We start from the raw sequence: 56,594 nt of genomic DNA, 5'->3' as shown, positions 1-56,594 counted from the left end.
CGAAGGGCAGCGCCCCGAACATCTCGGCCGGCGGCCAGGGGATGTGGTGGAAATAGCCGATCCGGTTGGTCACGCCGCGGCGACGCAATTCGGCCGCCAGCGGAATCAGGTGGTAGTCGTGGATCCAGATGACGTCGTCGGGCCGGAGCAGGCCGACCAGCGCCTTGGCGAAGCGGCGATTGACCGCGAGATAGCCGGCATAATCGACCCGCGAGAACTCGGTGAGCCCGAGCCGGTAATGCATCAGCGGCCAGAGCGCGCGGTTGGAGAAGCCGAGATAATAGGATTGGCGCTCGGCCTCGGTCAGATCGGTGACGGCATAGGTGACGTTGCCGCGCTCGGCGATGCGCGGCGGCGCGCTGGCCTCCGCCACCTCGCCGCTCCAGCCGAACCAGAGGCCGCCCCGTTTCTCCAGCGCCTCGCGCAGCGCCACCGCCAACCCGCCCGCAGCCGCCTTTTCGTTTCGCTCGGGAATCGTGACGCGGTTCGAAACGACGACGAGGCGCATGGCCGAACAACCCTCCTTTGTCGCGGCCCGACGGCCGCAGCCGCCCGAAATTCGACAGGGGCAGGAACAGAACGCCCGGCGGGGCGTATTGTTTCCGCAGGCCGGCAGCCGCTCACCCGGCGGCGGGCGGACGCATGGCGGCGCCACCGGGCCGCCATGCCAGGATCGAGGCGGGGAGAGAGGCCATTCACCCGAAGCAGAACCAGGATTCGACCCGGACTGTCCCGATGACCCTGACGCATCCCGAACCAGCGAACGGCGCCCCCCTTTCGGATGACCGGCGCGCGATCGCGCTGTTTCTCGATTTCGACGGCACGCTGGTGGAGATCGCCCCCTCGCCCGCCGATGTGCGCCTCGACCGGCGCGTGCCGGCGGCGCTGGAGGCCCTGCGCGGCAGCCTGTCGGGTGCGCTCGCGCTCGTCTCGGGACGGCCGGTCTCGTTCATCGACGGCGTGCTCGATCCCTACCGGTTCGATGTGGCCGCGCTGCATGGGGCGGAGATCCGGCTCGGCGGTCGGATTCACAGCCACACGGAAGCATCGGCGCCGATGCGGGACGCGCTGCGCAATCTGGTGCGCTTCGCCAACAGCCATGTCGGCGTCATCGTCGAGAACAAGGACCTTTCGATCGCGCTGCATTGGCGCCTGGCACCGCAGCTCAAGGACGAGGCACTCGCCCTGATGAGTGCCTTGGCCGAGCGCCTGGGCCCCACGGTCCGCCTGCAGGAGGGCAAGGCGGTCGCCGAGCTGGTTCCGGCTTCGGCCAGCAAGGGCGCGGCGATCGCGCAGCTCATGCAGGAGCCCCCCTATGCCGGCCGGCTGCCGGTCTTCATCGGCGACGACATCACCGACGAGCACGGCTTCGAGGCGGTCAACGCGCTCGGAGGACTGTCGATCCGCATCGGCGACGGCGAGACGCGGGCCAGGCTGCGGATCGCCTCTCCCACGGCGCTGCGTGCGATCCTGCTCGACGCCGCCGATCGCGGCAGCCTGACGGCTTCACATTTCCACCAGGGATGACCCCATGACTGTTTCGACGATGCCTGCGGGGCCGCATTCGGCCTCGCTCGACCTCGGCGTGATCGGCAACTGCTCGATCGCGGCGCTCATCGACCGGCGCGCCCGGATCGTCTGGGGTTGCTTCCCGCGCTTCGACCGCGACCCGGTCTTCTGCGCGCTGATCGACAACCAGCCCGGCGACGGTGATGCGATGCCGCGCAAGGGCGTCTTCGCGATCGAACTGGTCGGCATGACGCGCTGCGAGCAGTCTTACCTCGACAACACCGCGATCCTGTCCTCGGTACTATCCGACGACCATGGCAACGCCATCGAGGTCCTCGATTTCGCGCCACGCTTCGTGCGCTATGAGCGCTTTTTCCGGCCGCCACAGATCGTCCGTCGCGTCCGCCGAATCTCCGGGCGGCCACGGATCCGCGTCGTCGTGAAGCCCTCCCTCGGCATCGGCGAGGAGCCCGCCGAGATCACACGCGGCTCCAACCATGTCCGCTTCGTCGGCGCCGACCAGACCATCCGCCTGACCACGGACGCGCCGATCTCCTATGTCGTCGATGGGGTGGCCTTCGCGGTCGACCGGCCATTCTCGTTCTTCATCGGCTCCGACGAGGCGCTGCGGGCCGAGATCGAGGAAACCTCGCGCGCCTTCCTCGACAAGACCACCGACTACTGGCGCGACTGGGTGCGCTCGCTGTCCTTGCCCTTCGAGTACCAGCGCGAGGTCATCCGGGCCGCGATCACGCTCAAGATGTGCGCCTTCGAGGAGACCGGCGCCATTGTCGCCGCTCTGACGACGTCGATCCCCGAGGCGCCGGGCACGCAGCGCAACTGGGATTACCGCTTCTGCTGGCTGCGCGATGCCTATTTCGTGGTGCATGCCCTGAACCGGCTCGGCACAACGCGAACGATGGAGGATTATCTCGGCTTCATCACCAACATCGTCGACAGCTTCACCGAAAGCGGCGCCGAGCATCTGCCGCCGCTCTATCCGATCACGCGGGGCGGCACGCTCGACGAATTCGAGGCCGGCAACCTCGCAGGCTATCGCGGCCACCAGCCGGTGCGCTTCGGCAATGGAGCGGCGATCCAGGTCCAGAACGACGGCTATGGCGCCGTCGTGCTCGCGGCGACGCATGCCTTCTTCGACCAGCGCCTCATCAAGCCCGGGAAGGAAGCGCTGTTCGGCCAGCTCGAACGCATGGGCGAACTGGCGATCGCCTATTTCGACAAGCCCGACGCCGGCCCCTGGGAACTGCGCGAGAAGGAGGCGGTGCATTCCTTCTCCAGCGTGATGTGCTGGGCGGCATGCGACCGTCTCGCCCGCATCGCCGGCACGCTCGGCCGCGCCGACCGCAGGGATTACTGGAAGGGCGAGGCCAAGCGGGTCAAGGCCGTCATCCTCGAGCGCATCTGGAACGAGGACAAGGGCCATCTGGTCTCGACCTTCGGCGGGACCGAACTCGACGCCACGCTCCTGCTGTTTTCCGAGCTCGGCTTCCTGAAGCCCGACGATCCGCGCTTCGTCGCCACCGTCGAGGCGATCGGCCGCGACCTGACGCGCGGCGACCTGCTGCTGCGCTACGCGACGCAGGACGATTTCGGCTTCATGCACACCGGCTTCCTGATCTGCGCCTTCTGGTATGTCGATGCACTGCATGCCATCGGCAAGACCGAGGAAGCCAAGGCGCTGTTTGGCCGAATCCTGAAGCGACGCAACAGCTTCGGCCTGCTGTCGGAGGACGCCGATCTGGAGACCGGCGAACTCTGGGGGAATTTTCCCCAGACCTACTCCCATGTCGGGCTGATCAACTCGGCGATGCGGCTGAGCCGCAACTGGGAAGAGGCGTTCTGACGACCGTCAGCCCACAGCCCACCGCCGTCATGCTCGGGCTTGTCCCGAGCATCCACATCTTGAACTCGGCGCTCGACCAGCGAAGACGTGGATGGTCGCCACAAAGGCGACCATGACGACGAAGAGGTGCCCGAACGGCCTCACTCCATCAGCTTGGCCGCGCGCATCACCGACAGCGCCAGCACCTGCGCCGCGGGCACGATGCTCTCGACCTCGAGGAACTCGTCGGGCGTATGGGCCATGCCGCCGATGGGGCCGACGCTGCACAGCGTCGGGCAGCCCTGCGCCGCGGTGAAGCCGGAATCGGCGCAGCCGCCGGTGAACTCGGCGATCGTCGCGATGCCGAGGCCGGCCGACGCCGCACGATAGGTCTCGAACAGCTTCTGCGACTCCGATGTTCCTTCCAGCGGCAGGAACTCGCCCTTGATCGAGAGCACGGCGCCCGTGCCCGGAACGATCGGCGTCTCGACGATGCTGCGGATGGCCTCCACCAGCGCGCTGCGCTGGGCAGCCGTGACATAGCGCAGGTCGATCTCGCACCAGGCATGGGGCGCGACCGTGTTGACCGTCTGGCCGCCGCCGATCAGCCCGACATTGACCGTGATGCCCTTCTCCAGATCGGTGAGGCCCTGGAGCTTGGGAATCTTGTGGCCGAGATCGACGATGGCCGAGGCGCCCTTCTCGTAATTCGCGCCGGAATGGGCGGGCTTGCCGGTAAACTCGGCCCGCATGAAGACGCCGCCCTTGCGGCCGCTGGTGACCGACTGGCGCCGGTCGCGGGCGAAATCACTGCCGACCGGCAGGCGGCTGGGCTCAGCGTTGAAGACGCAGCGTGATTCGCGCGCCGCCGCCTCGATCACCGGGCGCGAGGAGGGCGAGCCGATCTCTTCGTCGCTCGTCGTCAGCATCGTCAGCGGTGCGGAGAGGCCGCCGCACTCGGCGAAGGCCGCAGCGACGAAGGCCTCGATGACGAGACCCGCCTTCATGTCGGCGACGCCCGGCCCATAGGCCCGGCCATCCTTGATCGAGAACGGCCGTCGCCTCGGCTCGCCCTTGGGGAAGACGGTGTCGCGATGGCCGAGCAGCAGCACCGGGCGCTGGTCATTGGCGGTGGGGTTCGGCAGGCGCGCCTTCACCGCATCGCCATAGCGGCCATCGGGAATGATCTCGACGTCGAGCCCGTTGCGCTCATGGAAACGGGCGAGCACCTGCCCGGCGCGATCGACGCCCTCCTTGTCGTAGGAGCCGGAATCGGTATCGACCATCTCGCGCAGCAGCGCGACCATCGCGTCCTTGCGGTCGGCGAGCCAGGCTGTGACCTTGGCTTCCTCGGGCGTCATCGCGCTCATCGCTCGTTCTCATGGTTCCGGACGGGACTAGTCTGGACCTTAGACAACGTGCCAGCAGATCGGAAGCGCATCGCTGCCAGCGGGGCTGCGCAAAAAGCGCGGAGCGCCTATTTCGGTGCCGCCATTTTCCGGATGAGCGCGTCCCGCGCGGCGCGAGCCTGGGCACGCAATGCCTCGTCGTCGGGTGTTCGGACCGGCTGTTCGAGCGCCTTGGCGTAATAGCCCAGCGCCAGTTGGTCCGAGGCGATCTCGGCATAGAGATCGCCCAGCCGCTTGTTGGCGAGCAGGGCGGCGTCGGGCCTCCCTGCCGCATCCTCGAACGCGCCGATGGCGCCCGGCGCGTCACCGTTGCGGCGTCTCAGTTCGGCCAGCGCCAGCAGAATCCGGGCGTCGTCGCTGCGAACATTGCGAGCCGCCTCCGCATCGGCCAGCGCCGCCTTCAGATCGCCCTGCCCCGTCCGTGCCTCGATCCGGATCAGCAGCGCTTCTGTATCCGTCGCGCGCAAAGCCAGATGCGCCGTCGTGTCCTCCGCTGCGCCGCCGAAATTGCGCAGCCCGAGCCGGGCTTTCGCGCGCAGCACAAGCAGGCCCGGCTCCGGGGCGGGAGCCGCCAGGGCCAGGCCGGCGAACCGCTCGGTCGCGGCGAGATCGCCCGTCGCGAGATGGATGCGCGCGGCGAGCGCCAGCCAGCGCGGCTCATTGGGCTCGATGCGCAGCGCCATCGCGATATCGGTCAGTGCGGCAGGATTGTCGGCGGCGAGGGACAGTCTGGCGCGTTCGCCATAGGCGCGCGCGCGATCGGGCATGCGCCGGATCGCCTCGCCGAAATCGGCATGGGCGGCCCGGGACTGGTTCAGCTGAACACGCGCGAGCCCGCGATACAGGAACAGATTCGCCATGTGCCCAGGCGTGATGCCCATGCTCGCAGCTTTGAGAGGGATCGCGACCGTCTCGTCGATTGCGGCGGTCAGGTCGGCAACCGCTTCGAGGGCATTCCCAAGTTGGGCGGAGGCGATCCCGCGGACGGCGCTGGCGCCGCTGTGGGCGCGATTGGCCGTGAGGGCAGCCGAAGCGACTTCACGTGCCGCAGCCGCATCGCCACGAGCGAGCAGGGCCCGCGCGCGCAGCGCCTGACGCGTCGTCTCGTTGCCAAGATGGCCCTGCGGCTGGCCATCGAGCATGGCCAACGCTTCATCGGTGTTGCCGGTTTCGATGAGGGCGATGACGAGATCATCGTCATTGAGAAACCGGCGGCGGTCATCGGGCACCACCCGCCGGATTTCTCTCAGGTCGGCCAGCGCCGCTGCGGCGCGGCCGGCCATCAGCTGCATGGTCCCGCGCATTTCGAGGGCATAGGGAGCCGCCCCCTCGCGCTTCAGGATCTCGGTCAGGTCCGCGATGGCCGCCTCGTAATCGCCCTTGCCCTGAGCCGCCGTCGCACGCGTCAGCAGGGCTTCCTCGTACGCCGGTGCCCCGGGGGACGCACGACGCACGGCGCTGTCGGCGTCCGCCCAGGCCCGCTCATAGGGTTTCAGATCGGCATCGTAGCGATAGGTCGCCATGTGTGCGTAGGCGCGGGCGATCGTCGCCGGGAGGTGATCCGGCGCCGCGGCGACGGCGAGATCGAGATCGCCCAGCTGCTCGGCGAAAGGGCGCGCCCGCGAGCGCAGGATCAGCCGGTCGGCCCGCTCCTGCGGCGTCGTCGCGGTCTCGACCAGCCGGTTGCAACTCTGGAGCCGCAGCGGATCGTCGCGCTTGTCACAGCGCGCCTTCAGTTCGGCCTCGCCCAGATCGGTAACGAGGATCGGTTTGGGCTTGTCGAGTTCCGCGACACGGGCGGCGTGGCGGGCACGCGAGGCGATGTCGTAGCCCATCTTCGCATCGGTACGCGCGGCCGAGGCGGCAAGGACCGCTCGGGCCGCCGCCTCGTTGCCCGACGTCAGCAGGATGTCGGCCTTGAGCTCATGGGCGTCGAACAGCGACGGATCGAGTTCGATCGCCTTGTCGGCGTCGGCGGTCGCCGCGGCGACATCCTTCATCGCCAGCCGGATCGCGGCGCGCGTGGCATAGGCACGGCCAAAGCGCGGGGCGGCCTGAATGACGGCGTCGGCGTCCGCCAGCGCCCCCTCGAGATCCCGCCGGGCCAGACGCGCCCGGGCGCGGATTTCGGTGAGGCTGGACTGGGTCGGAAAGGCCTGCAGCCCCTCCGTCGCTTCGCGGATCGCTGGATCGAAGGTGCCGAGATAAAACAGGCTGCGCGCTTTGGTGATGAAGGCCTCGGGGCCGCGAAAGCCGGCGGCGCGGGCCCTGTCGATCTGCTCGACGGCATCGCCATAGCGACCGGTCGAATAATGCAGCAGCCCAAGCGTATAGGCGCTGCGGGGATGGTCCTTCTGCCAGAACAGGCCCTGCCGGAGATCGGCGCCCGCTCCGGCGAAGTCATACTGCAGCATCTTCAGATAGCCGCGATTGGCGTAGTTGTCGGCGTCGAAGGGCGCCATCTCGAGCGCTGTGGTGAAGTCCGCCATCGCGCCTGCCGTGTTGCCCAAGCCGAAGCGGATCTGGGCGCGGTCGCGATAGAGGGCCATCGCGCTGGGAGCGAGCTTGATCGTCTCGCTGTAATCCTTCTCGGCCTCGGCCAGGCGGTTGAGGGCCCAGTAGGCCTGGGCGCGGCTGAGCAGCGCCGAGGCCTTTACCTTGCGGTCCCCACGCCCCTTGATGATCGTGGTGCAGGCGGCGATCGCCCGCTCGGTCTTCTCGGCCCTGCAGAGCGTAACGGTCTCGGCCTTCTGGGCCAAGGCCTGTGTGGGAGAGACGGACAGGGCCGCGACCAGCGGCAGCGCGGCGAGCGATGCGATCTTTGAGAACGAGCAGGCCATCGACCACCCTCCCCTGCCGACCATCGCTGGTTGACGCTGCGGGATCGTAGCAAAGGTCGATCATGCCGTCATGCTGCTTTGCGCGGCAGGTGGCACCTGGCTGCAAGCGGCCGTCGCGGCGCGCGCGCCCAGCCCGGCCGCCGCTCAGGCTTCCGGCTCCAGCAGCATCAGATCGGTGTCGTCCGGCTTCGCGCCGGCCGCCGTCAGCATGGCATGGACCTGGCCGCGATGATGGGTCTGGTGGTTGAACAGCTGGACGACCAGCAGCGCGCGGGGCTTGCGCATCTCGCGCTGCATCGCGCCGGAAAACCAGACGAGATCGCCGGCCAGCCATTCGGCCGACAGGTCACGCGCCCATTCAGCGATCGTACCGTCGAAGGCCTGCCGCTGGGCGACGAGATCGTCCCAGTCGGCGACGAGGTCGGCGGATTCATGGATGCGCTGGGTCGGCTTGGGCGTGCCGGCAAAGCGCGAAAGCCACATCCGGTCGCCCCAGAGCAGATGGCAGAACGTGCCGTGGATCGAACCGAAGAAGGCGCCGCGATCCTGCCGCCGCGCCGCGTCGTCGAGCGTCGCTGCCGCCGTGAAGAGGCTGCGGTTCTGCCAGGCGTTGTAGCGCGCCATGGTGCGGACATAGCTCGTGTCGATCATGGCAGGCCCGATCAAATAATGTTGGTTTCCAGCAGCGGCTGCCCGGCGACGATACGCTCATGACCGAGATCGGACAGGTCGAGGCTGCGATAGCCGCCATGCAGGATGTGCTCGGCGAGACCGCGCCCCACCGCCGGCGCCTGCTGCAGGCCATGGCCGGAAAAGCCGTTGGCGAGGTAGAGACCCGAGAGGCCGACCGCCGGGCCGACGATGGCGTTGTGGTCGAGCTCGTTCATGTCATAGGGGCCCGCCCAGGCCCGGCCGGGCCGGATCTGCTCGAAGGCCGGGACACGGTGGGCGAGCGCCGGCCAGACGACCTCCTCGAAGAAGCCCCAGTCGACATCCTCGACATCCACGTCGGTCTCGATCCACTCCCGGTCCTGCTCGGGCGTCAGCGGCGAGCAGCTGCCGATGAAGAGCTGGCCGTCGCTGCCGCGCTTGCCCTCGGGCCGGCACCAGGAGCCGCTGCGGTCGATCAGCAGCGGGCAGTTGTCGACCTCGCCCTTGCAGAGGAAGGAGAAGACATAGCGCTTCATCGACCGCACGGGGATCGTCACGCCGGCCGTGGCGGCGAGGCGGGCGCCATGCGTGCCCGACGCATTGACCGCCGCGCCGCAGGCGATGCGGCTGCCATCGGCGAGTGCGACGCCGGTGACACGGCCGTCCTCGACCATGTACCGGGCCACCTCGCCCTGGCGGTATTCGACGCCGAGCGACCGCGCCTTCTTGCGAAACGCTTGCAACAAGGCCCAGCCGTCGAACCAGCCCTCGCCGCTGACGCCGAAGCTGCCGCAGGCGATGTCCTCGGTGTTCATCCAGGGAAATTTGCTGCGCAGCATGGGTGCAGCATAAAGTGCAATATCGGCGCCCTCAGCGGCCTGCAGCGCCTGGTTGGCGGCGAGCACGGGAGCCCCCTCCTCGCCCGCCAGATAGAGATAGCCGCCCTCGTGCAGATCGATGACCGGCGCCTCGCCTTCGACGGCGAGCCGGGTGCCGATGTTGCGCAGGAAATCGATGCCGTGCAGCGAGATGCGAATGTTCACCGCGCTCGAATATTGCTGGCGGATCGACGCGGCCGACAGCGCCGAGGCGGCGTAGCGATAGGTCGGGTCCTTCTCGACGACGACGATCCTGCCCCTGAAACCCGGATCGGCGGCGAGGTGATAGGCGACCGAGGAGCCGAGGGCACCTCCGCCGCAGATGACGACGTCGGCGGATTCGGACGAAGACGACATGGCGGGTCCCAAGCCAGAGACGGGTGCGCGCTGCGACCCGGTTGATGAACGCTGCGCATGAATGGCGTGGCCGGCGAAACTTGTCGAGTCAGCTTGCCATCTCGCATTCGGCCAGCAGCCAGTCGCGGAAGGCCGCGACCGCCGGCAGTTCCGCGCGGGTCTCGGGATAGACCAGGTAGTAGCCTTCCGTGCCGGTGACAGGCCGATCGAAGGGAATGACCAGCGAGCCGGAGCGGAGTTCCTCCTCGACCAGGAAACGCGGCACGATGGCCAGCCCGAGACCGGCGACGGCCGCTTGGGACACCATGGCGAACTGCTCGAAGCGCGGCCCCATCAGCGCCCGCTGTGGCGGCAGCCCCTGCTGCTCCAGCCAGTTCGCCCAGGCGCGGGGCCGCGTCGATTGCTGCAGGAGGGAGCCCCTGAGCATGTCGGCGGGTTCCGTCAAGCCCAGGCGCGCCACCAGGCCGGGCGCCGCGACGGGCACGATCTCCTCGCCCATCAGGCGGTGCAGCCGCGCGCCGGGCCAGACCGGATCGCCGAAATGGATCGCCGCATCGAGCGGCTCGCGCGCGAAGTCGAAGGGCACGAGCTTCGTGGTGAAGTTGATGGTGATGCCGGGATGCGCCTCGGTGAAGCGCGGCAGGCGCGGGATCAGCCAGCGCGTGCCGAAGGTCGGGAGAATGGCGAGGTTCAGCACACCGCCCGCGCCCCGGAAGGCCATGGTCGAGACGGTGGCCGCCGCCAGCCGCGAAAGTCCGTCGCGGATCTCGGCGGCGTAGGCGGCGCCCGCCGGCGTCAGCGCAACGCGCTGTCTCGCGCGCTGGAACAGGGCGACACCCAGCACCGTCTCGAGATGCGCGACCTGCCGGCTGACGGCGCCCTGGGTCAGGCTCAGCTCCTCCGCCGCACGGGTGAAACTGCCATGGCGCGCCGCGGCCTCGAAGGCCGCCAAAGCCGACAGCGACGGCACGGTGAGGCGCCCTGGCACGATCTCGAGGTTCATGAGCCCTTCTCATCAAGTCGTGAGAACATATCGGTTGCCCGCGCAGGGCGTAAGAGGGCATTCTCGCTGGCCTGACATCCATCCGGCCGAGCCTCGCCCAGGACGCATCATGACCTCTCCCCTCCCCCAGGACGTGCTCGCGCTATTGAAGCGCCTCGGCGTCACGGATGCCGCCTTCGCCGCCGCCGGTCTCGCCGCCCGCTCGCCCATCACGGGCGAGAGCGTCGCGACGCTGCGGGAGACGAGCGCCGCCGAGGCCTCGGCCGCGATCGGCCGGGCGCACGCCGCCTTCCTGGCCTGGCGCAAGGTGCCGGCGCCGCGCCGTGGCGAGTTCGTGCGCCTGCTCGGCGAGGAACTGCGCGCGGCCAAGAACGATCTCGGCCTGCTGGTGACAATGGAAGCCGGCAAGGTGACGTCCGAGGGCCTCGGCGAGGTCCAGGAGATGATCGACATCTGCGACTTCGCCGTCGGCCTGTCGCGCCAGCTCTACGGCCTGACGATCGCGACCGAGCGGCCCAACCACCGCATGATGGAGACCTGGCATCCGCTCGGCGTCTGCGGCGTGATCTCGGCCTTCAACTTCCCCGTCGCGGTCTGGTCCTGGAACGCCGCGCTCGCCTTCGTCTGCGGAGACAGCGTGGTCTGGAAGCCCTCGGAGAAGACCCCGCTGACCGCGCTCGCCGTCCAGGCGATCGTCCAGAAGACGATGAAGCGCTTCGGCCCCGAGGCGCCCGCCGGCCTGTCGGAAGTACTGATCGGCGGTCGCGAGATCGGCGACATTCTCGTGCAGGATCACCGCGTGCCGGTCGTCTCGGCTACGGGCTCGACCCGGATGGGCCAGGAGGTCGGCCAGAAGCTCGCCGCCCGCTTCGCCCGCGCCATCCTCGAACTCGGCGGCAACAATGCCGCGATCGTGGCGCCGTCGGCCGATCTCGACCTCGCGCTGCGCGGCATCGCCTTTGCGGCCATGGGCACCGCCGGCCAGCGCTGCACCACGCTGCGCCGCCTGATCGTGCATGAGAGCGTCTATGACGCGCTGATCCCCAAGCTCATCAAGGTCTATGGCTCGGTGACAATCGGTGATCCGCGCGAAGCCGGCGTGCTGGTCGGCCCGCTGGTCGACGAGGCCGCCTTCAAGGGCATGCAGGCGGCGCTGTCGGAAGCCAAGGCGGCCGGCGGCACCGTCCATGGCGGCGAGCGCGTCACGGTCGGGACGGGGGGCTTCTATGTCCGCCCGGCGATCGTCGAGATGCCCGCGCAGACCGGCCCGGTCGCCCGCGAGACCTTCGCGCCGATCCTCTACGTCATGAAGTACAAGACGCTGGACGAGGCGATCGCGATCCAGAACGCGGTGGGCGCCGGGTTGTCCTCCTCGATCTTCACGCTCGACATGCGCGAGGCCGAGACCTTCATCTCGGGCGAAGGCTCGGACTGCGGCATCGCCAACGTCAATATCGGCCCGTCCGGCGCCGAGATCGGCGGGGCCTTCGGCGGCGAGAAGGAAACCGGCGGCGGCCGCGAGGCCGGCTCCGACGCCTGGAAGGCCTATATGCGCCGGGCCACGAATACGCTCAATTACGGCACGACATTGCCGCTGGCGCAGGGCGTCAGCTTCGATGTGGGTGCGTGACGAACCAAGCCGAGGAACCACACCGTCATTGCGAGCATCGCGAAGCAATCCAGGAGCGGCCGCGCTCGACGCCCCCCTGGATTGCTTCGTCGCTACGCTCCTCGCAATGACGGTGAGCAGGAATGACGAGGGAGACGACCATGGCCGAAGCCGCCCGCAGCCACAGCACCAGCCACAAGCTGGCCGAGTTCACCTGGGACGATGCCTTCCTGCTTGACGAGCAGTTGACCGAGGACGAGCGCCTGATCCGCGACACGGCGCGTGCCTATGCGCAGGAGAAGCTGCAGCCCCGGATCTCGGAGGCCTATCTCGACGAGAAGACCGACCGCTCGATCTTCAACGAGATGGGCGAACTCGGCCTGCTCGGCGTGACCGTCCCGGAAGAGTATGGCTGCGCCGGCGCCAATTACGTGTCCTACGGGCTCGTGGCCCGCGAGGTCGAGCGCGTCGATTCCGGCTATCGCTCGATGATGTCGGTCCAGTCCTCGCTGGTGATGTACCCGATCTACGCCTATGGCGACGAGACCCAGCGCAAGAAGTACCTGCCCAAGCTGGGCTCAGGCGAGTGGGTCGGCTGCTTCGGCCTGACCGAGCCCGATGCCGGCTCCGACCCGGCGGGCATGAAGACCCGCGCTGAGAAGGTCGCCGACGGCTATCGCCTGACCGGCTCGAAGATGTGGATCTCGAACTCGCCGATCGCCGATGTCTTCGTCGTCTGGGCGAAGTCGGCCGCGCATGACAACCAGATCCGCGGCTTCATCCTCGAGAAGGGCATGAAGGGCCTTTCGGCGCCGAAGATCGGCGGCAAGCTTTCCCTTCGCGCCTCGATCACCGGCGAGATCGTCATGGATGGCGTGATCGTGCCGGAAGAGAACCTGCTTCCCAACGTCTCCGGCCTGAAGGGTCCGTTCGGCTGCCTTAACCGCGCGCGCTACGGCATTTCCTGGGGCGTGATGGGCGCGGCCGAGGATTGCTTCCACCGCGCGCGCCAGTACGGGCTCGACCGCAAGCAGTTCAACAAGCCGCTCGCCCAGACGCAGCTCTTCCAGAAGAAGCTGGCGGACATGCTCACCGAGATTTCGCTCGGCCTGCAGGGCTCGCTTCGCGTCGGCCGGCTGATGGACGAGGGCAAGATGGCCCCCGAGATGATCTCGCTCGTGAAGCGCAACAATTGCGGCAAGGCGCTCGACATCGCCCGGCAGGCCCGCGACATGCATGGCGGCAACGGCATCTCGATCGAGTATCATGTGATGCGCCACGCCGCGAACCTCGAGACGGTGAACACCTACGAGGGCACGCATGACGTCCACGCGCTGATCCTCGGCCGGGCCGTCACCGGGCTGCAGGCGTTCTTCTGAGCGTATCCGGCAGCCGTCATGCCCGGGCTTGACCCGGGCATCTCGTCCCGCGTGAACTTCCCCGGAGATGGTCGGGTCAAGCCCGACCATGACGTCGAGCCAAAGGCGCCATGACCGTCACACCTCCCCTCGCCGGCCTGCGCGTCCTCGAACTCGCGCGCATCCTCGCCGGGCCCTGGATCGGCCAGGTCCTGGCCGATCTCGGCGCCGATGTCGTCAAGGTCGAGGCGCCCGAGGGCGACGACACCCGCAAATGGGGGCCGCCCTTCGTCGAGGGCGCGGGCGATGAACATCTGTCTGCGGCCTATTTCCACTCCGCCAACCGCGGCAAGCGTTCGATCACCGCCGATTTCCGCACAGCCGAAGGCCAGGCGCTGGTGCGAAAGCTCGCTGCCCATGCCGATGTCGTGGTCGAGAACTTCAAGGTCGGCGGACTGGAGAAATACGGGCTCGACGCCGCCTCGCTGCGGGCCGCCTATCCGCGGCTGATCTATTGCTCGGTCACGGGCTTCGGCCAGACCGGTCCCTATGCGCCGCGCGCCGGCTACGACTTCCTGGTCCAGGGCATGGGCGGCGTGATGTCGCTCACCGGCGAGCCCGAGGGCGCGCCGATGAAGGCAGCCTATGCGACGGCGGACATCTATACTGGCCTTTACGCCACGATCGGCATCCTCTCGGCACTGCGCCGGCGCGACGCCACCGGCGAAGGCGCGACGCTCGACATGGCGCTGCTCGACAGCCAGATCGCCGTGCTCGGCAACCAGGCGCTGAACTATCTCGTCTCGGGCCAACTGCCGCCGCGGCTGGGCAACGCGCACCCCAACATCGTGCCCTACGACGTGTTCCCCGTTACAGACGGGCACATCATCATCGCAACCGGCAATGACGGGCAGTGGCGCAAGCTCTGCCAGGTGCTGGGCGAGCCGGCACTGGCGGACGACCCCGCTTTTCTCGACAACCGCTCGCGGGTGAAGAACCGCGTCGCGCTCACCGAGCAGCTGAACATCCTTTGCCAGCGCTACACCAAGGCCGACCTGCTGGCCGCGCTGGAGAAGGTCAGTGTCCCGGCCGGCCCGATCAACGCCGTCGATGAGGTCTTCGCCGATCCGCAAGTGATTGCCCGCGGCGTCCGGGTCGATCTCGCCAGCACCGAAGCGAAGGGCGGGGCGATCCCGACCGTCGCCTCCCCGATCGTCATGGACGGTGTCCGGCAGGTCTCGCCGCGTCCAAGCCCGCGTCTCGGCGAGCATGCCGACGAGGTTTTGAACGATCCGGCCTGGGGCGGAGCCGCTCGGTGAGCGCGTCACCAGAGGCGGCGCGCGCCGAGGGCGTCGAAGGCGGTGTCGGAGGCGACGACTGTCAGGTCCTCGATGATCGCTTGCGCCGCCAGCATGCGGTCAAAGGGATCACGCGGCTCTCCTCGGATCGAGCCCGCGAACAGCGCATGGCGATGGGACAGCGGCAGCAGCACGAAGTTCTCATCGGCGCAGCGGCGGTCGAACTCCTCCACCAGCAAAGCGGCCTCGGGCAATTTGCCGATCCGCAGCTTCGTCGAAAGCTCCATGGCCGTGATCGCGCTGACGAACACGATTTCAGCGCGGGTGATGGCTGTCCGTGCGGCGCGACTCAGGCTCGCGCTGTCATTCGCCCACCAGATGAGCGTCGAGGTATCGAGCAGAAGCCTCAATCGCCGTGGCCTTCCCAAAGCCGTAGTTCATCGTCCGGCAGCGGGTCGAAAAACTCCGGCCCGATATCGATCAGGCCCTGCATACGACCTGGCCGGCGCGCCGGCCTGACCTCCGGCTGCACCGTTTCAATCGGCACCAACCGCGCAATCGGCTTGTCGCGTCGCGAGATCACGACTTCGCCGCCCTTCTCGACCTCCTCGAGCAGGCGGGAAAGATGGGTCTTAGCTTCGTGGACGGTGACGCGCGTCATGGCCGCCTCCTCATTCAACATGACCAACTTAGTCAAGTAACGGAAACGCCGCAATGACGACGACCAAGCGCACCGGCGGGCAGATCCTCGTCGACCAACTCCTGATCCACGGCGCGACCGACGCGTTCTGCGTACCGGGCGAGAGTTATCTCGCCGTGCTCGACGCGCTGCACGACGCCAAGCTGAAGGTCACGATCTGCCGGGCCGAGGGCGGCGCCTGCATGATGGCCGAGGCCGCCGGCAAGCTGACGGGAAAGCCCGGCATCTGCTTCGTCACGCGCGGGCCTGGCGCCACGAACGCCTCGCCCGGCGTCCATATCGCGCATCAGGATTCGACGCCGCTGATCTTGTTCGTCGGCCAGATCGACCGCTCGATGCGCGAGCGCGAGGCCTTCCAGGAACTCGACTACCGCGCCGTCTTCGGCACCATGACGAAATGGGCGACCGAGATCGACCAGGCCGAGCGCATCCCCGAGATCATCAGCCGCGCCTTCCATGTCGCCACCTCGGGCCGGCCCGGCCCGGTGGTGATCGCGCTGCCGGAGGACATGCTGACCGACGTCGTCGAAGCGGTCGACGCCGAGCCCTATCAGGTCACCGAAACCCACCCCTCCCTGCTGCAGACGATCGACCTGCAGAAGCGGCTCTGGGCGGCCAAGTCGCCGGTCGCGATCCTCGGCGGCTCGCGCTGGGACCCGCAGGCGATCGCGCGCTTCCAGCGCTTCGCCGAGCGCTTCGACCTGCCCGTCGCCGTCTCCTTCCGGCGGCAGATGCTGTTTCCGGCCGACCACCCGAACTTCGCCGGCGATCTCGGCATTGGCCCCAATCCCAAGCTGCTGGCGCGGATCAAGGAAAGCGACCTCGTCATCCTTGTCGGCGGGCGGCTCTCGGAGATGCCGAGCCAGTCCTACTCGCTGTTCGGCATTCCCAATCCGGGCCGGCCGCTGGTGCATGTCCATCCCGACCCGGAAGAACTGGGGCGGGTCTACCGGCCGACGCTGGCGATCAATGCCTCGCCGACCGCCTTCTGCGCCGCGCTGGAGACGGTGCATCCGCCGCAGCAGATCGCCTGGGCCGGTGCCGCCGCGTCGGCGCATGAAGCCTATCTCGGCTGGAGCGAGCAGCCGGCCCCTGTCGCCGGCACCTTCCACCCGGGCGAAATGGTGCGCTGGCTGCGCAACCACCTGCCGGACGATGCGATCCTGTGCAATGGCGCGGGCAATTACGCGACCTGGGTGCACCGCTTCCACCGCTTCACGAAATTCGCGACGCAGTTGGCCCCGACCTCGGGCTCGATGGGCTATGGCGTGCCGGCTGCGATCGGCGCCAAGCGGCTCTATCCGGAGCGCACCGTCGTGGCCTTCGCCGGCGATGGCTGCTTCCTGATGAACGGGCAGGATTTCGCCACGGCCGTCCAGTATGACCTCCCGGTCATCGTCATCGTCGTCGACAACGGCATGTATGGGACGATCCGGATGCATCAGGAGCGGGAGTATCCGGGCCGCATCTCGGCGACGACGCTGAAGAATCCGGACTTCGCGGCGTATGCGCGTGCGTTTGGCGGGCATGGCGAGCGCGTCGAGACGACCGAGCAGTTCGGCCCGGCCTTCGAGCGTGCGGTCGCCTCGGGCAAGCCCTCGATCATTCACTGCCTGCTCGATCCGGAGGTGATCACGCCGGCCAAGTCGCTCTCGACGATCCGCGCGGAGGCGCTGGCGGCCAAAGGGTGATGGCGGCAGCCGCCGCATCGCGAAAAAAATGTTAACCGCATCGGTGAACCTGCGCTGAACCTTTTGCGACCATTCCTCGTTGATCAGCCGATTGGCAGAGGATGACGACGATGACGGCGCGGCGGATAACGATGTTGGGGCTCGCGGCGGCGATGGCCGTCTCGGGCGCGCCGTCGGTCCAGGCGGCGAACCTGTTCGAAGAGCTCGGCCGGGCCATTTTCGGCGGCGGCCCGCGCCTGCGGGCGACCCCGATCTACGAGTATGACGAACCGCAGCAGCGCCTGCCCAAGGCGAAGGCGCCGGAGGTCTCGTCGAAGCCGAAGCCGCCCGTGGTCCAGCTCGACCCGGCCACCGACCCGAACTGGTACCTGAAGGACCCGACTCTGCGCCGCGGCGACATCGTCGTCACGGCCCAGGGCGTCATGGTCTATCAGGGCGCGCGCGGAGGCGACGACAATCGCCGTGCCGACTTCACCGCGCTCGGCGGTGGCAAGGACAGCAAGGGCTGGAAGCAGCAGCTCGAGATGGCTGCGGCCGGCGGCCGCAGCTTCTTCGACAGCGTCACCGCGCCGCCGAAGCCGGCAGTCACCGCCCAGGCCGCGGCGAAGACGAACTGATCCGCAGCCTGCCCGGCCGCTCTCGGCTCACGCCAGCCGCGCGGCGACCAGCTTGCGCAGGCTCCTGAGGTCCTTGACGAAACCACGGATGCCTTCGGCGAGCTTCTCCGTCGCCATGGCGTCTTCGTTCAGCGCGAAGCGGAACGCGTTTTCGTCCAGAACGAGCCTGGCGGGCGCCGCACCCACCGAATCCGGAGACAATCTGCGCGGCAGATCGCCCTTGGCCGCCGCCAGCTCGTCGAGCAGCGAGGGGCCGATGGTCAGGCGGTCGCAGCCGGCCAGCGCCTCGATCTCGCCCGTGTTGCGGAACGAGGCCCCCATCACCACGGTCTGAATGCCGAAGGTCTTGTAGTAGGCGTAGATGCTCTTCACCGAGACGACGCCCGGGTCGGTCTCGGCGGTGTAGGGGCCGCCTCCGGCCTTGACGTGCCAGTCGAGGATGCGGCCGACGAAGGGGGAGATCAGGAAGGCGCCGGCATCCGCGCAGGCCACCGCCTGCGGCAGGGAAAACAGCAGGGTCAGGTTGCAGTCGATGCCCTCGGCCTGCAGCACCTTGGCCGCTTGGATGCCCTCCCAGGTCGAGGCGATCTTGACGAGGATGCGATCCTTCTCGATCCCGCGCTCCCGATAGGCGGCGATGAGCGCGCGCGCCTTGTCGATCGTGGCCTTGGTGTCGAAGGACAGGTCGGCATCGACCTCGGTCGAGACCCGGCCGGGCACGATCTTGGTCAGTTCGGCCCCGAAGGTGACGGCGAGACGGTCGCAGACGGCATGGACCGTGTCGGCGCCCCGGCCGGCCTTCCTGCCCCAGACGATCGCCTCGTCGACCAGATCGGCATAGGCCGGCGTCTCGACCGCCTTCAGGATCAGGGTCGGATTCGTCGTGCAATCGACCGGGGCGAGCCGGCGCACCGCTTCGATGTCGCCGGTATCGGCGACCACGGTGGTCATCTGGCGGAGTTGGTCGAGCTTGGAGGCGGTCATGGCGGTCCCGTCGCAGGCGGAGGCTTGAGACCGGAAGGTGGGATGCCCGGACGGGAGGGTCAACCCGCTCCGGCACAGGGGAGCCGTGCAAAGCGACAATCCGCCCGGACATCCCCATCATGACGGGAGCTTCATGGATATGTCATATGCGCAGACTACCGCCAGCGCAGACCCGCCCAGGACATCTCACCAGGAGACCACCATGCGCTTCAAGGCGTCCTTTTCCGTGCTGAGCGCCGGCCTCGTCGCCGGCCTTCTGCTGAGCGGCCCGGCCGCGGCGGTCGAAGGCAAGCTCGTTCTCTACACCAGCCAGCCCAACACTGACGCCCAGCAGACGATCGACGCGTTCAAGGCGAAGTACCCCAAGGTCGATATCAGCTTCGTGCGCGACGGAACGCCGCGCGTGATGGCCAAGCTGCGCGCCGAGTTCGAAGCCGGCGCCCCGCAGCCCGACCTGCTCCTGATCGCCGACGCCGTGACGATGGAGGGGCTCAAGAAGGAGAACCGGCTGCTGGCCCATGAGAAGGCCGACATCTCGGCCTATCCGGCCGGCATCCACGACCCCGCCAGGTTCTGGTTCGCGACCAAGCTGATCACCACCGGCATCGTCTACAATACCAAGGCGCCGATGAAGCCGGCGAGCTGGCTCGATCTGACCAAGCCGGAGGCCAAGAGCCTGCTAGCGATGCCGAGCCCGCTGAACTCCGGCGCCGCGATGATCCACACGATCACGCTGGCCGGCAACCTGCCGACCGGCTGGGCCTTCTACGAGGCGCTGAAGGCCAATGGCGCGCTCGCCGCCGGCTCAAACGGCGACATCCTGCGCCAGGTCGCGACCGGCGAGAAGCTCTACGGCATGATCGTCGACTTCATGCCGATCCGCGAGAAGGCCAAGGGCGCTCCCGTCGAGTTCGTCTTCCCGAGCGAGGGCGTCTCGGCCGTCAGCGAGCCGGTCGCGATCCTGAAGACCAGCAAGAACCCCGAAGCCGCCAAAGCCTTCGTCGATTTCCTGCTGTCCAAGGACGGCCAGGAACTGGCACTCAAGCAGGGCTATGTCGCGGCCCATCCCGACGTCGCCCTGCCGGCCGGTTACCCCGCCCGCAGCGCGATCAAGCTGATGCCGTTCGACGCTGCCAAGGCGCTCGCCGATGAGGCGGCCGCGCGCAAGCGCTTCAGCGCGATCTTCGAGTGACGCTCGCCGCCCATCCCGGCTGGCAGGCGGCGCGGCCCCGCCCCTCCTGGCGAGGCCTCGCTCTGCCGGGCGGTCTCGGCCTGCCGCTGCTGGTTACTCTCTGCGCGATCCTGCTGGGTGGGCTGCCCTTCCTGCGGCTGGCGGCCGCGGCCTTTGCGCCGGGCTGGCAGTTCTCGCCCGAGGCGGCACTGGCGGAGATCGGCAGCCGGGCCGCCGTCAACGCGACGCTGCACACGCTGGAGACCGCAGGCCTCTCGGCGATCGGCGCGTTGCTGATCGGCGGCTCGGCCGCCATCCTGCTCGCCGTCACCGATGTGCGCGGCAAGCGGATGATCGCGTTTGCGCTCGTCTTCTCGATGATGATCGCGCCGCAGGTGGCGGCGCTGGCCTTCCTCAGCCTGCTCGCGCCGCATTCCCCGATCCTCGCCTTCATCGGGCTCTCGCCGGCGCCCGGCACGCCCAACCCGCTGCTCGGGCGCGGCGGCATCGCGCTGGTGATGGCGCTGCATCACGCCCCTCTGGTGGCGATCACGCTCTGGACCGGCCTGCGCAGCGTGCCGCATTCGCTGATCGAAGCTGCCCAGATGGAGGGCGCGGGCCCCGCGACCATCATCGGACGCATCCTGCTGCCGGTGCTGCGGCCACAGATCATCGCAGCCGCGCTGCTGGCCTTCGTGGCGGGCGTCGGCAATTTCGGCATCCCGGCGCTGCTCGGCCTGCCGGTCAACTATCTGACGCTGCCGACACTGATCTATCGCCGGCTGTCGAGCTTCGGGCCCGCCGGCCTGCCCGATGCGGCGGCGCTGTCGATCCTCGTCGCGCTGGTGGCGGCCGTGGGCATCGCGGCCGGCATGCTGGCGACGCGCCGGGCCGGCGGCAAGGTCGAGATCGAGCGCCCCCTGGAGCCGTTCTGGACGCTCGGGCGGGCTCGTCCGATCGTGCTGGGCGGGCTTCTCCTGCTGCTGACGATCAAGCTCGGCCTGCCTTTCCTCGCCCTGCTGGCGGAGGCTCTGACGCCCGCGCTCGGCGTCGCGCTCAGCTGGCAGAGCCTGACCTTCGACAAGTTCGCGGAAGTGCTGCTGCGGCAGGATGTGACGGTCAGGGCGTTCCGCAACTCCTTCCTCTTCGCCGGCAGCGCCGCGGTGATCCTCGCCCTCGCGGCGATCGCCTTCGCCTATGCGCTGGAGCGGCGGATGGGTCGCGCGAGGCGCGTCGTGGAGGCGGTGATCGAGCTTCCCTACGCACTGCCCGGCGTCGTGCTCGCCATCGCCTGCATCCTGATGTTCCTGAAGCCGCTGCCGCTGCTGGGCGTCAGCATCTACGCGACGCCCTTCATCATCCTCTTCGCCTATCTGGCGCGCTTCCTGCCGCTCGCCCTGAAGGCCCCGCTGGCGGCGATGGCCCAGATCGAGGCGCATCACGAGGAGGCCGCAAAGCTCGACGGCGTGACGCTCTGGCAGATGCTGCGCTTCATCGTCGCGCCGATCCTGGCGCCCGCGGCGATGGTCAGCGCGCTGATGGTGTTTCTGGTCGCCTTCAACGAACTGACGGTTTCGGCGCTGCTGTGGTCCTCGGGTACGGAGACGCTGGGCGTCGTGCTGTTCTCGCTGAAGGAGGCGGGCCTGGCGGGCGAGGCTGCGGCCGTGGCGATCAGTGCCTCCGGCGTGATCCTGGCTGCGATGCTGGTTCTCGACCTGCTGGCGAAGCGGCTTCCCGACAACGTCCTGCCCTGGCGAATCTGACAGCACCGCCCTGCGCGTGCCGCAGAAGGCAGCAACATCTCGTTAACCCTGTCACGGGTAGAGCTTGGAGGCGCGCATCTGCTGAAATCCCCAAGCCGGCCATGACGTTACGGCAGCTGCGCGGGCCCATGCCTGCCAGGACTAGCCTATGAACGAGCGTACCGCGGAACGGCAGCCTCTCTTCCGTCCGCAAGACCGGCGCAGGGTTCTGGTCGTCGAGGATTCAAAGACGTTCGCGATCGCGCTGCGCCAGATGATCGAGGCCGAGACGGGCCTCAAGGTCACGAGTTGCGCCTGCCTCAAGGACCTGAGCAACGCGATCCTGAAGGATCAGGAGGGCTACGCGATCGCGGTCGTGGACCTCAATCTGCCCGACGCCCCCGATGGCGAGGCGCTGGACTGGACGGTCAGCCACGGCATTCCCACCATCGTGTTCACCGGAACCTTCAATGCGGCGACGCGCGCACGCATCATGGAACGCGAGGTGTTCGACTATGTCCTGAAGGATTCCGAGTTCGCGCTCGGCAATCTCGTCGGCTCCGTCAAGCGTGCGCTGACCAATCGCGAGACGCGCATCCTCGTGGTCGACGACATGACCACCACGCGCCGGCTGCTGGCCCAGATGCTGACGAGCCAGCAATACACGGTGGTCGAGGTCGGCTCGGGCGCCGATGCGCTGACGATGCTGGAGAAGGACCAGGACATCAGGCTGGTCGTGTCCGACTACAACATGCCGGACATGGACGGCTTCGAACTCGCGCGCCGCATCCGCAGGCGCTATTCCGCCGAGCAGGTCCGGGTCATCGGCATCTCCTCCTCGACCGACCGGGCGATTTCAGCCGGATTCCTCAAGGCCGGCGCGCATGATTTCATTTCGCGGCCCTTCATTCTCGAGGAGCTGCAATGCCGCATCGCGTCGAATGCCGAGACGCTGCTGCGGATGCGTCAGCTTCACGACCTCGCCTGGCGCGACTATCTGACCGGCCTGTTCAACCGGCGCTATTTCTTCGAGCGCGGCCCGAAGATGATGGCCGAGGCGAGACGGGCCGAGCAGCCGACCTGCGTCGCCATCCTCGACATCGATCACTTCAAGCGGCTCAACGACGAGCATGGCCATGATGCGGGCGACGAGGCCTTGCGCGTGTTCGCCTCCGGGCTCGGTGAGGCGCTAGCCGGCCGGCCCCATCTGCTGGCGAGGCTCGGCGGCGAGGAATTCGCCCTGCTCCTGCCCGGCCTGGACAAGAGCGAAGCCGGCTCCCTGACCGACGCCATCCGGGCCGGCATCGCCCAGCGCCCCATGGCGGTCGGTCCGCTCACGCTCGGTCTCACGGTCTCGATCGGACTGGCCGAGATCTCGGCTCGCGACAGCCTCGATGTCGCGCTGCGCAACGCCGACCGGGCGCTCTACGCCGCCAAGCAGGCCGGGCGTAACCGCATTCAGGGCTGAACGACGGGTGCGGCCTGCACCTCGCCCATCAGCAGGGCGCGGCTCGCCTTGGCCTCGCGCACGAGGAAATCGACGATTGCGCGGACGCGGGCCACGTCCTTCAGATCGGCATGGACGAGAAGCCAGAAGGAGCGCGTGATCGAAACGCTCTCGGGCAGCACCGGCACGAGGCGCGGCTCGCCCTCCGCCATGAAATGGTGGATGACGCCGATACCGGCCCCCGCGATCACGGCGTTCATCTGCGCGAGCACGCTCGAACTCTGGACCTGGGCGCGCAGGCCCTTGGCGATCTCGTCGAGATAATCCAGCTCGGGCGTGAAGATCAGGTCGTCGATATAGCCGACGATGCGATGGGCGAAGAGGTCCTCCGGAGCCGTCACAGGGGGCATCGCCTCGAGATAATCGCGGCTGGCGTAGAGACCGAGGCGATAGTCCGAGAGCTTGCGCGCCACGACCTTGCCCTCCTTGGGCGGCGCGAGCGTGATCGCGACATCGGCCTCGCGCTTCGACAGCGAGAGCAGGCGCGGCATGGCGATGAGCTGGAGTTCGAGGCCCGGATAGGCGCTGGCGAGCTTGGCGAGACGCGGCGCCAGGAAGGCCGTGCCGAAGCCGTCGGGCGCGCCGATGCGAACGGTGCCGGCCAGCACCATGTCGGCACCGCCGATGTCGCTCTGGATCGCGAGCGCATCGGTCTCCATGCTTTCGGCGCGGGCCAGCAGGCGCTCGCCATGCGCCGTCAGCGTGTAGCCCTGTGGCCGGCGCTCGAAGAGCTTGGCCTTGAGGGAGTCCTCCAGCGAGGTGATCCGGCGAGAGACCGTGGCATGATCGGCCCCGAGCCGGCGGGCAGCGGCCGTCAGGCGCCCGGACCGCGCGACCGCGAGGAAGAACCGCAGATCGTCCCAGTCGAACCGCTCCATCGCCACGCTCCCCGGTATTTGCTTTTCCGCACGCCGCTTCGTCCAACGTCGCTATAGCCGTGCACAAACGTGAATGGTAGGGGAGACCACCGGTTCGAGACATCACCATTGGTAGGGGAGGACGCGATGCGTCAGGTTGGGCACTTCATCGGCGGCAAGCATGTCGCCGGCACCTCGGGGCGCAGCGCCGACATCTACCAGCCGATGGACGGGACGGTCATCGGCAAGGTCGCGCTGGCCTCGGCCGCCGAGCTGCGCGCCGCCGTCGAGAACGCCGCCGAGGCGCAGCCGAAATGGGCCGCGGTCAACCCGCAGCGCCGCGCCCGCGTGCTGATGAAGTTCCTCGACCTGATCGCGCAGAACAACGACGAACTGGCCGAACTGCTCGCCCGCGAGCACGGCAAGACGATTCCCGACGCCAAGGGCGACATCCAGCGCGGCGTCGAGGTGGTCGAGTTCTCGCTCGGCGTGCCCAACCTGATGAAGGGCGAGTTCACCGACGGCGCCGGCCCCGGCATCGACATCTATTCGCTGCGGCAGCCGCTCGGCGTCTGCGCCGGCATCACCCCGTTCAACTTCCCGGCGATGATCCCGCTCTGGAAGCTCGGCCCTGCGATCGCCTGCGGCAACGCCTTCATCCTGAAGCCCTCCGAGCGCGATCCGGGCGTGCCGATGCGCCTCGCCGAGCTGTTCATCGAGGCGGGCGGCCCTCCCGGCATCCTCAATGTCGTCAACGGCGACAAGGAGGCGGTCGACGCCATCCTCGACGACCCCGACATCAAGGCCATCGGCTTCGTCGGCTCGACCCCGATCGCCGAATACATCTACGCCCGCGGCTGCGCGGCCGGTAAGCGCGTGCAGTGCTTCGGCGGCGCCAAGAACCACATGATCATCATGCCCGACGCCGACATGGACCAGGCGGTCGATGCGCTGATCGGCGCCGGCTATGGCTCGGCCGGCGAGCGCTGCATGGCGATCTCGGTGGCGGTGCCCGTCGGCAAGGCCACCGCCGACGAACTGGTCAAGCGCCTGATCCCGCGGGTCGAGAGCCTCAAGGTCGGCCCCTCCACGGACGTGACCGCCGATTACGGCCCGGTCGTCACCAAGGCCGCCATGGAGAAGATCAAGTCTTACGTCGATATCGGCGTGCAGGAAGGCGCCAGCCTGCTTGTCGACGGACGCGGCTTCACCATGCAGGGCTATGAGAACGGCTTTTATGTCGGCGGCTGCCTGTTCGACAACGTCACCAAGGACATGCGGATCTATAAGGAGGAGATCTTCGGGCCCGTCCTCTCCGTGCTGCGCGCCGAGAGCTATGACGAGGCGCTGAAGCTCACCAACGACCACGAATACGGCAACGGCACCGCGATCTTCACCCGCGACGGCGATGCGGCACGCGATTTCGCCTCGAAAGTCCAGGTCGGCATGGTCGGCATCAACGTGCCGATCCCGGTGCCGCTGGCCTACTACACCTTCGGCGGCTGGAAGCGCTCTTCCTTCGGCGACCTGAACCAGCATGGTCCCGACTCGATCCGCTTCTATACCAAGACCAAGACGGTGACGGCGCGCTGGCCGAGCGGCATCAAGGACGGCGCGAGCTTCGTCATCCCGACGATGGGTTGAGGCCAGCAAGGAGGAGGTGGCCATGTTCGCGCTGAGCGAGGACCAACTCGCCATCCAGGAGATGGCCACCGCCTTCGCCACCGATACGCTCGCGCCCAACGCAATGCGCTGGGACGAGGAGAAGCATTTCCCGGTCGCGGAAATGCGCCAGGCGGCGGCGCTCGGCATGGGCGGCATCTACATTGCCGAGGATGTCGGGGGCTCGGGCCTGTCGCGACTCGATGCGGCGCTGATCTTCGAGGCGCTCTCGACCGGCTGCCCGACGGTGGCGGCCTATATCTCGATCCACAACATGTGCGCCTGGATGATCGACCGCTACGGCTCGGCCGAGCAGCGGGCGGCCTTCCTGCCGAAGCTCTGCTCGATGGAGCATCTGGCGAGCTATTGCCTGACCGAGCCCGGCGCCGGCTCGGACGCCGCCGCGCTCAAGACGAAAGCCGTGCGCGACGGCGACCACTACATCCTCGACGGCCAGAAGCAGTTCATCTCGGGCGCCGGCGTCTCCGACCTCTATGTTGTGATGGTGCGCACCGGCGAGGCCGGCCCCTCTGGCATCTCGACTGTTGTCGTCGAGAAGGGCACGCCCGGGCTGTCGTTCGGCGCCAATGAGAAGAAAATGGGCTGGAACGCGCAGCCGACGCGCGCCGTGATCTTCGAGAACTGTCGCGTCCCCGTCGCCAACCGGCTGGGACCCGAGGGCATCGGCTTCAAGATCGCGATGGCGGGGCTCGATGGCGGCCGGCTGAACATCGGCGCCTGCTCGCTCGGCGGCGCGCAAAGCGCGCTCGACAAGGCGCTGGCCTATGCCCAGGAGCGGAAAGCCTTCGGCTCACGCATCGCGGATTTCCAGGCGTTGCAGTTCAAGCTCGCCGACATGGCCACGGAACTGGAGGCAGCGCGCAGCCTGCTCTGGCGGGCCGCGGCGGCACTGGATGCCAAGACGCCGGACGCCACGAAGCTCTGCGCCATGGCCAAGCGCGTCGCGACCGATACTGGCTTCACCGTCGCCAACGACGCCCTCCAGATCCATGGCGGCTATGGCTATCTCGCCGATTACGGCATCGAGAAAATCGTCCGCGACCTGCGCGTCCACCAGATCCTCGAAGGCACCAACGAGGTGATGCGGATGATCGTCGCGCGCGGGCTGGTCGGCCGGGCGAAGGGGAATTGAGATTCGGCGTCGTTCTCGGGCGGAGCGAAGCGCAGACCCGAGAATCTCTGCCAGGAGATGGTCGGCTCAAGGCCGACCATGACGTCGCAACCAACAGGAGAAACGACCATGACCAGCATCGCCTTCATCGGCCTCGGCAATATGGGCGGCCCGATGGCCGGGAACCTCGTCAAGGCGGGGCATGAGGTCCGCGCCTTCGATCTGGTTCAGGCGTCGAAGGACGCCGCGGCCGAACTCGGCGTGGCGATCGCTGGCTCGGCGCAGGAGGCCGTCGCGGGCGCCGATATCGTCGTCACCATGCTGCCGGCCGGCAAGCATGTGCTCGCCGTCTGGGGCGACGTGCTGCCTCGCGTGAAGAGCGGCGCCCTCTTGATCGACTGCTCGACCGTCGATGTCGAAAGCGCGCGCAAGGCGCATGGGCTGGCCGGCGAGCACGGCTGCCTCTCCCTCGACGCGCCGGTCTCCGGCGGCACGGGCGGGGCCAAGGGCGGCACGCTGACCTTCATGGTCGGCGGCACGGAGGCGGCCTTCGCGCTGGGCGAGCCGATCCTCAAGGCGATGGGCCGGCGCATCGTGCATTGCGGCGCCGCCGGCAACGGCCAGGCTGCCAAGATCTGCAACAACATGATCCTGGGCATCTCGATGATCGGCGTATCCGAAGCCTTCGTCCTGGCGGAGAAGCTCGGTCTTTCGCATCAGGCGCTGTTCGACGTCGCCTCGACCTCGTCGGGCCAGTGCTGGTCGCTGACGACCTATTGCCCGGTGCCCGGCCCCGTGCCGACCTCGCCGGCCAACAACGACTACAAGCCCGGCTTCGCCTCGGCCCTGATGCTGAAGGACCTCAAGCTCTCGCAGGAGGCCGCCCAGGCGGCCGGCGCCTCGACGCCGCTCGGCGCGGCGGCGACGCAGCTCTACGGGCTCCACAACGCCTGGGGCGAAGGCGGAGCGGACTTCTCCGCCATCGTCCATCTGCTGCGCGGCCGCAGCGCCACATAACCGTGCTTGCGTGGGGGCGGGAGCGGGGTTTAGGACGGAGGGCATGAACGACGCCTCACGTCCCCGCGAACGCTCGGCCCTCACGGGTTTCGCCGTCAACACGCTCGACCGTCGCGAGGACCTGCGCGACAAGACCGATGCCGTGAACGCGCTGCGCCACCGCTCCGATACGCGCATCGCGGTCGTCGCCGGCGAGACGCCGATTCTCAAGCGGCTCGATGGCGAGGCGCTCTCGATCTGGTTCACCCATGGCGAGACGCAGTCCCTCGGCGACGGGCTGGAGGAGGCCTTCCTCGGTCTCGCGCCCGATGGCGCCCCGCGCTTCGGGCGGCTGCTGGACCGGGCCCAGGCGGAGGTGCTGCGGGCGCGACCGGAGCTCGTGGTCAGCGATCTGCGTTCGGTCGCGCTGAAGCGGCTGGTTCCGGAGGACGAGGTCGGCCCGCTCGGCCAGGCCAAGGCGCTGCTCGACTGGCATGCGCGCCACCGCTGCTGCGCCCAGTGCGGCGGGCCGACCCAACTCGGCGCGTCGGGCTGGAAGCGCGAATGCAGCGCCTGCGGCGCCCAGCATTTCCCACGCACCGACCCGGTCGTGATCATGCTGGTGACGCGCGGCGAGACCTGCCTGCTGGCGCGCCAGGCGCGTTTCGCACCGGGGATGTATTCCTGCATCGCCGGCTTCGTCGAACCCGGCGAGACCTTCGAGGACGCGGTGCGCCGCGAAAGCTGGGAGGAAGCCGGCCTGCGCGTCGGCACCGTCCGCTACATCGCCTCGCAGCCCTGGCCCTTCCCCGGGTCGCTGATGATCGGCTGCATCGCAGACGCGCTGAACGACGAGATCGTGCTCGACATGACCGAGCTCGAGGCCGGGCGCTGGTTCACCCGCGACGAGGCGCTGGCGATGCTGGACGGCACCCATCCCGAGGGCTTCACCAGCCCGCAGCATCTCGCCATCGCCAACACGCTGCTGCGGGCCTGGGCGGTCGAGGGCGAGCGCGCCTGACCCGCCCCGTCCAAGGTCCCTACTCCGCGGCCTCGGCGAAGTTCTCGCGCAGTGGGCTCGCCGGGTAGACGCCGAGAATCTTCACCTCCTTCGAGAAGAAGGCGAGTTCGTCGAGCGCGCGGCGCAGGCCCGGGTCGTCCGGATGCCCCTCGACATCGGCATAGAACATCGTCGCCGAGAACTGGCCGTCGACCATGTAGCTCTCGAGCTTGGTCATGTTGATGCCGTTGGTGGCAAAGCCGCCCATCGCCTTGTAGAGCGCGGCCGGCAGGTTGCGGACCTGGAAGATCAGCGTCGTCACCGTCTTCGCGGCGCCCTGGCGGGTGAATTCGGGGTATTTCGAGAGGATGACGAAGCGCGTCGTGTTGTGCTTCTCGTCCTCGATGTCCTCCATCAGGATCTCGAGGCCGTAGACCTCGGCCGCGATGCGCGGCGCGATCGCGGCACGGGTGACGTCCGCCGCCTCCGCCACCTGCCGGGCCGAGCCGGCGGTGTCGGCCGCGACCTCGGCCTTGAGGCCGAGCTTGCGGATGATCTTGCGGCACTGGCCGAGCGCGTGGATGTGGCTCTGCACCCGCGTCAGCGTCGCCAGGGTCGCGCCCTTGACCGCCATCAGATGGAAGCGGATCGGCAGGAAATGCTCGCCGATGATGTGCAGCCCCGAGCGCGGCAGCAGGTGATGGATGTCGGCGACGCGGCCGGCGATCGAGTTCTCGATCGGGATCATGCCGTAGCGCGCGGTGCCGTCGGAGACCGCCGCCAGCGCATCCTCGAAGGTGGCGCAGGGCAGAAGCTCGCAATCGGGAAAGACCTGCAGGGCGGCCTGGGAGGAGAAGGCGCCGGGTTCGCCCTGGTAGGAAACGATGATGGTCATGAATGCGGCTCTCAGACTTCAGGCGCTGGTCTTCAGGACCGCGCGGGCGCGGTCGAGGTCGGGGGGGGTGTCGACACCGCGCGGGACGTGGTCGATGATCATGGCGTCGATGCGCATGCCGTCCTCGAGCGCGCGCAGCTGCTCGAGGCTCTCGCGCCTCTCCAGCGTCGACTGCGGCAGGCTGACGAATCGGTCGAGCGCGCGGCGGCGATAAGCGTAGATGCCGACATGGTGGTAGAGCGGGCCTTCGCCATAGGGCGCCGTCGCGCGGGTGAAATAGAGCGCCCGCAGGCGGCCCGGCGCCACGGGGCTGCCGACCATCTTGACGACGCTCGGCGCGGTCTTCTCCTCGTCATCGGTGATCAGGCCGACCAGTGTCGCGATCTGCACCGCGGGGTCGGCGAGCGGCGTGATCGCGGCGGCGATGGCGACGGGCTCGAGTGTCGGGAAGTCGCCCTGGACGTTGACGATGACATCGTGGAGGCCATTGGGGTCGAGGATGTCGGCGGCTTCCTTGATGCGATCGGAGCCCGAGGGGTGATCGACGCTGGTCATCACCGCGACGCCGCCGACGGCCTCGACGGCGGCGAGGATCTCGGCCGAGTCGGTCGCCACCGCGACCGGGCCGATGCCGGCCGCCACGGCCCGGCGCCAGACGCGGACGATCATCGGCTCGCCGTGGATGTCGGCCAGCGGCTTGCCCGGCAGGCGCGTCGCGCTCATGCGGGCGGGAATCAGGATCAGTGGGTCCGACATGGTGGCTGGGCGAAGCTCGGTGGCAGCGGCGCGTGGGCGCGCCGTGAGGCGTCAAAAGGTCTCAAAGCGGAGCGTGCTTATACGAGTTGCAATGAGGCGCGCAAAGCGGTTAAGCAACGCGCGGGTGTCGGCCCCTGCGGGGTCCGCGCAAAGCTGTCTTGCTTCCTGCGCCAGATGCGCCGGCGGCCGAGGGTTCGGATACGATGGATATCGAAACCAACAAGATCGCCGGTGCCGTTCTCTCGACGCTGCTGGTCGTGATGGGCCTCAACATGACGGCCGGCATCGTGTTCGCGCCGAAGAAGCCCGCCGTGCCGGGCTTCGACCTGCCGAGCGACCAGCCGGTGGCCGCCGCGGCAGGGCCCGCCGCTGCGGCCGAGGAGCCGATCGCGGTGCGCCTCGCCAAGGCCGACGTGGCCCGCGGCGAAAAGGCCATGGGCGCCTGCAAGGCCTGCCACACCTTCGAGAAGGGCGGCGCCAACAAGATCGGCCCGCATCTCTATGACGTCTATGCCCGCAACAAGGGCGCGGTGGACGGCTTCGCCTATTCGGCGGCGATGAAGGGCAAGTCGGCCGAGAAGTGGGAGGCCGAGCAGCTCGATGGCTTCCTGAAGAACCCGAAGGCCTACATGCCCGGCACGATCATGGCCTATGCCGGCGTCGGACGCCCCGACACCCGCGCCGACATGGTCGCCTATCTCAACTCGCTTGCCGACGCGCCCAAGCCGCTGCCCAAGCCCTGAACCGCAGCGTCTCGACGGTCACGCTTCTTTGAAGCCGGGCGCACCGCCCGGCTTTTTCTTTGCCGGCCCGGCGCTTGCGCCGGTCACGGTGTTGCCGCCACGATGATGTGCGATGTTGCGCCTGCCGACAGGGCGGGCCAGATGAAACCGGGCGATTCGGACGCCCCGCCATCGACGAGGAGACGCGACACGATGACGATCCGCATGACGCGCCGTCGGGTTCTGGAGGGGGCTGCTCTCCTCGCGGGCGGCACGGCGCTGCCGGGCCTGGGAGGGCGCGCGGTCGCGCAAGGCGTCGAGACGCATGGTCTCTCGACCTTCGGCGAACTCGGCCTGCCCGCCGATTTTCCGCATTTCCCTTATGTGAACCCGAAGGCGCCCAAGGGCGGCACGCTGACCGTCCAGATCAAGCGCGCCAGCGGCAACCAGAGCTTCGACACCTTCAACACGCTGAACACCTTCGTCCTGCAGGGCGACGGCGCGGCGGGCATGGATTCCTGCTTCGACAGCCTGATGTCGGGCTCGGGCGACGAACCGGGCACGCTCTACGGGCTGCTGGCCAAGAGTGTCGCGATTTCCCCTGACAAGCTGACCTATCGGTTCCGCCTGCGGCCGGAGGCGCGCTTCCATGACGGCAGCCGCGTCACCGCCCGCGACGTCGCCTTCAGCATGAACCTGCTGAAGAGCAAGGGGCACCCGTCCTACCGGCTGATGCTGAACGAGCTCGTCTCCGCCACGGCCGAGAGCGACGACATCTTCGTCGCGCAACTCTCGCCCAAGCGCAGCCGCGACCTGCACCTGATCGTCGCCGGGCTGCCGGTGTTTTCGGAAGCCTTCTGGTCGACCCGCAACTTCGAGGCCTCGACGCTCGAGCCGCCGCTCGGCTCGGGCCCCTATCGCGTCGGGCGATTCGAGCAGGGCCGCTTCATCGAGTTCGAGCGCGTGGCGACCTATTGGGGCCGCGACCTGCCGGTGAACATCGGCGTCAACAATTTCGACCGGGTGCGCTGGGAGTATTTCCGCGACCGGCAGGTGGCGTTCGAGGCCTTCAAGAGCGGCGTCATCACCTTCCAGGAGGAGTTCACCTCCCGCATCTGGGCGACGGGCTACGACTTCCCTGCGCTGCATGACGGCAAGGTCAAGAAGGAGAGCCTGCCGAAGACCGACCCGACAGGCTCGCAGGGCTGGATCTTCAACCTGCGCCGCGAGAAATTCGCCGATCCGCGCATTCGCGAGGCGCTCGGCCTGTGCTTCGATTTCGAATGGACGAACAAGAACATCATGTTCTCGTCCTTCGCGCGGATGACGTCCTATTTCGAGAATTCGGATTCCAAGGCCGTCGGCCTGCCGTCTGCCGCCGAGTTCAAGCTGCTCGAGCCCTTCCGCGGCCAGGTGCCCGACGAGGTCTTCGGCGAGCCCTTCCTGCCGCCGGTCTCCGACGGATCGGGCAGCGACCGCGCCCTGTTGCGCCGCGCCGACGAGATGTTCCGCGCCGCCGGCTGCAAGCGCGACGGCAATGTCCTCAAGCTGCCGAACGGCCAGCCCTTCGAGATCGAGTTCCTCGATTCGCAGGGCGCGCTGCAGCCCCACACGCAGCCCTTCCAGGCCAATCTGAAGCGGCTGGGCATCACCGCGACCTCGCGTATCGTCGACGGCGCGCAGTATCAGCGCCGCCTCGACGAGTTCGACTTCGACATCATCAGCCGGGCGCTGGGTGGCAGTTCCATCCCCAGCGACAGCCTGCGCATCGTCTATGGCTCGGAGGCGGCCAAGACCCGCGGCTCGCGCAATGTCGGCGGCGTCAGCCATCCGGCCGTCGATGCGATGATCGCCGCGATCGGCCAGGCCGACAGCTATGCCGAGGTCGTCATCGCGGCCAAATGCCTCGACCGCGTGCTGCGCGCGGGGCGCTACTGGATTCCGATGTGGTGGAACCCGACCGAGTGGCTCGCCTATTGGGACATGTTCGACCGGCCGCAGACCAAGCCCAAGTTCGGCTCGGGCGCGCCGTCGATCTGGTGGTACGACGCCGACAAGGCGAAGCGGATCGGGAAGGCTTGAGCCGGCATGCTGAGCTATATCGCGCGCCGCCTCGCTCTGATGGTGCCGACCCTGTTCGGCATCCTGCTGATCTCCTTCGTGATCGTGCAGTTCGCCCCGGGCGGGCCGGTGGAACGGGTCATCTCGCAGCTTCAGAACCCCAATAGCGGCGGCGCGGCGGACCGCGTCGGCGGCGGCTCCGGCGGCGATGCCGGCGCGCAGGCGGCTGGCGACGCCGGCTCGGCCTATCGCGGGGCGCAGGGCCTGGACCCGGCCTTCATCAAGGAGCTGGAAAAGCAGTTCGGCTTCGACAAGCCGGCGCATGAGCGCTTCCTCAAGATGCTCGGCGACTACATCCGCTTCGATTTCGGCCGCAGCTATTTCCGCGACGCCCCGGTGCTTCAGCTGATCAAGGAGAAGCTGCCGGTCTCGATCTCGCTCGGGCTTTGGATGACGCTCCTGTCCTATGCGATCTCGATTCCGCTCGGCATCCGCAAGGCGGTGAAGGACGGCTCGCGCTTCGACACCTGGACGAGCGCCGTGGTCATCGTCGGCTACGCCATTCCCGGCTTCCTGTTCGCGATCCTGCTGATCGTGCTGTTTGCCGGCGGGTCGTTCTGGCAGATCTTCCCGCTGCGCGGGCTGCACTCCGACAATTTCTCGCAGCTCAGCTTCTTCGGCAAAATCGCGGATTATCTCTGGCACATCGCCCTGCCGGTCACGGCGATGGCGCTCGGGGCCTTCGCGACCTCGACGCTCCTGACCAAGAACTCCTTCCTCGACGAGATCCGCAAGCAATACGTCCTGACGGCGCGGATGAAGGGGCTGTCCGAGCGCGGCGTGCTCTACGGCCACGTCTTCCGCAACGCGATGCTGATCGTGATCGCGGGTTTTCCCGGCGCCTTCGTCGGCGCGCTCTTCGCCGGCTCGCTGCTGATCGAGACGATCTTCTCGCTCGACGGGCTGGGGCTCCTCTCCTTCGAGGCGATCGTCAACCGCGACTACCCGGTGGTCTTTGCCAACCTCTACATCTTCTCGCTGATCGGCCTCGTCGTGCATCTCCTCACCGACCTGACCTATACCTGGGTCGATCCCCGCATCGATTTCGAGACGCGGGAGACCTGAGATGAGCGACACGCTGACCGCCCCGCCAACCGCCGCCCTGCGTGGCGAGGCCCCGCTCGCCCCGGCCGAGGCTGCCCAGGGCTGGCTCAAGCTCTCGCCGATCAACCGGCGCCGGCTCGACAACTTCAAGGCCAACCGGCGCGGCTGGTGGTCGCTCTGGATCTTCCTGACGCTGTTCGTCCTGTCGCTCTTCGCCGAGTTCCTGGCCAACGACCGGCCGCTGATCGTCCGTTACAAGGGCGAGTGGCTGTTCCCGGTCGCGGTGAACTATCCGGAGGAGAAGTTCGGCGGCTTCCTCGCGACCACCGACTATCGCGACCCCGTCATCGCCAAGGAGATCGGCGCCAACGGTTTCGCGGTCTGGCCGCCGATCCGCTACAGCTACCGCACGCACAACCTCGACCTGCCGGTGCCCGCGCCGGCGCCGCCGACCTGGATGCTCAAGGACGAGCAGTGCAAGGGCATCGCGCAGCGGACCGGTGGGACGGGCTGCCGCGACCTCGAATGGAACTGGCTCGGCACCGACGACCAGGGCCGCGACGTCGTCGCCCGGCTGATCTACGGCTTCCGCATCTCGATCCTGTTCGGGCTGATCCTGTGCGGGATCTCCTCTGTGATCGGCATCGCGGCCGGCGCCATCCAGGGCTATTTCGGCGGCTGGACCGACCTGATCTTCCAGCGCGTGATCGAGATCTGGACGTCGATCCCGGCGCTCTACCTGCTGATCATCGTCGCGGCGATCATCACGCCGAGCTTCTTCGTGCTGCTCGGCATCCTGCTCTTGTTCTCCTGGGTCGCGCTGGTCGGCGTGGTCCGGGCCGAGTTCCTGAGGGCGCGCAACTTCGAATATGTCCGGGCGGCGCGGGCGCTCGGGCTCTCCGACCGCGCCATCATGGTCAAGCACCTGCTGCCCAATGCGATGGTGGCGACCCTGACCTTCCTGCCCTTCATCCTCAACGGCTCGATCACGACCCTGACCTCGCTCGACTTCCTCGGCTTCGGCTTGCCGCCGGGCTCGCCCTCGCTGGGCGAGCTTCTGGCGCAGGGCAAATCCAACCTGCAGGCCCCCTGGCTCGGCCTCTCGGGCTTCGTCGTGATCGCGCTGATGCTGTCGCTGCTGATCTTCATCGGCGAGGCGGTGCGGGATGCGTTCGACCCGCGGAAGACGTTCGCATGACCTCACTCCCCCTCCTCTCCGTCCAGGATCTCTCCGTCGCCTTCCGCCAGGGCGGGCGCGAGACGCTGGCCGTCGATCGGGTGTCCTTCGACCTCGCCCGGGGCGAGACGCTCGCCATCGTCGGCGAGTCGGGCTCGGGCAAGTCGGTCACGGCGCTGTCGATCCTCAAGCTGCTGAACTATCCGTCCGCGCATCATCCCTCCGGGAAGGTGCTGTTCGAGGGGCAGGACCTGATCGCGGCCGATGAGGACGCGATGCGCAAGGTGCGCGGCAACGACATCACCATGGTGTTCCAGGAGCCGATGACCTCGCTCAACCCGCTGCACACGATCCAGCGGCAGATCGGCGAGATCCTCGAGCTTCACAAGGGTCTGCGGGGCGAGGCCGCGCGGGCCCGCACGCTCGAACTGCTGGAACTGGTCGGCATCCGCGACGCCGCCAGCCGGCTCGACGCCTATCCGCACCAGCTCTCCGGCGGCCAGCGCCAGCGTGTGATGATCGCCATGGCGCTCGCCAACGAGCCGCATCTCCTGATCGCCGACGAGCCGACCACGGCGCTCGACGTCACCGTGCAGGCGCAGATCCTGAAGCTGCTCAAGGAACTGCAGGAGCGGCTCGGCATGGCGATGCTGTTCATCACCCATGATCTCGGCATCGTCCGGCGCATCGCCGACCGGGTCTGCGTGATGCTGAAGGGCCAGATCGTCGAGCAGGGGCCCGTGGCGGAGATCTTCGGCAGCCCGCAGCATGCCTACACCCAGCGCCTCCTGGCGGCCGAGCCCAAGGGCCGCCCTGCCCCGGTGCCTGACGATGCCGCGACGCTGGTCGAGGCGGGGCCGATCAAGGTCTGGTTCCCGATCAAGACGGGCTTCCTGCGCAAGACGACCGGCCATGTGAAGGCGGTCGACGGCATTTCGGTCAAGGTCCGCGCGGGAGAGACGCTCGGCGTGGTCGGCGAATCGGGCTCCGGCAAGACGACGCTCGGGCTAGCCATTCTCAGGTTGATCTCGTCGGAGGGACCGATCGTCTTTCTCGGCGACCGGATCGACGGACTGTCGAGTGCCCAGGTCAGGCCCAAGCGCAAGGACCTGCAGGTCGTCTTCCAGGACCCCTATGGCTCGCTGTCGCCGCGCATGTCGGTTGCGGAGATCGTCGCCGAGGGTCTGACGGTCCAGGCGAAGCAGCAGAGCTATGCGCAGCGTCGCGAGGTGGTGGCGCAGGCCCTGACCGATGTCGGCCTCGATCCCTCGGCGATGGACCGCTACCCGCACGAGTTCTCGGGCGGGCAGCGCCAGCGCATCGCGATCGCGCGCGCCATGGCGCTCGATCCCCGCTTCATCGTGCTGGACGAACCGACCTCGGCGCTCGACATGTCGGTGCAGGTGCAGATCGTCGAATTGCTGCGCGATCTGCAGGCCCGGCGCCAGCTCGGTTATCTCTTCATCAGCCACGACCTCAAGGTCGTCAGGGCGATGGCTCATCGCGTGGTGGTGATGCAGAACGGCCGGGTGGTCGAGGAAGGTCCCGCCGAGACGATCTTCTCGCAGCCCCGCGAGGCCTATACCCAGGCGCTGCTCGCCGCCGCGCTGAACCTCGAACCGGCGTCGAGCGCCGCGGTCCGGGACTGACGATGGCCCGGGCGATCCTGATCGTGCTCGATTCGGTCGGCTGCGGCGGCGCCGAGGACGCGCATCTCTACGGCGATCACGGCGCCGATACGCTCGGCCACATCGCCCTGGCCTGCGCGGAGGGGCGAGGCGACCGCGCCGGTCTGCGCAGCGGCGCGCTGGCCCTGCCGAATCTCGTGCGACTCGGGCTCGCCCATGCATGCGAGGCCTCCACGGGGACCCCGCTGGCGGGGATCGCAAAGCCGACAAGGCCCGAGGGCCGGTACGGCTACGGCGTCGAGCGCAGCCAGGGCAAGGACACGCCATCGGGACACTGGGAGATCGCTGGCTGCCCGGTCTCGTTCCCATGGGGGTACTTCACCGCTCTCGAGCAGTCGTTCCCGCCGGAGCTGGTCGACGCGATCATCCGTGCCGGCGCCCTGCCCGGCGTCCTCGGCAACCGGCACGCCTCGGGCACCGCGATCATCGACGAGCTCGCGGCTGAGCACATCGCGACCGGCAAGCCGATCTGCTACACCTCCGTCGACTCCGTGCTGCAGATCGCCGCGCACGAACAGCATTTCGGGCTCGAACGCCTCTACGACCTGTGTCGAAAGGTGCGCGTGCTGGTCGATCCGCTGCGGATCGGGCGCGTCATCGCCCGCCCCTTCGTCGGGACGCCGGAGACGGGCTTTACGCGCACGGGCAACCGCAAGGACTTCGCGATTCCGCCGCCGGAGGAGACGATCCTGGACCGCCTCGCGGCACAGGGCCGCCCGCTCGTCACCGTCGGCAAGATCGGCGACATTTTTGCCCATCGCGCCACGGGCGAGGAGATCAAGCCGTTCGGCAACGCGGCCATGTTCGAGGCCGCGCTCGCCGCCTGGGAGCGATTGCCCGATGGCGGGTTCTGCTTCGTCAATCTCGTCGATTTCGACACCGAGTTCGGGCACCGCCGCGACGTGCCGGGCTATGCGGCGGCCCTCGAAGCCTTCGACGCGATGCTGCCGCGGCTCGAAGCGGCGCTGCGCCCCGGCGATCTCGCCATCCTCACTGCCGATCACGGCAACGACCCGACCTGGCCGGGCACCGACCACACGCGCGAGCACGTGCCGATCCTCGCCTTCGGCCCCGGCATCGCGCCGGAGCCGATCGGCCGGCGCGAGAGCTTCGCCGACATCGCCGCGACGCTCGGGCACTGGCTCGGAATAGGCCCGGTCGGGCCCGGCCGCGGCTGGTAGCTCAGGCGGCCGCGACCCGCTCGCAGAAAGCGGCGACCTCGGCCCGGATCTCGCGTGCCTGCCCGGCCAGCGCCTCGGCGGAGCCCTGCACCTGCTGTGCGGCATGGTGGGCGCCCTCGGTCATCGCCTCGAAGCTGGCCACGATGTCGGCGCTGCGCCTGGCGCCCTCGAACGACATCCGGACCTGATGTGCGATTTCCGAGGTCGCCTGCCCCTGCTGCTGGACCGAGACCGAGATCGTCTCGGCGACGCGCTCGACATCGCCGATCGCCGTGACAATGTCTCGGATCGCCTTCAGGGATCGCTGTGTGGCATCCTGCATCGCGCCGATCTGGGCCGAGACGTCGTCGGTCGCCTTCGCCGTCTGGGCTGACAGCGTCTTCACCTCGCTGGCGACGACTGCAAATCCGCGCCCCATCTCGCCGGCGCGCGCCGCCTCGATCGTCGCGTTGAGCGCGAGCAGGCTGGTCTGTGCGGCGATGCTGCGGATCAGCTCCACCACGGTCCCGACCGTCTCGCTGTTGCGCGCCAGGACCTCGATCTCGCTGCTGGCCTTGCGGGCGAGTTCGGCGGCCGTCGTCGAGCCCTGGGCGGAATGCGTCACGCTGCGGCCGATCTCCGAAATGGACAGGGCCAGTTCGTCGCTCGCCGCTGAGAGATGGTCGATGCTCAGCATCGTCTCCGAGGACGCGTCCGAGACCAGAATGGTCTTCCGCCTCGCCTGATCGGAGGTGTCGGTCAGTGCCATGGCTTCGCCGTGCATGTCATCGGCGGAGCGGTCGAGCACCGCCATCTCCTGCTCCATGCGGATGTGGAAGCCGGCGACGATCTCGCGCAGCGCCTCCGAGCGCTGACGAATCTCGTCGGCCAGGCGCTTCTCGCGCTCGCCCGCGGCCCGCTCCCGCTCGGCGATCTCCCGGGCCCGGGCGAGGCTGTCCGCGTTCATCCGGAACATCCGCTCCATGATGACGGCGATGATGGCCAGAAACGTCGTCTCCACGACCACGATGACCGCATGCAGCAGGACGCGCAGCACGCTGCCACCCTGGAAGAACACGGCGGATGGCAGGAGGACCTGCAGAACGAGATGATGGGCCGCGGTGAGGGCCGCCCCCATCACGATCGGGCGCCAGTCGCAGAAGCCGGCGAGCAGGGCCAGCACCGCGAAATAGTACATGTGCATGTCGGGCTGCCACGGGTGGCCGGCAAGGCTGGCGACCATGATCGACACCTGGGCGATCAGGACGATGGCGATGCCGATCTGCGTGACGACGGTCGCGCCCCGGCGCGCATGGAGCAGCATGGCGGCGGCCGCCATGAAGAAGGCCAGCGTGACCGGCAGCAGCCCGTCATCCCCCCGCAGCCAGTAGATCAGGGCCAGCAGCGGCACGTGCATGAAACCGAGCCCCAGCAGGACCCAGGCCACGCGCTGGCGGATGGCGTCGAGGGTCCAGGTCACGACCGCGCCTCCCGCTCGCCGGCGATGTCGAAGCAGCCGGCCAGGCCGGCCAGCGTCGCCAGCAGGAGCGCGCCTTCGGGCCGTTGCGCAGGCGCCTCCCCTTCGTCACGCGGAGCGACGATGACGACGAAGTCCAGGGGCCCGGACCGAACCACGCGGTGCCCCGCCGCGAGGCTGCGATCGAAGGCCTGTTCGGCCGAGGTCCAGGGGGAAAAGACGATGGCCGTGGGTGCGGCGCGCACCGCTTCGCCGCCGCCTGCGGCGGCCAGCAGGCCGACGAGAGGGCTGGCGAGCGCGATCAGCGACAGGGCAATCCCGTCACCAGCAGGCAGCAGGCCTCGGCGCGCCGGGGGAGACACCGTAGTCGAATGCATGGATGACCCGAAGGTTAGACGACCGCCCGCAAGCCCCCCAGCAGACGCGTGACGATGGGCCGGCTCGGGTTAAGGCTTCGCTACACTGGCGAACGCCAGCCACCTCAGCGCGATCGCTCGACGCGAGCGGGTGGCGCGCCGTACCGTGGCCGCACTCTATTTAGAGTTGCAGAATCAGGACTGAGTTTATCGCCGCAACGCTGATCACGACCGGTTCGGGGCATCCCCACAACCTCTGGCGTGAGACGACAGCCCTCCCACAACCGGACCCCGATGCCTCGGCGTGACAGCCTGTCGCATCGCCGCTCAGGTCGTCAGGCGGTCCTTGATGCGACGCATCAGGCCATCCCGGACAGCGCGGTAGGCATCCAGGACCTGGTCGCGCGATCCCTGCACGGCCGTGGGGTCCACCGTCGGCCAGTATTCGACATCCGCCGCAACGGTCCGGGTGAGATCCAGCGCCTTGTGATGCGCTTCCGGGGAGAGCGAGACGATGAGGTCGAAGTTGAGGCCCTCCCACTCCTCCAGTTCCTGGATCGATTTCGGCTTGTGCTTGTGCGCATCGATGCCGATCTCGTCGAGCACCGCCAGCGCGAAGGCATCGACCTCGCCGCGCCGTGCCCCGGCCGACTGGACATAGACCGATTTGCCGAAGAAATGCTTCGCCATAGCCTCCGCCATCGGCGAGCGCACGGCGTTCTGTGCGCACATGAAGAGCACGCTCTGGACCTTGCGCGAGGATGGCGGCTCCAAGCTCACCCCTTCCAATGCAGCGCATAGATCAGGGTGAAGAGACGCCGGGCGGTGTCGAAATCGATCTCGACCTTGCCGGCGAGCCGCTCGACCAGGATTCCCGCCGCCTCGTCGTGAAGCCCCCGGCGGCCCATGTCGATCGCCTCGATCTGCGACGGCGTCGCGGTGCGGATGGCAGCGTAATAGCTCTCGCAGACCATCGCATAGTCCTTGACGATGCCGCGAAAGGGCGTGAGCGACAGGTGATGCGTGATCACCGGGGCTCCATCCGCCTCCCGGATCTCGAAGACCAGGCGGCGCTCGACCATGGCGAGATGGGCGAGATAGGGGCCGCCAGCATGCCCCGGCAGCACGAATCGGTTGCGCTCGATCAGATCGTAGATGGCGACGGCGCGCTCATGCTCCTGATCGGGCGACCCGCCTCCGAGCGAGGACGGATCGAGCGTCACGCCGACCAGGCACTGGGTCGCGGTCGTGTCGGACTGGGGCATCGTTCCTCCGGTTGCAACGGGGGCGGCCATGCCTCCCTGGGCACGGGCCCTCAGAGGTTCAGCCTGATGGTCACGGAACGGCCGTGCGCCTGCAAGCCCTCGGCCTGCGCGAGTTCCGTCGCGGCCGGCGCCAGCGCGCGCAGCGCCTCGGGCCCGCATTGCAGCAGCGATGTCCGCTTCATGAAATCGAGCACGCCCAGCCCCGAGGAAAACCGGGCCGAGCGCGCGGTCGGCAGGACGTGGTTGGGGCCGCCGACATAATCGCCGATCGCCTCCGGCGTATGGCCGCCGAGGAAGATCGCGCCGGCATTGCGGATCATCCCAGACAGGCGGTGCGGATCGGCCGTCATGATCTCGAGATGCTCGGGCGCCAGCCGATCGACAAGCGGCACCGCCGCCTCGAGATCGGCCACCAGCAGGATCGCACCGAAATCCTCCCAGCTGCGGCCGGCGATCACGGCGCGCGGCAGCGTCCGCAGCTGCGCTTCGACCGCACGCTCGACCCGCTCCGCCAGATCGGCATCGTCCGTCATCAGGATCGACTGGGCCGAGACGTCATGCTCCGCCTGGGCCAGCAGATCGGCGGCGATCCAGTCGGCATTGGCTGTCCCGTCGGCGATGACCAACACTTCGGAGGGGCCGGCGATCATGTCGATGCCGACCTGGCCGAAGACCCGGCGCTTGGCCGCGGCGACATAGGCATTGCCCGGGCCGACGATCTTGGCGACGGGCGCGATCGTTTGCGTTCCATAGGCCAGCGCCGCCACGGCCTGAGCCCCGCCGATGCGATAGATCTCGTCCACGCCGGCCAGCCGCGCCGCGGCGAGGACGAGGGGGTTGCTCTCTCCCCGCGGCGTCGGCGCCACCATGACCACGCGCGGGACGCCGGCGACCTTGGCGGGGACGGCGTTCATCAGAACCGAGGACGGGTAGCTCGCCGTGCCGCCGGGCACGTAAAGGCCCACCGCTTCGATCGCGCTCCAGCGCCAGCCGCTGCTGACGCCGGCTTCGTCGGTGAACCAGGCGTCCTGTGGCTTCTGGCGGAGATGATAGGCCTCGATGCGCGCCCTAGCGGTCTCCAGCGCCGCGATCTGTGCCGGTGTGCAGGCGGCGACGGCGGCGTCGATCTCTTCGGCCGAGACGCGCAGGGTGGCGGCCGTGACGTCGAGAGCGTCGAAGCGGCGGGTGTAGTCGATGACGGCGGCATCCCCCCGCTCGCGCACCTCGGCGATGATGTCGGCGACGATGCGGTCGACCTCTTCGGAGACTTCCCGCTTGGCCGAGAGCAGATCGCGAAACGCCGCTTCGAAGGCGGTCTTGCTGTCGTCGAGCCTGATCGGCATCGCTGTCCCCGGCTGGTGCTGTTCGGCTGGTGGTGGCTGGTGGTCGACGCGTCCGCGGCGAAGCGCCTCAGGCGTCCTCGGGATGCTCCGGCTTGCCGAGCGCTTCCCAGACCGGGCCGAGATCCTTCATCTGCGCCTCGATGCACTCGACCGTGAGCCTGATCGCCGCGCCTTCCGAGAAGTGCAGGGTGATCTCGCCCGTCGGCGCCTCGCCCGCGGTGAAGCCCATCGCCAGCAGGCTGAGCACCCGGTCGCTCATCGCCTTGTCGATCCCCGTGCTGCGCACCGACATCACACGGTCGAAATGCAGGGCCGCCAGCCGCCGCCGGTGCTGACCCCGCGCCGCACCTTCCCAGTCGAACCGCCTCGCGGCGAGGGCGAAGCGCCTATCCGCAGGCAGCCAAACGATATCCGCCACCTTCAGGACGGCATCCTGGAGGTGGGCCGAGAGGATCGCGAGATCATCGGCATCGAGCGCGATCAGCTTCAACGGGTCTGCGGCGTCATCCGACATGGCGGTGTTCTTGGCCGTGGCATCCCCTGACGTCAACCGCTGAGACGCTCGACCAGGGCGCCACAGCGCGTCAGCTTGGCCTCGAGGGCCTCGAAGCCGCGGTCGAGATGGTAGACCCGGTTGATCGTGGTCTCGCCCTCGGCCGCCAGACCGGCGATCACGAGCGACACCGAGGCGCGCAGGTCGGTCGCCATCACGGGCGCGCCGGTGAGCTTGGCGACGCCCTCGACATGGGCGCAATCGCCTTCGAGCCGGATCTTCGCGCCGAGGCGGGCGAGTTCCTGCACGTGCATGAAGCGGTTCTCGAAGATCGTCTCCCGGATCCGGGAGGTTCCCCTGGCCTTGGTCATCAGCGCCATGAACTGGGCCTGCAGATCGGTCGGGAAGCCAGGGAAGGGGTCGGTCTCGACATCGACCGCCTCGAGCGGCTGGCCGTTGCGGCGCACCCGGATGCCCTCGTTGGTCGAGGACACCTCGACGCCGGCCTTGACCAGCACGTCGAGCGCCGACTGCAGCAGGTCCGCCCGCGCCCCTTCGAGCAAGACGTCGCCGCCGGTCATGGCGACGGCCATGGCATAGGTCCCGGTCTCGATCCGGTCGGGCAGGACGGCGTGATGCGCGCCGCCCAGGCGCGCGACGCCGGTCACGACGATGCGGCTCGTCCCGGCGCCCTCGATCTTCGCGCCCATCTTGGTGAGGCAGGCGGCGAGATCGGTGACCTCGGGCTCGCGGGCCGCGTTCTCGATGACCGTGGTGCCCTGAGCCAGGACGGCGGCCATCAGGGCCGTATGCGTGCCGCCGACGGTGACCTTCGGGAAGACGATCTCGGCTCCCTTCAGCCCGCGGGGGGCGCGGGCGATGGCATAGCCGTTCTCGATCTCGATCTCGGCGCCGAGCCTCTCGAGCGCCATCAGAAGCAGATCGACCGGGCGCGTGCCGATGGCACAGCCGCCCGGCAGCGAGACCTTGGCCTCCCCCATGCGGGCGAGGATCGGCGCGATCACCCAGAAGCTGGCGCGCATCGTGGAGACGAGTTCGTAAGGCGCGCAGGTGTCGACGATCTGGCGCGCTGTCAGCGCGATCGTCTGGCCCGTCTCGGCGGACTGGCCGATACGCTTGCCGGCGATCGAGCGGTCGACGCCGTGATTCGAGAGGATGCGCGACAGCGCGCTGACATCCGACAGGCGCGGCACGTTGGCCAGGGTCAGCGTCTCGTCGGTGAGCAGGCTCGCGATCATCAGCGGCAAGGCGGCGTTCTTGGCGCCGGAGATCGGAATGGCGCCGTCGAGGCGCTGGCCGCCGGTGATGCGGATCTTGTCCATCATGAAGTCCTGCTGAGCCGCCCGGCGATCACCGGTGGCGAGGAATGTCTGTGTTCAGGACCGGTTGGAGTCGGCCTGGGCTCGTGGCGCCTCGTCCTGCGCGGGCGCCTCCTCCGCGCGACGAGCCCGGGCCTGAGCCTTGCGGCGCTTCAGGTTCTCCCGGAGGGCGGCGGCGAGGCGCGCCCTCTTCTCCTCATCTGCGGCTGTCTGGCGGTTCACGGCAACAACTCGGTACCGGGGTTGAACGCTCATATCGCGGCGAATTCGCGGCGCATCGTTAGCCGCCCGCGCCGCTTTGGACAAGCAGGACGGCGGCGCGGCATGCCGATTGCTCGGCCTCGCTCACGGCGGCGTCGCGTGCCCCGTCCCGGGACGCCTGGAAGATCAGAACCTGACGTTAGGTAATAAAGATTAACGTAATTAACCATTCGACCGAGATTTCATTTACAGTTTGTTAACTTCACGTACGTTGTCGGCATCGCACCAGACGCTCGGCGATACGGGATGAGCAGCATGTTTCAGCCAGTTGCTTCGGTCATGGACTTCCCTCCCGCAGCCCAGCTCGACAGCTGCGAGGTCATCGACGCGATCCGCCGCCGGGCCGGCTTCCTGCCGGAGACGCAACTGGCCTACGAGCCCGCGATCCAGACGCTGTGGGTCACGATCCGGCCGGAGCTGAAGCCGGTCTTCACGCTGCAGCTGCTCGACAGCCTGGTGAAGATCCAGTCGGCGATCGTCGCGCTCTGGGGCGCGCCGGACCAGTATCACCGGGCGCCGGTCCGGTTCCTGGCCTTCCGCGGCCGGGGCCCGTTCTTCACGCTCGGCGGTGATCTCGATTTCTATCTGGACTGCCTGGCCAAGAACGACCGCGCGGCGCTGGCCGAGTATGCCAGGCTTTCGGCGGCCGGCGCGGTGCTGAATGCGAGCGGCCTCAACGGCCTGGTCGTCACGCTCTCGACGATCCACGCCAAGGCGATCGGCGGTGGCATCGACGCGCCGCGTTCCTGCAACGTGATGATTGCCGAAGAGCAGGCCTCGTTCGTCTACCCCGAGATCAAGTTCAACCACTTCCCGATCACCGCCGTCGCCATCCTGTCGCGGCGGATGGGCGCGCGAGCGGCGGAACGGATGCTGATGTCGGGCGAGGAGATGAGCGCGCAGGCCTTCTTCGAGGCCGGCGGGCTGGAAGCGGTGGTGCCGACCGGCACGGGCGAGGCCTGGATCCGGAAATACGCCCAGGATTTGCTGCCCATGCACGCGGCCAAGACGGCGCTGTTTTCGGCCTTCAACCGGCGTGCGGGGGACCTGCAGCAGGAGCTCGACGAGCTCGGCCGGATCTGGACCGACTGCATGCTGCGCCTGACACCGAGCGCGATCTCGAAGCTGCAGCGGATCGCCCAGACGCAAGACCGGATGCTGGCTCGGATGTATCAGCGACCGGCGGCCGGAGGCCTTCAGCTCGGGCTTTGAGCCGGGCTGCCGTCATGGCGACGGGCTCGCGCAGCAACACCAAACATTTACCTCTCGGCCTTTAAAAGCTTTTAATCGGGGAGTTATTGTAGGCGCTGCAGCAGCGCTTGCGGCGGCCACCTAGGCGGGATGAGATGGCGCTCGGGCTGAGGGATTGGTGGAATGCCAGGCAGCGGCGCCCGGGCGAGGGCTTCGATCAGCCCAGCTACGCCCTGCTGGTCAGCTCCCTGTTCTCGTCGCCGGCCTCGATCATTCCCGGCGGCGTCGCGGGAATCCTGACCCCGTTCCTGTGCTGGATTTCCACCGGCCTGCCCCTGTTCGAAACGCTCACGATCGTGGTCGCGCTGATCGTGCTGCTGCGTCTGGCCAACTTCGTCGCCTATCGCAAAAGCGACCATTCCCGGGACGGCTATGAGGAAACCCGTCGCTGGGACCGCGATTATTTTCTCGGAGCCACCGCCTTCAGCGCCGTGCTCGGCTACAGCTGCTACGCCGCGCTGACGCATACGGACGACCCCGCGGCCCACATCACCTCGGTCGCCTCGACCATCGCCATCGCCTCGGGCTACGTCTCGCGCAATGCCGGCCGGCCGAAATTCGTCGCCGTCCAGTTGCTGACCTTCTGCGTGCCGATGGCCTTCGGCCTGATCCAGGCCCACAACCCCTATTATCAGTACATCGGCTATTTCGCCTTCCTGTACGTGGCGGCCAACATCGCCATCACCAATTCGCTCCACCGCAACCTGCTTGCGCTGAGCGATGCGACCAAGCAGTCCAAGGCCCTGGCCTCGGCGCTGCATTCGCAGAACCTGACGCTCGACGCCGCCCTCAACACCATGATTCACGGGCTGGCGATGTTCGACCGCGATCTCAAGCTCGCCGTCAGCAACGCGCCGCATCTCGCGCTCTACGGCCTGCCGGAAACCCTCGCCCTGCCGGGCACGCCGATCTCCGCCATCGCGCGCTTCCTGGTCGAGCGGCAGGTGGTCGCCGCCGGCCAACTGCGCGATCTGCGCGAGGCGCTGGCGGAAATCCAGGCGACGCAGCAGACGACGAGCCGGGAAATCCAGACGCGCAACGGCCGGGTTCTGGTCGTGACCTTCGCGCCGGCCGCCGAAGGTGGCGTGCTGATGTCGACGGAGGATGCCACCGAGCGAAAGGCGACCGAGGCGCGGATCGAGCAGATGGCCCGCTTCGACGAGTTGACGGGCCTCGCCAACCGCTTCGAGTACAACCGCACCATCACCGATGCCTTCGGGCGGCTGGAGCGGACCGGCGAGCCCTTCGCCCTGCTCTATGTCGATCTCGACGGCTTCAAGCAGGTCAATGACAGCCTCGGTCACGACATCGGCGACCGCGTGCTGATGGAAACGGCCGAGCGGCTGCGCGGCGCCGTCCGCAGCAGCGACCAGCTGGCGCGTTTCGGAGGCGACGAGTTCCTGCTGATCCTGCCGGCCGCGAACCACAGCATCGTCACCGCGATCGCCCAGCGCATGATCGATTCGATGACGGGCGCGTTCACCCTCGACAACAAGACGGTCTACGTCACGGCGAGCATCGGCATCGCGATGGCGCCAGCCGATGGCGCCAATCCGGCGGATCTGCTGCGCCACGCCGACACCGCGCTCTACAAGGCCAAGGCCGCCGGCCGCAACACGCTGATGTTCTTCAATCCGGCGATGGCCGAGGAGATGCTGGAGCGCCACGAACTCGAGGTCGACTTGCGCAAGGCCTGTGAGGAGGGCTCGCTGGAGCTGTTCTACCAGCCGATCATCGACCTGCGCACGGGCGAGGTGGTCTCACGCGAGGCGCTGATGCGCTGGCGCCATCCGACGCGCGGCATGGTTCCCGCCGGCCAGTTCATCCCGATCGCCGAACAGTCCGGCCTGATCGCCACGATCGGCGACTGGGCGATCCGGCAGGCCTGCAAGGACGCCGCCTCCTGGGAGAAGCATGTCGGCGTCTCCGTCAACATCTCGCCCCTGCAGTTCCGCGAGCCGCGCCGCATCATCGAAGCGGTGAAGCTGGCCCTGATCACATCCAGCCTGCCATCGCACAGGCTGACGCTGGAAGTGACCGAATCACTCCTGATCGAGGACAACAAGACGACGCTCAGCGTCATCGACGAGTTGCGCACGCTCGGCGTGACCTTCGCGCTCGACGATTTCGGCACCGGCTATTCCTCGCTCGCCTATCTCTCGACCTATCCCTTCGCCCAGGTGAAGATCGATCAGAGCTTCACGCGGACAGTCCACTCCAGCGAGGCGTCCAAGGCGATCATCGAGGCCGTGTGCCAGCTGGCACGCCGGCTCTCGATGAATGTCGTGGTCGAGGGCATCGAGACCGAGCAGCAGCGCATCGCCGTCCAGCTTCTCGGGGCCCAGCGGGCGCAAGGGTATCTCTTCGGCAAGCCCGCGCCGCTGGCCGCCCTGATGGAAAAGGGCCGTCACGTGGCCTGAACGGTCAGGGCGTGACGAATGGGCACGGTTCCCCGACCCTTCGCCACAGCGCAGAAAGCGGCCCGCGCGACAGAGCCGCCTTGATTCTGCTCCAGCGACGACGCATCAGCGACAATGGCCTTTCATCTGCCAGCCAGGGAGACGGCATGATCGCATCCGACGCCCCCTTCGCATCGCTGCCCGAGCGCGCGCCGCGCATGATTTGGCTGCGCATGGGAGCGTCTGCTTGAGCGACCCTGCGACGCCCCCCCCTCGGTCCGCGCCCCTGACGCCGGACCTCTGCGTGATCGGCGCCGGGACCGGCGGCCTCGCCTTCGCGACCGCTGCCGCGGCCTTCGGTGTCGCCATCGTCGTCGTCGAGCGAGGCCGGATGGGCGGCGATGTCGGCGACACCGTCATCGAGGCGCTGGCGGCCGCCGGAGCGCGGGCCCAGGCCGTCCGCGAGGCGAGGCGGTTCGGCATCGTCGCGGCGGAGCCCGAGATCGACGACGCGCAACTGCATGACCACATCCAGCGCGTGCTGACGGCACAGGCCCCCAACGTCTCGGCCGAGCGCCTGACCGCGCTGGGCGCGACCGTGCTCCGGGGGGACGCGCGCTTCGTCAGCCGCAGCACGGTGATGGTGGCCGACCAGGCCATCAAGGCGAGGCGCTTCGTCATCGCCACCGGCGCCCGTACGGCCGTGCCGGCCCTTCCCGGCCTCGATGGCATCCCGCATCTCTCGGTTTCAGATCTGGCCTCCCTGACGCGCCGGCCGGAGCGGCTGATCGTGCTCGGCGGCCAGGCCAGCGGCGTCGCGATCGCGCAGGCGATGCGGCGCCTCGGCAGCCAGGTGGCGCTGGTCGACGAGGGCGATCTGCTGCGGCGCGAGGATCCGGAGGCGGTCGCCATCCTGCGCCGGACCCTCCTGCGCGAAGGGGTGGCGCTGCACGAGCGCGCCACGATCAAGCGCGCAGAGCGCGCGAAGGGCGGCGTGCGACTCGTGATCGGCGATGGCGCCAGCGGCTCCGAACGCACGATCGAGGGCACGCATCTTCTGCTTGCCGGTCCCGCCCAGCCCGCCATCGACGGGCTCGACCTCGAGCTCGCCGGCATTCGCCGCGGGCCGGACGGGATCCAGGTCGATCGCGGCCTGCGCTGCACGAACCGCCGCGTCTATGCGATCGGCGACTGTGCCGGCGGCGCTCCCGGCTCGGTCGGGGGCGGTCATGTCGCCGAGGAGCAGGCCCGGCTCGTGCTGCGCAACGCCCTGTTCCGGCAGCCGGGCGCCTTCACGCCCCTGGCGGCGCCCCAGGCGACGCGCACCTTTCCGGCGATCGCCCGTGTCGGCCTGTCGGAAGCGGACGCCCTCGCGAATGGCCCCGTCCGCATCCTGCGCTGGCCCTATGCCGAGAGCGCGCGGGCCCAGGCGGAGCGGACGACGGATGGCTTCGTGAAGCTCGTTACCGACGCGAAGGGCAAGCTTTTGGGTGCGAGCATCGTCGGCGCCCAGGCGGACGAGCTGATCGCGACCATCGGTCTGGCGCTGAAGCGCGAGATGAGCGCCGCCGAACTGGCGGAGCTGCTGGCGCCCTGGCCGTCGCTGTCGGAGGTCTCGAAGCGCGCGGCGGCCTCCTTCCTGGTCCCCCTCGCCACCAAGCCGCTCCTGCGCCGGATCATCGGCATCCTGCGCCGTTTCGGGTAGGTTCGGGATCGATGCAGCCTCAGTTGCCCGACAGGGAACAGATCTCGATCAGCCTGCCGCGCGGGCTGACGCGGCTCGGCCTGTCCGCCAAGCTGCTCGTCCTGACGGTGCTGTTCGTCATGCTGGCGGAGGTGCTGATCTACCTGCCCTCCGTCGCCAATTTCCGGCGCAACTGGCTCAACGACCGGCTCGCGGCGGCGCAGATCGCCGTGCTGGTGCTGGAGGGGGCGCCGCAGGACGGCCTGCCGGAGGGCAGCGAGAACCGCCTGCTGATGGGCGTCGGCGCCCGCGCGATCGCGGCGCGCGTCGGCGGTGCGAGGCGGCTGCTCAGCCTCGATTCGATGCCGCCCGCGGCGGTCTCCCGCACGGTCGACCTGCGCAGCATGGGCTGGGCCGAGGCGATCGGCGACGCGCTGGAAACGCTGGTGATGCCGCCGGCGCAGATGCCGATCCGCGTCATCGGCGAGGCGGTCGGCGGGGCCGATTTCGTCGAGATCGTTATCGACGAAGCACCACTGCGGCACGCGCTGCTGAAATTCTCGGGCAATCTGCTGGTGATCTCGCTGATCATCTCGGGGCTGACGGCGGTCGCCGTCTATCTCGCGCTCAACTGGATGATCGTCGGCCCGATCCGCCAGCTCGCCGCCAACGTCATGGAATTCGAGATCGACCCGGAGAATCCGCACCGGATCATCGAGCCGACGCAACGGGCCGACGAGATCGGCGAGGCGCAGCGCGCACTGGCGCGGATGCAGATGACGCTGGCGGGCGAGTTGCGGACCAAGAAACATCTGGCCGAGCTCGGGCTCGCGGTCAGCAAGATCAACCACGACCTGCGCAACATGCTGGCTGCCGCCCAACTCATGTCGGACCGGCTGACCGAGACCCGCGACGCCAAGATCAAGAGCTTCGCGCCGCGGCTGATCGCGACACTCGGGCGCGCGATCGACTTCTGCCAGGCGACGCTGGCCTATGGCCGGGCGGCCGAGGCCACTCCCGTGCTGAAGGACGTGGCCCTGCGCCAGCTCGTGGCCGAGCAGGCCGAGATGCTGGGCCTCGCCGAGGCGGCGCTGGTCAGCTTCGCCAACGAGGTCCCGAGCGATCTGGTCGCCCCCTGCGATCCCGACCAGATGGCGCGCGTCCTGCTCAACCTGATGCGCAATTCGGTTCAGGCGCTGACACAGGCCGGCGCGGAAGCCGGGCTGAGGCCGATGCTGGCCGTGCGGGCCGAGCGCGACAACGGCTCGGTCGTCCTGCGCGTCGCCGATAACGGCCCGGGCGTGCCCGAGCGGGCACGGGCCAACCTTTTCCAGGCCTTCCGTGGCTCGGTGACGCCGGGGGGAACGGGGCTCGGGCTCGCCATCGCGGCCGAGCTGGTGCGGCTGCATGGCGGCATGATCGCGCTGGAGCCGTCCGAGACAGGCGCCGTGTTCAAGGTGACGCTGCCGGCGCCCCGGTCGGCCAGCGCCTGAGAGACCCAGCCCGAACTACTGGCTCGCCCAGATCACCCGCGCCATGAAGGCGATCTCCGCAAGGGGCAGCACGCGGTCGCCATGCTCGGGGTTGAGCGAGGCGAGCTCGACGGTCTTCGCGGTCTGGCGCTTGAGCTGCTTGGCGAGGACCTCACCCTCGACGGTCTTGACGACGACGCGGTCGCCGCGCCGCACGGTCGCCGTCGGCGAGACGATGATGGTGTCGCCGTCGCGGTAGAGCGGCAGCATCGAATCGCCGGAGATCTCCAGCGCATAGGCCTTCTCGTCGGCGACGCCCGGGAAGGCGACCTCCTCCCAGCCCGTGCCCACCGGAAAGCCGCCATCGTCGAAGAAACCGCCGGAGCCCGCCTGGGCGAAGCCGATCAGCGGGATCGTGCGCGAGGGCGCCGCGCCGCGCCGCATCACCACGCTCATGAACTCCTCGAGCGAGGCGCCCGTGGCGGCCAGGATCTTGGCGATCGATTCGGTCGAGGGCCAGCGCTCGCGCCCGTCGGGCCCGATGCGCTTGGAGCGGTTGAAGGTCGTGGCGTCGAGGCCGGCCTTGCGGGCCAGGCCCGAGGCGGTGAAGCCATAGCGCTGGGCGAGCGCGTCGATCGCGGTCCAGATCTGATCGTGGGAGAGCACCGCGTGCGCCTCGCAGGGATGTTGCCGTCAGCCGGGGATAACGATAGGAAATATCCCCTAATCCATGAGACTTCAATCTGATTTTGACCCGGGCAGCGATAAAAATTGGCGAAGCCTCCTGACAGCCGCTAAGCCGTCCCGCAGCCACCATCCGCCGAGGTCGCCCGTGCCGCTCATCTACAAGATCTGCCCCGACAGCCTGTGGCGCGCGGCCGAAGCCGAAGGGCGCTTCGACGGCGCCGCCATCGATCTCAGCGACGGCTACATCCACTTCTCGACCGGCGCCCAGCTCCGCGAGACCGTGGCGAAGCATTTCGCCGGTCAGCAGGATCTGCTCCTGATCGCGGTCGAGGATGACAAGCTCGGCGCGGCGCTGCGCTACGAGCCCTCGCGGGGCGGCGACTTGTTCCCGCATCTCTACGCGCCGCTCGGGACGCGGGACGTGCGCTGGGTGGCGCCGCTCGCCCTGAGGCCGAATGGCGCCCACCTCATTCCGGAGGACGTCGCGTGATCGGCTCCCTGTTCAACCTCGCCCGGCCGCTGATCCACAAGATGGATGCCGAGACCGCCCACCGGCTGACGGTCGCGGCGCTGGCGGCCGCGCCCTCGCTTCGGCCGGCCCCGGATGATCCGGTGCTCGCCACCGAAGCCTTCGGGCTGTCCTTCTCCAATCCGGTCGGTCTCGCGGCGGGCTTCGACAAGCATGCCGAGGCGGTGGACGGGGCACTCGGCCTGGGCTTCGGCTTCGTCGAGGTCGGCGGCGTCACGCCCCTGCCCCAGCCCGGCAACCCCAGGCCGCGCGTGTTTCGACTGGTCGAGGACGCCGCCGTGATCAACCGCTACGGTCTCAACAGCGACGGTATGGAGGCCGTGGCGCAGCGGCTGGCGGCCCGGCGTGCGCGCGGCGGCATCGTCGGCGTCAATCTCGGCGCCAACAAGGAATCAGCCGACCGCGCGGCGGATTATGCGGTGCTGACGCGCAGGCTCGCGCCGCTCACCGATTTCGTCACCGTCAACGTCTCCTCGCCCAATACGCCGGGCCTGCGCGACCTGCAGGCGGAAGCGGCGCTCGACGACCTGATCGCCCGGGCGATCGAGGCGCGCGACGAGGCGGCGGCGGGCGGGCGACCGACGCCGATGCTCTTGAAGATCGCGCCCGACCTCACCCTGCCGGAACTCGACGGCATGATCGCGGTGGCCCGGCGCCGCCATATCGACGGGCTGATCGTCTCCAACACCACCATCGCGCGCCCAGCCAGCCTGCGCAGCCCGGCGAAGACGGAGACCGGCGGCCTCTCCGGCAAGCCGCTCTTCGAGGCCTCGACGCGCCTGCTCGCCGAGGCCTTCCTGCGGGTCGAACGCCAGTTCCCGCTCATCGGCGTCGGCGGCATCGACTCGGCGGAAACCGCCTTCGCCAAGATCCGCGCCGGGGCCGATCTCGTGCAGTTCTATTCCGCGATGGTCTTCCAGGGGCCGGGGCTGGTGAAGACGGTCAAGGCCGGCCTCGCGGCTGAGGCACGTCGGGCCGGGCTGCCGAAGCTCGCCGCCCTGGTCGGGCGCGATGCCGCCGCCATCGCGGCCGGAAAGGGACTCTAGCTGCTCCGAGGCGGCGATCCCGGCTGCGGCCTCTTGCCGCCGCCGCCGACCTGGCCTATCGGGCCTGACGCACCCTGTGCCGCGAGATGCCTGCCGCCGTCATCGCCGCCTCGGAGCGGCTGGATAGCGAAGGGCCTGGCCTTGCCGAAACTCGACTGGAAGACGCTCGCGGCGAGCGCGTTCGCGCCCGCCCTGCTGATCACGCTCATTCTCGGGGCCATGCTCTGGCACCAGCACGACAGCGTCGAGCGGGTGGCGGACCGCGACCGTGCGGCACAGATGCGTCTCGTCGGGTCGCTGCTCGACACCAATTTCGACCAGGCCGCGAAGTTCTCACTGGCGCTGGCGGAAACCTTCGCGCGCAATCCGCAGATCCGCGAGGCGCTGGCGGCCGGCGACCGGGCCCGCCTGCAAGCCCTCTCGAAGGACGCCTACCAATATCTCAGCCGCCAGGCGAGCGTGCAGATCTTCGGCTATCACTCGCCGGATCTGCGCTACCTGCTGCGCATGCACCGGCCGGAGCAGCATGGCGACGACATCTCCGGCTTCCGCGCCATGGTCGTCGCCGCCAATCGGTTGCGACGGGCGCAGACCGGGGTCGAGATCGGGATCGCGGGCATCGGCATCCGCGGCGTCGCGCCCGTCGAGCAGGACGGCACCCTCACCGGCAGCGTCGAGGCCGGGCTCGACATCCGGCCGCTGCTCGATCTGGTGAAGACCGCGACCAATACGGACATCGCGGTGGTGGCGGCCTCGTCGCTGAGCGGCGTCGCGCTGGACCCGAAGCTGCCCTCGGTCGGCGATCTCACCCTGATGGCGGCGACCGACGAGATGCTCTTCGGCCGTTTCCTGCGGGCCTTTCCGACCCGGCCCGTGCGCGATGTCGAGATCGGCACGCGGCGCATCGACGGCCAGTCCTACGGTGTCATGGCCCAGCCGCTGGTGGACTTCTCCGGCCGGCTGATCGGCATGGCGATCATGCTCAAGCAGGAGCCCGGCTCGGACTGGCGGCGGCTGATGACGGAACTCTGGGTCATCGCGCTCTGCGGCGGCATCCTGGCCTTCGTCGGCTTCCTCGTCCTGGCCCGCCGGCGGCGCGAGGCGTGATGCGACGGCTCGTCCTGATCGCCCTGCTGCTGCTCGCCTCAGCGGGGATGGCCCCCGCCGAAGACGCCGCGCCCGGCGCCCGCACGACGCTGCCGCAGGGAGTGGAGTTGCCGGTGCGGGTGCGGGTCGCGCTGCGCGTGCTCAACGTGCTCGAGATCAAGGAGGTCGCCGGCCAGGGGCGCCTCCAGGTCGAACTGACGCAGCGCTGGCAGGACCCTCGCCTGGCCTTCGACGCGATCGCGCGTGGCCTCGCCCGCGACGACCGGGTCGGGGACGAGGCGGACGAGTATCTGAAGACGATCTGGACGCCCGGGCTGACGCTCGACAACCAGATCGGCGACAAGGATTCGCGCAGCGTCGCGCTGTCGGTCCACGCCCATGGCGAGGTCATGCTGATCGAGCGGTTCGAGAGCGACTTCCGCTTCCGCATGAACATGGACGCCTTTCCCTTCGACCAGCAGCGGCTGACGCTGTCGCTGTCCCTGCCGCGCTATCCGCAGCAGGAGGCGGTGATCGTCACCACCGAGGCCGACCGGCAGTTCTCGGGCGTCGACGCCACGCCGTCGGTCGTCGACTGGCGCCCGCTCGGCCTGCGCTTTTCCAACGACCTGGCGATGGGCTGGAACGCGCGTTCCTATTCGCGCCTGAACGCCACCGTCACCATGGCGCGCGACGCCCAGCGCTACATCCTGCGCGTCTTCGTGCCGATCATGGCGGTGCTGGCGGTGTCGCTCTTCGTGCTGTGGTCGCCCGGGCTCAAGGAGCAGGACAAGGGTGGGCTGATCTTCTCGTCGCTGCTCGCGCTGGCGGCGATCAGCTTCACCTTCGAATCGAGCTTTCCGGGCTCGATCTCGCTGAACACCCCGATCGCCGAGATGATCTCGCTCGGCTACCTCTATCTCGTCGCCGTGCTGATGTTCGAGATCGTGCTGGCGGTGGCCATCGCCCGCCCGCAGGGCCGCTGGAGCGGCGAGGCGGCGGCCTTGCGCCTGCATCTGCGCTGGGCCCTGCCGGCCATCATGCTGATCGTGTGCCTCGGGGCCGCGCTACGGGCGCTGCCGGGCTGACCTCAGCGGCGCGCGGCGAACAGGCGCGACAGCAGCCAGAGCGGCACGACGAGGAGCGCGCCGCCGATGATCCACTGGCCGACCTCGCTCAGGGCGCCGAAGCCGAGATCGCCGAGAGCGCGCACGAAGCGCGCCGCGGCCTCGAACAGGGCGCGTGGCGAGAGGCCGAGAAAGGCCATGGCGGCCCCGACCAGCAGCGAGATGAAGAGCAGCCGCACGAGCACGCCGAGCGGCGAGCCGCCGAGAAAGCGTTCGATCCTGCCATTGGCCATGGTCAAGCAAGTCCCCGATCCGCGCCCATCACGCGCCCGGATGGTTGAACCCCGGCTGAACGGGCTGTCAACCCGCTCGCGGATCAGGAGGTCGCGGAGGCCCCGGCCGTGGCCCAGGCGGTTCCGGCGATCTTGGCGGCGGCGATGACGGCCTGGGTGCGGCTGTCG

At 68.5% G+C, this 56,594-nt stretch carries 52 protein-coding genes (2 of these 52 only partly in view); 28 read left to right on the top strand and 24 right to left on the bottom strand.

What is annotated here, in order from left to right:
- Nucleotides 1–508, bottom strand: the 5' portion of a protein-coding gene (locus tag BSY19_RS10380; RefSeq protein WP_069054104.1) for an alpha,alpha-trehalose-phosphate synthase (UDP-forming). Its footprint begins 1,088 nt before the window's first position; 508 of the gene's 1,596 nt are visible here — the first part of the coding sequence; it begins with the start codon at nt 506–508; its stop codon lies beyond the left edge, outside the window.
- A gap of 227 nt (nt 509–735) precedes the next feature.
- On the opposite strand from BSY19_RS10380, the gene otsB reads away from it, so the two are divergent.
- On the top strand, nt 736–1,527 hold the full coding sequence (gene otsB / locus BSY19_RS10375) for a trehalose-phosphatase (protein WP_069054103.1): 792 nt from the start codon (nt 736–738) through the stop codon (nt 1,525–1,527).
- Between the two features lie 4 nt (nt 1,528–1,531).
- Nucleotides 1,532–3,373, top strand: a complete 1,842-nt coding sequence (locus BSY19_RS10370) for a glycoside hydrolase family 15 protein (RefSeq protein WP_083247521.1) — start codon at nt 1,532–1,534, stop codon at nt 3,371–3,373.
- 140 nt (nt 3,374–3,513) lie between these two features.
- Here BSY19_RS10370 and BSY19_RS10365 read toward each other — a convergent pair whose 3' ends face one another.
- The 5 genes from BSY19_RS10365 to BSY19_RS10345 form a co-directional block, all read right to left on the bottom strand.
- Nucleotides 3,514–4,713, bottom strand: coding sequence for a M20 family metallopeptidase (locus BSY19_RS10365; RefSeq protein ID WP_069056985.1), 1,200 nt, complete (start codon nt 4,711–4,713; stop codon nt 3,514–3,516).
- Nucleotides 4,714–4,829: 116 nt separating this feature from the next.
- Entirely contained in the window at nt 4,830–7,601 is a 2,772-nt protein-coding gene (locus BSY19_RS10360) for a tetratricopeptide repeat protein (RefSeq protein WP_069054102.1), read from the bottom strand.
- Between the two features lie 144 nt (nt 7,602–7,745).
- On the bottom strand, nt 7,746–8,252 hold the full coding sequence (locus tag BSY19_RS10355; protein WP_069054101.1) for a DinB family protein: 507 nt from the start codon (nt 8,250–8,252) through the stop codon (nt 7,746–7,748).
- An 11-nt stretch (nt 8,253–8,263) separates the two neighbouring features.
- Nucleotides 8,264–9,487 carry an NAD(P)/FAD-dependent oxidoreductase gene (locus BSY19_RS10350; protein WP_069054100.1) on the bottom strand — a complete coding sequence of 408 codons (1,224 nt, stop codon included), beginning with the start codon at nt 9,485–9,487 and terminating at the stop codon, nt 8,264–8,266.
- 88 nt (nt 9,488–9,575) lie between these two features.
- On the bottom strand, nt 9,576–10,490 hold the full coding sequence (locus BSY19_RS10345; RefSeq protein WP_069054099.1) for a LysR family transcriptional regulator: 915 nt from the start codon (nt 10,488–10,490) through the stop codon (nt 9,576–9,578).
- 109 nt (nt 10,491–10,599) lie between these two features.
- Here BSY19_RS10345 and amaB point away from each other — a divergent pair, with 109 nt between their 5' ends.
- The 3 genes from amaB to BSY19_RS10330 all read left to right on the top strand — a co-directional run bounded on the left by amaB (nt 10,600) and on the right by BSY19_RS10330 (nt 14,776).
- Complete coding sequence (gene amaB, locus BSY19_RS10340) at nt 10,600–12,120, top strand: L-piperidine-6-carboxylate dehydrogenase (RefSeq protein ID WP_069054098.1); 1,521 nt, start codon at nt 10,600–10,602, stop codon at nt 12,118–12,120.
- Nucleotides 12,121–12,260: 140 nt separating this feature from the next.
- A complete protein-coding gene (locus BSY19_RS10335; protein ID WP_069054097.1) occupies nt 12,261–13,478 on the top strand; it encodes an acyl-CoA dehydrogenase in 1,218 nt (405 codons plus the stop codon).
- 110 nt (nt 13,479–13,588) lie between these two features.
- A complete protein-coding gene (locus BSY19_RS10330; protein ID WP_069054096.1) occupies nt 13,589–14,776 on the top strand; it encodes a CaiB/BaiF CoA transferase family protein in 1,188 nt (395 codons plus the stop codon).
- Nucleotides 14,777–14,781: 5 nt separating this feature from the next.
- Here BSY19_RS10330 and BSY19_RS10325 read toward each other — a convergent pair whose 3' ends face one another.
- Complete coding sequence (locus BSY19_RS10325; RefSeq protein ID WP_069054095.1) at nt 14,782–15,165, bottom strand: type II toxin-antitoxin system VapC family toxin; 384 nt, start codon at nt 15,163–15,165, stop codon at nt 14,782–14,784.
- On the bottom strand, nt 15,162–15,416 hold the full coding sequence (locus BSY19_RS10320; protein WP_069056984.1) for a type II toxin-antitoxin system Phd/YefM family antitoxin: 255 nt from the start codon (nt 15,414–15,416) through the stop codon (nt 15,162–15,164). Before BSY19_RS10320 ends, BSY19_RS10325 begins: the two co-directional genes overlap by 4 nt.
- A gap of 53 nt (nt 15,417–15,469) precedes the next feature.
- Between BSY19_RS10320 and BSY19_RS10315 the strand changes: the two genes are divergently transcribed.
- A complete protein-coding gene (locus BSY19_RS10315) occupies nt 15,470–17,146 on the top strand; it encodes a thiamine pyrophosphate-binding protein (RefSeq protein WP_069054094.1) in 1,677 nt (558 codons plus the stop codon).
- 101 nt (nt 17,147–17,247) lie between these two features.
- Nucleotides 17,248–17,763, top strand: coding sequence for a hypothetical protein (locus BSY19_RS10310; protein WP_150129570.1), 516 nt, complete (start codon nt 17,248–17,250; stop codon nt 17,761–17,763).
- Between the two features lie 27 nt (nt 17,764–17,790).
- Here BSY19_RS10310 and tal read toward each other — a convergent pair whose 3' ends face one another.
- Complete coding sequence (gene tal / locus BSY19_RS10305) at nt 17,791–18,747, bottom strand: transaldolase (RefSeq protein WP_069054092.1); 957 nt, start codon at nt 18,745–18,747, stop codon at nt 17,791–17,793.
- A gap of 202 nt (nt 18,748–18,949) precedes the next feature.
- Here tal and BSY19_RS10300 point away from each other — a divergent pair, with 202 nt between their 5' ends.
- The 3 genes from BSY19_RS10300 to BSY19_RS10290 all read left to right on the top strand — a co-directional run bounded on the left by BSY19_RS10300 (nt 18,950) and on the right by BSY19_RS10290 (nt 23,128).
- Nucleotides 18,950–19,939: an ABC transporter substrate-binding protein gene (locus tag BSY19_RS10300; protein WP_069054091.1), complete on the top strand. Its 990-nt coding sequence runs from the start codon at nt 18,950–18,952 to the stop codon at nt 19,937–19,939.
- Nucleotides 19,936–21,681 (top strand): ABC transporter permease, encoded by a 1,746-nt coding sequence (locus tag BSY19_RS10295; RefSeq protein ID WP_236840506.1) that lies wholly within the window; start codon nt 19,936–19,938, stop codon nt 21,679–21,681. The genes BSY19_RS10300 and BSY19_RS10295 overlap by 4 nt, the downstream gene beginning before the upstream one ends.
- 148 nt (nt 21,682–21,829) lie before the next feature.
- On the top strand, nt 21,830–23,128 hold the full coding sequence (locus BSY19_RS10290; RefSeq protein WP_069054090.1) for a GGDEF domain-containing response regulator: 1,299 nt from the start codon (nt 21,830–21,832) through the stop codon (nt 23,126–23,128).
- Here the strand turns inward: BSY19_RS10290 and BSY19_RS10285 are convergent.
- Complete coding sequence (locus BSY19_RS10285; protein WP_069054089.1) at nt 23,119–24,045, bottom strand: LysR family transcriptional regulator; 927 nt, start codon at nt 24,043–24,045, stop codon at nt 23,119–23,121. The two genes, BSY19_RS10290 and BSY19_RS10285, sit on opposite strands and share 10 nt — an antisense overlap.
- Before the next feature lie 126 nt (nt 24,046–24,171).
- Between BSY19_RS10285 and BSY19_RS10280 the strand changes: the two genes are divergently transcribed.
- From BSY19_RS10280 to nudC, 4 genes are all read left to right on the top strand, one after another.
- The gene (locus BSY19_RS10280) at nt 24,172–25,668 is read left to right on the top strand and encodes a CoA-acylating methylmalonate-semialdehyde dehydrogenase (RefSeq protein ID WP_069054088.1); all 1,497 of its coding nucleotides are present in this window, start codon (nt 24,172–24,174) and stop codon (nt 25,666–25,668) included.
- Between the two features lie 22 nt (nt 25,669–25,690).
- The gene (locus tag BSY19_RS10275; protein ID WP_069054087.1) at nt 25,691–26,839 is read left to right on the top strand and encodes an isobutyryl-CoA dehydrogenase; all 1,149 of its coding nucleotides are present in this window, start codon (nt 25,691–25,693) and stop codon (nt 26,837–26,839) included.
- A gap of 108 nt (nt 26,840–26,947) precedes the next feature.
- On the top strand, nt 26,948–27,835 hold the full coding sequence (gene mmsB / locus BSY19_RS10270) for a 3-hydroxyisobutyrate dehydrogenase (RefSeq protein WP_069054086.1): 888 nt from the start codon (nt 26,948–26,950) through the stop codon (nt 27,833–27,835).
- A 43-nt stretch (nt 27,836–27,878) separates the two neighbouring features.
- Nucleotides 27,879–28,835, top strand: coding sequence for an NAD(+) diphosphatase (nudC, locus tag BSY19_RS10265; RefSeq protein ID WP_069054085.1), 957 nt, complete (start codon nt 27,879–27,881; stop codon nt 28,833–28,835).
- Nucleotides 28,836–28,854: 19 nt separating this feature from the next.
- On the opposite strand, the gene BSY19_RS10260 is transcribed toward nudC, so the two are convergent.
- Complete coding sequence (locus tag BSY19_RS10260; protein WP_069054084.1) at nt 28,855–29,709, bottom strand: prephenate dehydratase; 855 nt, start codon at nt 29,707–29,709, stop codon at nt 28,855–28,857.
- Between the two features lie 18 nt (nt 29,710–29,727).
- Complete coding sequence (locus tag BSY19_RS10255; RefSeq protein WP_069054083.1) at nt 29,728–30,465, bottom strand: 3-deoxy-manno-octulosonate cytidylyltransferase; 738 nt, start codon at nt 30,463–30,465, stop codon at nt 29,728–29,730.
- Between the two features lie 203 nt (nt 30,466–30,668).
- Between BSY19_RS10255 and BSY19_RS10250 the strand changes: the two genes are divergently transcribed.
- Entirely contained in the window at nt 30,669–31,208 is a 540-nt protein-coding gene (locus BSY19_RS10250) for a c-type cytochrome (protein WP_069054082.1), read from the top strand.
- A gap of 83 nt (nt 31,209–31,291) precedes the next feature.
- Here the strand turns inward: BSY19_RS10250 and BSY19_RS28495 are convergent, their stop codons facing one another.
- Nucleotides 31,292–31,414, bottom strand: coding sequence for a hypothetical protein (locus tag BSY19_RS28495; RefSeq protein ID WP_257785739.1), 123 nt, complete (start codon nt 31,412–31,414; stop codon nt 31,292–31,294).
- Here BSY19_RS28495 and BSY19_RS10245 point away from each other — a divergent pair.
- From BSY19_RS10245 to BSY19_RS10225, 5 genes are read left to right on the top strand one after another with little or no spacing between them, the layout of a single operon-like run.
- Nucleotides 31,401–33,269 carry an extracellular solute-binding protein gene (locus BSY19_RS10245; RefSeq protein WP_069054081.1) on the top strand — a complete coding sequence of 623 codons (1,869 nt, stop codon included), beginning with the start codon at nt 31,401–31,403 and terminating at the stop codon, nt 33,267–33,269. The two genes, BSY19_RS28495 and BSY19_RS10245, sit on opposite strands and share 14 nt — an antisense overlap.
- Before the next feature lie 6 nt (nt 33,270–33,275).
- Complete coding sequence (locus BSY19_RS10240; RefSeq protein ID WP_069054080.1) at nt 33,276–34,373, top strand: microcin C ABC transporter permease YejB; 1,098 nt, start codon at nt 33,276–33,278, stop codon at nt 34,371–34,373.
- 1 nt (nt 34,374) lies between these two features.
- Complete coding sequence (locus BSY19_RS10235; RefSeq protein WP_069054079.1) at nt 34,375–35,550, top strand: ABC transporter permease; 1,176 nt, start codon at nt 34,375–34,377, stop codon at nt 35,548–35,550.
- Nucleotides 35,547–37,178 carry an ABC transporter ATP-binding protein gene (locus BSY19_RS10230; protein WP_069054078.1) on the top strand — a complete coding sequence of 544 codons (1,632 nt, stop codon included), beginning with the start codon at nt 35,547–35,549 and terminating at the stop codon, nt 37,176–37,178. Before BSY19_RS10235 ends, BSY19_RS10230 begins: the two co-directional genes overlap by 4 nt.
- 2 nt (nt 37,179–37,180) lie before the next feature.
- Nucleotides 37,181–38,398: a phosphopentomutase gene (locus BSY19_RS10225; RefSeq protein WP_069054077.1), complete on the top strand. Its 1,218-nt coding sequence runs from the start codon at nt 37,181–37,183 to the stop codon at nt 38,396–38,398.
- A 1-nt stretch (nt 38,399) separates the two neighbouring features.
- Here the strand turns inward: BSY19_RS10225 and BSY19_RS10220 are convergent, their stop codons facing one another.
- From BSY19_RS10220 to BSY19_RS28135, 8 genes are all read right to left on the bottom strand, one after another.
- On the bottom strand, nt 38,400–39,857 hold the full coding sequence (locus BSY19_RS10220) for a methyl-accepting chemotaxis protein (RefSeq protein ID WP_069054076.1): 1,458 nt from the start codon (nt 39,855–39,857) through the stop codon (nt 38,400–38,402).
- Nucleotides 39,854–40,231, bottom strand: a complete 378-nt coding sequence (locus BSY19_RS10215) for a hypothetical protein (protein WP_150129569.1) — start codon at nt 40,229–40,231, stop codon at nt 39,854–39,856. Before BSY19_RS10215 ends, BSY19_RS10220 begins: the two co-directional genes overlap by 4 nt.
- Nucleotides 40,232–40,537: 306 nt before the next feature.
- Nucleotides 40,538–40,942 carry an arsenate reductase/protein-tyrosine-phosphatase family protein gene (locus BSY19_RS10210; RefSeq protein WP_069056982.1) on the bottom strand — a complete coding sequence of 135 codons (405 nt, stop codon included), beginning with the start codon at nt 40,940–40,942 and terminating at the stop codon, nt 40,538–40,540.
- Nucleotides 40,943–40,986: 44 nt separating this feature from the next.
- On the bottom strand, nt 40,987–41,475 hold the full coding sequence (locus BSY19_RS10205) for a UPF0262 family protein (RefSeq protein ID WP_069054074.1): 489 nt from the start codon (nt 41,473–41,475) through the stop codon (nt 40,987–40,989).
- Nucleotides 41,476–41,525: 50 nt separating this feature from the next.
- Complete coding sequence (hisD, locus tag BSY19_RS10200; RefSeq protein ID WP_069054073.1) at nt 41,526–42,818, bottom strand: histidinol dehydrogenase; 1,293 nt, start codon at nt 42,816–42,818, stop codon at nt 41,526–41,528.
- A 67-nt stretch (nt 42,819–42,885) separates the two neighbouring features.
- A complete protein-coding gene (locus BSY19_RS10195; RefSeq protein WP_069054072.1) occupies nt 42,886–43,332 on the bottom strand; it encodes a DUF2948 family protein in 447 nt (148 codons plus the stop codon).
- Nucleotides 43,333–43,364: 32 nt separating this feature from the next.
- Nucleotides 43,365–44,654, bottom strand: coding sequence for a UDP-N-acetylglucosamine 1-carboxyvinyltransferase (gene murA / locus BSY19_RS10190; protein ID WP_069054071.1), 1,290 nt, complete (start codon nt 44,652–44,654; stop codon nt 43,365–43,367).
- 54 nt (nt 44,655–44,708) lie between these two features.
- Nucleotides 44,709–44,873, bottom strand: a complete 165-nt coding sequence (locus BSY19_RS28135) for a hypothetical protein (RefSeq protein WP_236840505.1) — start codon at nt 44,871–44,873, stop codon at nt 44,709–44,711.
- Between the two features lie 294 nt (nt 44,874–45,167).
- On the opposite strand from BSY19_RS28135, the gene BSY19_RS10180 reads away from it, so the two are divergent.
- From BSY19_RS10180 to BSY19_RS10165, 4 genes are all read left to right on the top strand, one after another.
- Entirely contained in the window at nt 45,168–46,124 is a 957-nt protein-coding gene (locus tag BSY19_RS10180) for an enoyl-CoA hydratase-related protein (protein WP_171905122.1), read from the top strand.
- Nucleotides 46,125–46,258: 134 nt separating this feature from the next.
- Complete coding sequence (locus BSY19_RS10175; protein WP_069054068.1) at nt 46,259–48,583, top strand: putative bifunctional diguanylate cyclase/phosphodiesterase; 2,325 nt, start codon at nt 46,259–46,261, stop codon at nt 48,581–48,583.
- Between the two features lie 283 nt (nt 48,584–48,866).
- Nucleotides 48,867–50,267: a dihydrolipoyl dehydrogenase family protein gene (locus tag BSY19_RS10170; protein ID WP_210184422.1), complete on the top strand. Its 1,401-nt coding sequence runs from the start codon at nt 48,867–48,869 to the stop codon at nt 50,265–50,267.
- 11 nt (nt 50,268–50,278) lie between these two features.
- Complete coding sequence (locus tag BSY19_RS10165; RefSeq protein ID WP_069054067.1) at nt 50,279–51,739, top strand: sensor histidine kinase; 1,461 nt, start codon at nt 50,279–50,281, stop codon at nt 51,737–51,739.
- Between the two features lie 15 nt (nt 51,740–51,754).
- On the opposite strand, the gene BSY19_RS10160 is transcribed toward BSY19_RS10165, so the two are convergent.
- Entirely contained in the window at nt 51,755–52,384 is a 630-nt protein-coding gene (locus BSY19_RS10160; RefSeq protein ID WP_069054066.1) for a S24 family peptidase, read from the bottom strand.
- A 166-nt stretch (nt 52,385–52,550) separates the two neighbouring features.
- On the opposite strand from BSY19_RS10160, the gene BSY19_RS10155 reads away from it, so the two are divergent.
- From BSY19_RS10155 to BSY19_RS10140, 4 genes are all read left to right on the top strand, one after another.
- Nucleotides 52,551–52,895 (top strand): DUF952 domain-containing protein, encoded by a 345-nt coding sequence (locus BSY19_RS10155; protein WP_069054065.1) that lies wholly within the window; start codon nt 52,551–52,553, stop codon nt 52,893–52,895.
- Nucleotides 52,892–53,980, top strand: a complete 1,089-nt coding sequence (locus tag BSY19_RS10150) for a quinone-dependent dihydroorotate dehydrogenase (RefSeq protein WP_069054064.1) — start codon at nt 52,892–52,894, stop codon at nt 53,978–53,980. The genes BSY19_RS10155 and BSY19_RS10150 overlap by 4 nt, the downstream gene beginning before the upstream one ends.
- Before the next feature lie 141 nt (nt 53,981–54,121).
- The gene (locus BSY19_RS10145) at nt 54,122–55,087 is read left to right on the top strand and encodes a cache domain-containing protein (protein WP_083247517.1); all 966 of its coding nucleotides are present in this window, start codon (nt 54,122–54,124) and stop codon (nt 55,085–55,087) included.
- Nucleotides 55,087–56,154, top strand: coding sequence for a ligand-gated ion channel (locus BSY19_RS10140; protein ID WP_069054063.1), 1,068 nt, complete (start codon nt 55,087–55,089; stop codon nt 56,152–56,154). The genes BSY19_RS10145 and BSY19_RS10140 overlap by 1 nt, the downstream gene beginning before the upstream one ends.
- A 2-nt stretch (nt 56,155–56,156) precedes the next feature.
- Here BSY19_RS10140 and BSY19_RS10135 read toward each other — a convergent pair whose 3' ends face one another.
- The gene (locus BSY19_RS10135; RefSeq protein WP_069054062.1) at nt 56,157–56,426 is read right to left on the bottom strand and encodes a DUF6460 domain-containing protein; all 270 of its coding nucleotides are present in this window, start codon (nt 56,424–56,426) and stop codon (nt 56,157–56,159) included.
- Nucleotides 56,427–56,509: 83 nt separating this feature from the next.
- A protein-coding gene (locus tag BSY19_RS10130) for a response regulator (protein WP_067996465.1) crosses the window boundary here: on the bottom strand, nt 56,510–56,594 show its end. The gene runs 596 nt beyond the window's last position; the window shows 85 of its 681 coding nt (coding positions 597–681); its start codon lies beyond the right edge, outside the window — the gene reads right to left on this strand; its stop codon occupies nt 56,510–56,512.

The organism is Bosea sp. RAC05 (assembly GCF_001713455.1).
Lineage (GTDB): Bacteria > Pseudomonadota > Alphaproteobacteria > Rhizobiales > Beijerinckiaceae > Allobosea.
This window is presented reverse-complemented; position numbering and strand designations above follow the sequence as displayed.

Coding starts and splice junctions, on each gene's coding strand:
- otsB (WP_069054103.1), top strand. CDS start 736: ATGACCCTGACGCATCCCGAACCAGCGAACGGCGCCCCCCTTTCGGAT.
- BSY19_RS10370 (WP_083247521.1), top strand. CDS start 1,532: ATGACTGTTTCGACGATGCCTGCGGGGCCGCATTCGGCCTCGCTCGAC.
- BSY19_RS10365 (WP_069056985.1), bottom strand. CDS start 4,713: ATGACGCCCGAGGAAGCCAAGGTCACAGCCTGGCTCGCCGACCGCAAG.
- BSY19_RS10360 (WP_069054102.1), bottom strand. CDS start 7,601: ATGGCCTGCTCGTTCTCAAAGATCGCATCGCTCGCCGCGCTGCCGCTG.
- BSY19_RS10355 (WP_069054101.1), bottom strand. CDS start 8,252: ATGATCGACACGAGCTATGTCCGCACCATGGCGCGCTACAACGCCTGG.
- BSY19_RS10350 (WP_069054100.1), bottom strand. CDS start 9,487: ATGTCGTCTTCGTCCGAATCCGCCGACGTCGTCATCTGCGGCGGAGGT.
- BSY19_RS10345 (WP_069054099.1), bottom strand. CDS start 10,490: ATGAACCTCGAGATCGTGCCAGGGCGCCTCACCGTGCCGTCGCTGTCG.
- amaB (WP_069054098.1), top strand. CDS start 10,600: ATGACCTCTCCCCTCCCCCAGGACGTGCTCGCGCTATTGAAGCGCCTC.
- BSY19_RS10335 (WP_069054097.1), top strand. CDS start 12,261: ATGGCCGAAGCCGCCCGCAGCCACAGCACCAGCCACAAGCTGGCCGAG.
- BSY19_RS10330 (WP_069054096.1), top strand. CDS start 13,589: ATGACCGTCACACCTCCCCTCGCCGGCCTGCGCGTCCTCGAACTCGCG.
- BSY19_RS10320 (WP_069056984.1), bottom strand. CDS start 15,416: ATGACGCGCGTCACCGTCCACGAAGCTAAGACCCATCTTTCCCGCCTG.
- BSY19_RS10315 (WP_069054094.1), top strand. CDS start 15,470: ATGACGACGACCAAGCGCACCGGCGGGCAGATCCTCGTCGACCAACTC.
- BSY19_RS10310 (WP_150129570.1), top strand. CDS start 17,248: ATGACGACGATGACGGCGCGGCGGATAACGATGTTGGGGCTCGCGGCG.
- tal (WP_069054092.1), bottom strand. CDS start 18,747: ATGACCGCCTCCAAGCTCGACCAACTCCGCCAGATGACCACCGTGGTC.
- BSY19_RS10300 (WP_069054091.1), top strand. CDS start 18,950: ATGCGCTTCAAGGCGTCCTTTTCCGTGCTGAGCGCCGGCCTCGTCGCC.
- BSY19_RS10290 (WP_069054090.1), top strand. CDS start 21,830: ATGAACGAGCGTACCGCGGAACGGCAGCCTCTCTTCCGTCCGCAAGAC.
- BSY19_RS10285 (WP_069054089.1), bottom strand. CDS start 24,045: ATGGAGCGGTTCGACTGGGACGATCTGCGGTTCTTCCTCGCGGTCGCG.
- BSY19_RS10280 (WP_069054088.1), top strand. CDS start 24,172: ATGCGTCAGGTTGGGCACTTCATCGGCGGCAAGCATGTCGCCGGCACC.
- BSY19_RS10275 (WP_069054087.1), top strand. CDS start 25,691: ATGTTCGCGCTGAGCGAGGACCAACTCGCCATCCAGGAGATGGCCACC.
- mmsB (WP_069054086.1), top strand. CDS start 26,948: ATGACCAGCATCGCCTTCATCGGCCTCGGCAATATGGGCGGCCCGATG.
- nudC (WP_069054085.1), top strand. CDS start 27,879: ATGAACGACGCCTCACGTCCCCGCGAACGCTCGGCCCTCACGGGTTTC.
- BSY19_RS10260 (WP_069054084.1), bottom strand. CDS start 29,709: ATGACCATCATCGTTTCCTACCAGGGCGAACCCGGCGCCTTCTCCTCC.
- BSY19_RS10255 (WP_069054083.1), bottom strand. CDS start 30,465: ATGTCGGACCCACTGATCCTGATTCCCGCCCGCATGAGCGCGACGCGC.
- BSY19_RS10250 (WP_069054082.1), top strand. CDS start 30,669: ATGGATATCGAAACCAACAAGATCGCCGGTGCCGTTCTCTCGACGCTG.
- BSY19_RS10245 (WP_069054081.1), top strand. CDS start 31,401: ATGACGATCCGCATGACGCGCCGTCGGGTTCTGGAGGGGGCTGCTCTC.
- BSY19_RS28495 (WP_257785739.1), bottom strand. CDS start 31,414: ATGCGGATCGTCATCGTGTCGCGTCTCCTCGTCGATGGCGGGGCGTCC.
- BSY19_RS10240 (WP_069054080.1), top strand. CDS start 33,276: ATGCTGAGCTATATCGCGCGCCGCCTCGCTCTGATGGTGCCGACCCTG.
- BSY19_RS10235 (WP_069054079.1), top strand. CDS start 34,375: ATGAGCGACACGCTGACCGCCCCGCCAACCGCCGCCCTGCGTGGCGAG.
- BSY19_RS10230 (WP_069054078.1), top strand. CDS start 35,547: ATGACCTCACTCCCCCTCCTCTCCGTCCAGGATCTCTCCGTCGCCTTC.
- BSY19_RS10225 (WP_069054077.1), top strand. CDS start 37,181: ATGGCCCGGGCGATCCTGATCGTGCTCGATTCGGTCGGCTGCGGCGGC.
- BSY19_RS10215 (WP_150129569.1), bottom strand. CDS start 40,231: ATGCATTCGACTACGGTGTCTCCCCCGGCGCGCCGAGGCCTGCTGCCT.
- BSY19_RS10210 (WP_069056982.1), bottom strand. CDS start 40,942: ATGTGCGCACAGAACGCCGTGCGCTCGCCGATGGCGGAGGCTATGGCG.
- BSY19_RS10205 (WP_069054074.1), bottom strand. CDS start 41,475: ATGCCCCAGTCCGACACGACCGCGACCCAGTGCCTGGTCGGCGTGACG.
- hisD (WP_069054073.1), bottom strand. CDS start 42,818: ATGCCGATCAGGCTCGACGACAGCAAGACCGCCTTCGAAGCGGCGTTT.
- BSY19_RS10195 (WP_069054072.1), bottom strand. CDS start 43,332: ATGTCGGATGACGCCGCAGACCCGTTGAAGCTGATCGCGCTCGATGCC.
- murA (WP_069054071.1), bottom strand. CDS start 44,654: ATGGACAAGATCCGCATCACCGGCGGCCAGCGCCTCGACGGCGCCATT.
- BSY19_RS10180 (WP_171905122.1), top strand. CDS start 45,168: ATGTTTCAGCCAGTTGCTTCGGTCATGGACTTCCCTCCCGCAGCCCAG.
- BSY19_RS10175 (WP_069054068.1), top strand. CDS start 46,259: ATGGCGCTCGGGCTGAGGGATTGGTGGAATGCCAGGCAGCGGCGCCCG.
- BSY19_RS10165 (WP_069054067.1), top strand. CDS start 50,279: ATGCAGCCTCAGTTGCCCGACAGGGAACAGATCTCGATCAGCCTGCCG.
- BSY19_RS10140 (WP_069054063.1), top strand. CDS start 55,087: ATGCGACGGCTCGTCCTGATCGCCCTGCTGCTGCTCGCCTCAGCGGGG.
- BSY19_RS10135 (WP_069054062.1), bottom strand. CDS start 56,426: ATGGCCAATGGCAGGATCGAACGCTTTCTCGGCGGCTCGCCGCTCGGC.